This window comes from Shewanella sp. MEBiC00475, assembly GCF_005234075.1.
Classification (GTDB): domain Bacteria; phylum Pseudomonadota; class Gammaproteobacteria; order Enterobacterales; family Shewanellaceae; genus Shewanella; species Shewanella polaris.
This window is the reverse complement of sequence record NZ_CP039928.1, coordinates 4613715-4671385: the sequence shown is the minus strand read 5'-3', so window position 1 is coordinate 4671385 and position 57671 is coordinate 4613715. Positions and strand designations below refer to the sequence as shown.

The window sequence follows — 57671 nt, the reverse complement described above, 5'->3', positions numbered from 1 at the left end:
TTACCGATAAAATTCAAGCTGATTTACTTAATGGCAGTTTAGGGATAGTCCGTTATGAAGATAAAACCTACATCGTGCCACATAAGCTCGCAGAACGAGTTAAGCTACTTGTTCCACAATGGTGTGGTTATTTGTGGGATAAAGAGGCGAAAGATTCTGTTGCGCAAGTGAGTGATGAAAACGATCCATATGCAGATTACGCGATCCCAGATGATTTAATGTGGTAATCATTGTGTGCAATAAAAAACCTCTTTTATAGAGGTTTTTTATTGCATTATTATCGATGACCGTTCATCTATAGTTGGTAAATTATTTAGCTGTTAATGCAAATACTTGCTGGCAATAGGCTAAGTGATGGCGGATGACATCTAAAAACTGTGATGCTTGGTAATCGACTAGGTACCAATAACTGGTGTTATTTTGTGGGTCTTCATTGTAAAACAATGCTTCAGCGGTGAGTAAGTCTTCTTGGCTTGCATAAGACAGCCAATGCACGCTAGGTAAATTACTTAACGCGGCCAATAGTGCATATTGCATATCCAGGTTAATAGGGCGCTCGGTTGTGACTTGCAAGGCTAAGGTTTGTGCTGTAGAAAACTTAATGTTATTTGGTTTTTGCTCTCGTTGTCGAACTAGATCACTCAGTAACACTTCAAATGGATTGATATCAGGCATTTCTAAACTGGCATCAAGTTCAACTTGCATTGTAGCTTCATTAATCAATAATTCAGGCCACATAATATTGTCATTAGTTAATTGCAGCCCTAATGCAAGACGACGCTCTCCTAACCAGTTATGCACCATACAGGGTAAATAATCACCAGCAGACATGTCTTGTGATCGTTGCAATGACGGCAGCAACGACATCCGTTGTACATTAACGTGTTTAGCCACAATCGACATTAAAAAAAGGGTGACTAAACCTGATGATGGCCAACAATTTAATTGTTTTTTCAGTGTATTCGCTACTTGTGTGAGTAACAATACTAGTTGCGTGTCATCTAGGCTATTCCTGACTGTAAAGGCATCAGCTGAGCCAGCATAAGGGCCATTACAGATGTTGATAACATTATCGTCATCATGCTGTGTGCCATTAAAAATAAAGCTATGGCCAATTTTTGCAGGTTGCCAATCACCATGGGCGTTACCAATGATGGTCACTTCTTGGTACGACTCAGTCGCAGTGGTTAAGGGAATTGCTGAGTCATTTGTTGTGTGCATTACGTTTAGTTCGCTTTTATCTAAAATAGGAGGAAGACCATTACATTGTTCATCTTAGTAGGTGACAACTCAATGAGCATAAAATAATTGTAACTCATTGATACTGTGATAGGTCGATATTCTTTATAAAAGTACTTTTGTCTGTAGTGAGGTCAAAATTAGGTTAAAAAACCTTTTCTTTTTGTGACACTTTAGTATAAATTAAAACACCTGTTTTAATTATTTGTTTAAGAGACTCTTATGAACCCATACCAAGCCCCGTTAAAGGACATGCAATTCTTGTTGGAACAGGTATTTGATGCCAAATCAACGTGGGAGCAACTTCCTGCCATGGCTGATGCTGTTGATATGGATACTGCATTAGCTATTTTAGATGAAGCGAATAAGATCAGCCGTGATCTACTTCACCCTTTAAACCGCAGCGGCGATGAGCAAGGTGTAGTTCATAAAGGCAATGACATTATTACACCGGATGGCTTTAAAGAAGCGTATCAACAGTTTTCAGAAGGCGGTTGGGTAGGGCTTTGTGGGGAAGCTGACTTTGGTGGCATGGGAATGCCTAAAATGCTTGGTGTATTAGTGGATGAAATGAGCTACAGCGCATGTAATTCGTTTACGTTATACAATTCCCTGACTGCTGGTGCAGCATTATGTATTAATGCACATGCAAATGACGAATTAAAGCAAACCTATTTACCTAATTTATATTCTGGCCAATGGGCTGGTGCAATGGACATGACCGAGCCACACGCAGGTTCAGACTTAAAAGGTATCCGTACCAAAGCTGAACCACTTGATGATGGTAGTTATTCTATAACCGGTAACAAGATTTTTATTACTGGCGGCGACCATGATTTAACTGAAAACGTGATCCATTTAGTATTGGCAAAATTACCGGGTTCAAAAGGTATTTCTTTATTTATCGTACCTAAATTCAACGTAAATGCAGACGGTAGCCTAGGCGAGTCTAATGGCGTTACAGTAGGTTCTATCGAACATAAAATGGGACTTAAAGCCTCAGCTACCTGTGTCATGAATTATGACAATGCCAAAGGCTTTTTAGTGGGTCAGCCTGATCGTGGTTTAGTGTGTATGTTCACTATGATGAACTACGAACGTTTAGCCATTGGTTTACAAGGCTTAGGTAACGCACAAGCGGCTTATCAAATGGCCAGTGATTATGCTAAAGAGCGTTTACAAGGCGTTGCTGCTGCAGGCTCTGCAACGGGTGCAACGTCCGATCCTATTATTGTGCATGGCGATGTCCGCCGCATGTTATTAACGATCCGTGCAATGACGGAAGCGGGTCGTGCATTATCTGTTTATACAGGTAAACAGTTAGATTTGGCAAAATACGCCAGTGGAGATGTACAAACAAAAGCGGCAAGATATGTAGGTTTATTAACGCCAGTATCCAAAGCATTTTTAACTGACCGAGGTCTCGATGCCACAGTTATGGCTCAGCAAGTGTTTGGCGGTCATGGTTATATTCGCGAAACCGGTATCGAGCAGTTTGTGCGTGATACTCGTATTGCACAAATTTACGAAGGCACTAACGGTATTCAAGCAATCGACTTTTTAGGCCGTAAAATTACTTACGATAATGTGGCCACCTTGACTGAATTTGTTGCTGAAGTGAATGCGAGCCTTGCTGAATTAACTCAAGCTAATGCTGAACATAAAGCCGCAGTCAGCCAAGTGTTTGCAGAATTGCTGACTACGGCTAACTACATCAATGATAACAAGAAAGCCCAACCTGCATTAGTGAACGCTTGTGCGGTCGACTTCTTAGATGCCTTTGGTTATGCCTTGTACGGTTACTTCTGGCTGTTGATGGCCGACAAAGCGTCAAGCCATGAAGATACAACCTTTGCTGCGCAAAAGCAGTTTGTGGCCGATTTCTACATGGACAAGCTATTATCAAAATCTCAATATCATTTATCACAAGTTAATCAGGGTGATAAGTCTATTATGGCGATGCCAGCTGAGATGTTCTAAGTAATAATTTACCCAATAGAATGACTTAAGATTTTGTAGTAATAAAAAAGCCTTCCATCGGAAGGCTTTTTTATTGAAATTTTACTCTGAAGAAAATGATAAGCTTAAGTGATGTTCAACTAATATAGCACTGCCTTGATATAAGGTTGTGTATTACTTACCATTAATTATTCAAGAAAAAAGTTTATCTATTACGCTTCCAATAAATAAACAATACCATTGCGACTAACGCAATGGCTGGTACTAATTGATATAAATGATGAAACAGTCCAACACCACCATGTCCCTCATGTGCCATAGCAAGAGATGGAATAGTGGCTAAAATAAAGGCAAGAGATAAGTATTTCATGGTGTGGTCCTTTTTGTTGTGTTCGCTTTTATTGTATTTACTTGCGTAGAGTACAATTTTTGTTGTTAATCTAGCTTAGTGTGTAATGTCTTTAAATTGGTTAATTTAACGGTTTATGTATCCAACACCAATTGCATCAGCATCATGTCTTCGCCATCAGTCACTAAGGTATTATTACTGCCACAAGCAGAACAGATAATCGTACGTTCATTGACTTGAGATTCAGTATTACAGTCTCGGCATTGCAACACTAATGGTTGAATGTTGAGAATCAATTTGGCGTTATGGCATATAGTCTCAAGCTTAAAAGTCTCAAATGCTTGCGACAGTAATGCTGGTTCGACGCCACTTAATATGCCTATTTTCAGTTGTACTTGTTCTATGCCTTTGGCCTGATGTTCTAAAGCCAGTGATTCGCATTGTTCCATCAATGACATAACAATCGAATATTCGTGCATTAACAAATCCTCGGCAGTAGCTCACCTTGAGGTAAATCTAAATATCGTCTGCTACCCCAGGGAGTATTTAAAATGACTTTTCCTGGTTGTTGTTCGGTGACTTCACCAATAATTGCTGCCATTTCACAGTGACCATAAAGTTGCATCACTTCAATAGCGCCTTTTGCAATCGACATTGGTAGTGCCAGGACAAAGGTTCCTTCGTTTGCTAAATCATAAGGTTCAAAACCAAATAACTCACATAATCCTTTGACCTCATTGCTTACAGGAATTGCAGCTTCATCAATAGTAATTCCCACATTTGAAGCAATCGCCCACTCGTTTAATACAGCTGAAATGCCGCCACGTGTGGCATCGCGCATAGCATGGATCTTGACATTGGCAGCCAGTAGTTGCTCTACAATTGGCCATAATGTATCGCAGTCGCTGCACAGTGATGACTCAAGCGTCAGGCCATCACGAGCCATTAAAATGGCTGCGCCATGTCGACCAATATCTCTAGACACAATAATGGCGTCACCACGTTGCAAGTTAGACGCTGAAATGTCGGGATTTAAAATACGCCCGACACCAGAAGTATTGATAAATATGCCATCGGCACAGCCTTTAGGCACGACTTTGGTGTCACCACAAACTATTCTGGCGCCAGACTTATGTAACTCCTCTGCCATGCTGTTAACAATGGTGGTTAAGTCCTCAAGTGGGAAACCTTCTTCAATAATAAAGCTACAGCTGAGATATTCTGGTTGAGCGGCCATCATGGCTAAATCATTTACGGTACCTGCTATGGCTAATTTACCAATATCACCACCAGCAAAAAATAACGGCGAAACGGTAAATGAGTCAGTAGTAAAGGCAATATGACCGCACATGTTTAACTTGGCAGCATCTTCTTGGGAGGCCAAAATTGGGTTATTAAATGCTTTAAAAAACAGATCAGTAATTAACTGATTCATTTCTTTACCACCACCACCGTGGCTAAGTTGAATGGTTTTTTTAGTTGGCATTATTCACTTCTCCATAACGGTAGTAGGCATTACACGCACCTTCAGAACTCACCATACAGCTACCCAGCGGCGACTGCGGTGAACAACCTCGACCAAAAACTTTACAATCTTTTGGATTTGCTAATCCACGTAAAATGTCACCACACATGCAGGCTTTATGATCGTCTATTTCTACCGTTGGTAATATGTGAGCATAAATACGTTCAGCATCGCGATGTTGATATTCAGGACGCAGTGTGAGTGCTGAATTGGCAATAGGCCCGAGTCCACGCCATCGGAAGCTATCGCGAACCATAAAATATTTATCGACTAATTGTTGAGCTGCAATATTGCCCTCGTAACTCACCGAGCGGCTATATTGATTATCAAGCTCAGCTTTGCCTGCGACCTTCTGCCGGACAATACGTAAAATAGATTCCATAACATCGACAGGTTCAAATCCTGACACCACAACGGGTGTTTTGTATTTATCAACAGTGGATTGGTAAATTTTAGATCCACTAATTACGCTAACATGTGCAGGACCAATAAACGCATTCACTTTACTGCGACTATCAGACATCACCACATCAATGGCCGGAGGAACAAGCACATGGTTTATATGAAATAAAATATTATCTATATTTTGTGCTTCTGCTTGCGCCAATAATGCCGCAGTCATTGGGGTAGAGGTTTCAAACCCTATAGCGAAGAAAATAACCGTTTTATCAGGATTGTCACGTGCAATGGCTAATGTATCTAATGGATCGTATATTGGTCGAATATCACAGCCTTCCGATCTAAATTGCGCCAAACTACCTTTCGAACCCGGTACTCTTATCATGTCACCTAACGTCACCAAAATAGTGTCAGTTTGCGAAGCAAGAACAGCAGCATGATCAATCCGTTCTTTTGGCATAACACAAACAGGACAACCTGGGCCATGAATAAAGTGAATATTACTGGGTAATAACTGCAATATTCCGTATTTCATAATGGTGTGAGTATGACCACCACACACTTCCATAATGTTAATTTGTTGGGTCGTTTTTGCCGCTTGTTGAGCAATTAATTGTGCCAAATGACGGATTGTCTGAGGATCGCGAAATCCTTGGTAAAAGTCATTAAGACTTATCATTGCTCAGTCTCCAATTCCATTTGAGCAACGATTTGTTGATATAATTCGAGGCTTTCTTGTGCATCTTTGTGATCAATTTTATTCATCACAAAGCCAATGTGAATCAACACAAAGTCGCCAATCTGTAGCGGATCGGTTATTAAATGACAGCTAACACGGCGCTTAACACCAAGCGTGTCAACTGTAACCGTTACATCATCATGAATTTCAACTACTTTCGAGGGGACGGATAAACACATCGTTAATATTCCTTGTGTTCATCAAACCAATTAGCCAAGGTTTTCATTGAATCAGGATTTTTCACCGATACAACTAATAATTCAACATTAGGATTGAGTTTACTTAACTGAGCTTTAGCTTCATCAATACTAAAATCAAAGTGAGGTAATAAGTCTGATTTGGTAATAACCACTAAATCTGCTCGGCGAAACATCACCGGATATTTTTCAATTTTGTCATCACCTTCAGGTACCGATAACAAGACAATATTTTTATGGGTACCGACGTCATAACTGGCAGGACACACCAAGTTGCCGACGTTTTCTACAAAGCAAATGTCAACATCATCTAGATTGATATGATGCAGTGCGCCATGAACCATAAAAGCATCAAGATGGCAGGCTGACCCCGTTTGAATCTGAAAAGCATCAATGCCTTTAGCTTTTAAACGGTCGGCGTCGCGAGAGGTTTCAAGATCGCCTTCAATGACGGCATAGCGTGCATTCAAATATTCGTGCAAACATTCTAATAGGCTGGTTTTACCACTACCAGGACTGCTCATAAGGTTAAAGGCACTAACATGATGTGCCGCAAAATGATCGCGATTATGCTGCGCTTCTACGTCATTTTTATCTAATATTTTATGAATAACCGCTAAGGTCTTTTTGTCGTTAAGCTGAGGATTACTATGAAGAGTATGGTCATGATCATGGGTAATTGAGCAGCCGCAATCTTTACACATATTATTTTCCTTAACCTTGTCATTATGTCTATTTAGCAGTGTCTGTTATATAAGGTATAGATTCTTTGATACATATCAGTTTTTGCTTTAAACACTGTGAACTAACTTGTTATTATTCATTCATGTGATCAATATCTCACTAGGTCATAGTGATAAACTTATCGAAAATTTAAATGTAACACCATGATTAATAGCTTTATTATTTTTATAAAACCACCTTGATACATTAAGTCATGTGATGAATAGCAAACCATAACTGTCCTAGTGCAATACCACCGTCATTAATCGGCACATTACCACTGGCTAAATACTCTCGCTGACCAAGATGGCAATCGTCGATACACTGGCTGAGTAAGGTTTTATTTTGGAATACACCACCACAATATACTTGCGGTAAATACGAATACTGTTGGCCAATATCATTGAGTTGCTGGCCAATCAGGTTAATAAATTGCCAACAAAGCTGCTGCTTAATCAGCGGATTTTGAGCGTTGTTTACTGCACAATTTACTAACTGAGTGATAAAGTCACTGCTGTGCCATTGGATAGGATCTGTCGAATCTGCTGCTAATCTGTTAATTCTTATTGCTAAGGATGACTGAATTGGATGTGTAGCATAAGCATTTGCTGCAGACTCAATCATCATGCCCGCTTGGCCTTCGTACTGCGAACTTCCAATAAAGTCTAATGCTACGGCAAGTGCATCAAATAAACGTCCAACAGAGCGGCATTCAACACAATGGCTGTTGTTGCGCCATAATTGATATAAATTAGTGATGGTTTGCGTCCCTAATGCCTGAATCGCTGCAATAGGTATTGTTATTACTTTTGCTAGAGGCATTTGATCAAACAATAATGCCAGCAGGATCCTTACAGGGTGTTTAATGGCTTGCTCACCGCCAATTAATTTAAATGAGCTAAAGTGCGCCAGCGTGGTAAATCCGTTGATATCAGCTAACATCACTTCGCTACCCCATAATGCGCCGTTATCACCTAGCCCTGTACCATCAAAACTGAATCCTAAAACCTTATCTGTACGTTGATGAATGGCCAGAATCGATAACACATGGGCAAAATGATGTTGTACGCCAATAATATGAGAAGAGGGTATTTGATGCTGTTTTTGGTAATTATCGACCCATTGAGTTGGCGCGTATTGCGGATGATTATCATGGGCAATATAGTTGGGAGTAAAGTCATACAAACGCTTAAATGTGGCTAAACTTTGGCTAAAATATTGTTGCGCTTCAACACTAAATAAATCACCAATGTGTGGTGATAGAATTAGATTGTTGTCAAAACCGAATGCGACGGTATTTTTTTGTTGTGCACCAACCGCCAAAACCCTGTTTTGCGAGTCAGTAAGCATTGGCGAGTGAAGATTAATGGTTAACGGCGCGTAACCGCGGGCTAATCGAATGACTTGCAATTGGTCGTTAATTACTTGTACTACACTGTCATCACAAGCATTAAAAATCGGTCTATTATGGTCGAGTATGCCATCTATTACATGACCTAAATGTTGCACTATAGCTGTTTTATTGGTGATGATGGGCTCGCCACTCAGATTGGCACTGGTTGCGACAATCGGTTTGTTAAGTTGTTTCATCAATAAATGATGCAAAGGGGTATAAGGTAAAAATACTCCAAGTCTATCGATATCGGGTGCTAACAAAGAGCTCAACTGGATATCGCCGTTATGCTGACCATTAACATTAATGTTATTATTAACCCGTTTTTGCATCAAGGTAATGGGTTTTTCTGCACTGGTTAATGTTCGCCATTCTGCATCCGTACCACTGACACACAATTGTGCTTGGGCTAAGTCTGTCACCATAATGGCAAACGGCTTGGCGGGGCGTTGTTTGCGTTGGCGCAGTGTTTCAACGGCATCGTTATTGGTGGCGTCGCACACTAAATGGAATCCACCTAATCCTTTAATGGCGACTATGCCGCCACGGTTTATCATTTCAACAGCTTGCTCTAATGCGACTAACATCGATGAATCATAAAGAAATTCATTATTATCATTAATAGAACTAAATGATAATTGCGGTCCACAATGTGGACAACTGATAGGCTGAGCATGATAGCGGCGATTCAGTGGGTCAGTATAAGCAGCATGGCAGTCATCACACATTTCAAAATCAGCCATGGCAGTATTGCATCTGTCGTATGGCAGGGCATTGATAATGGTGTAGCGCGGACCGCAATTGGTGCAATTGGTAAAAGGATATTGGTAGTGGCGATTATGTGGGTCGTCAATATCATTGTGGCAATCGTGGCAAATACTCATGTCGGCAGAAATGGCCACTTTGGCATGTTCGCCGGCAGTGGGTTCACTGTCGATAATACTAAAACAGGTCATTGAGCTTAAATGAGCTTGATGAGTTAATTCTATCGCATCAATCCGTGCTAATGGCGGTGGCAATTGAGTCAAGGTATCAACAAATTCATCGATAAGATCACCGCGGCCTTGTAACACTATGGTCACCCCGAGATGATTATTGAGCACACTACCCACTAAATTTAATTGATGTGCAAGACGAAATACAAAGGGGCGGAATCCGACCCCTTGTACAATACCTTTAACAATAATGGTAACGTGTTGTAATGGCTTCATTAAGACTCAATCCCACCCAAATAAGCAACAGCTGATATACCATACGATACTTTTTATCCGCGGCGCTGTTTGAGATATAGACCACCTATTGCGATATTAACGCCATCAAAATCCAATAAAGGATTTACCACCAGCGGATAGTTTTTACCAATACGTAATTGCACTCGCTCGGTTAACACCGGATTAGCAAACTCATTGCCAGCAATCACCAATTGTTTTACACCAATATTTTGATCTAAATGTTCTACCCAATGACTTAAATAGTCGGCAAATGAATCATGAAATGCGAATGCAAGTTTGGCTAAATTGGTTTCACCTGCAAGTTTAAAGCTCATTAAGGTCCCTAAGGTTTTACACCAATTGAGGCCTCGATGCGCCATACCTTTAGTCAGTGGAAAGTCAATTCGTGGCGCATTATTGCCATGATGTGACATCGCCAATGCGATAAATTTATCTGCAAGTTCTGTCACTGTTACTCGTTGAGCTGTCTCTACGGGGTAGGCACCAATAATCAGAGTTGCAACGGCCATTAATTGTGCCAAGGAGCCGTCATCTTCATGAATGTGCATATCCAATAATTGATTATATTCAGCTGGAAATTGTTGTTTAAATTTATCCAAAATATTTTTTTGCGGCGATTCTGTCAAACTGTGACAAATACCATAACCTGAGGAAGGTAACTTAGGCATTTCAAAAAATAATTCAGCCTCACTATTACCATCAACAGTCACAATTTGGCAGGTATTTTTATGGTTAAAATAAAATACTGCTGCATGTTTTACAAATTGCGGTTTACGGTGATGTTCACTTGGATCAGACCTTAATACCGCGGCATTTAAGGCGCATAAGCTCGCCGATATATCGTGGCTGGAATAACTTAAAGGCTTCACCGGATTCTTAGCTGCATTGAGTGATGTTGGGTCGATAGGATTAACTTGCCAGTTAATTGTCGCTTTGCTGTTTTTAGCCGTAAATGAATAATGGTCATCTTGATAATGACTGATGTCGTGTACACAAGTCTCGTTAGTAGGTAACGGGATCAAACCACTGTCTAGGGTGGTAATAGGCATCCAATGCTGATTAATACTTGCCAAGCGTAAGGGCCTATCAACTAAATCGCTTTTGCTCGCATTTGGGTTGATCTCAGTGGTGACATATAACCAATTGATCCCTTTTTGGCGGAGGACTTCAGCCAATATCACTAACAAACGATTTTGCGCAAATTGTATCTCATAAAGCGGTGCCGTTAGACAAGGATGATCGCTACTCGGTCTCACTCTCAATAATGGCTTCTCAATGCTAGATAAGGCCAATACTTGGCTATCATTGACGATAAAGTGGCTATTAAGTGAATTTGGATTACAAATCAAAATACGTGGACGTTGATATTGAACCGTTTGATTTAGATCCGCTTTTGATGTCGCCGCTTGATTATCTAACACTAAGGGGGGGGGGTTAACCACAAGGTGGTGCCGATAACAGGCAGAGCTAACGATTTATCGGTAAATAATCTATCTGCCAGTGCCATAATATCGTGGCGTGTTAACGACTTTAGTTCACGACATAGTTTGTTATGTCCCTTACAGTGTTCGCATTGCAGGTTGATATCAGCAAATAAAGATTGTTGGTTATCGCCGAATATTGGTTGGCAATGTTGACAAAAATACAGTGGTAAATCGGAATTATTGTTTTTAAGGTCCAGTGGTTTTCGTTGCCCGCTATGTTGTTCAATGCTTTGGATATGCGTGTCTAATAACCACACCGATAATAAAAAATCACTGGCAATATCATCAGCTAATTCTTCTAACTGAGCTTGTGTTGCAAAAGCTTCGATAAAATAACGAATTTTACTGGTTTGAGGGTACAACTCAGAACCAATACTAATGTTGAGTTCAGTGCGATCAAGATATTGATTACATAAATACTCGTATAATGGAACGGGTCGTTGGCATATAAAATCAAATCGAATATTATGCATCGACATAGCAACCTCGCTTATAAGCGTCAGGGATTACCTGATCAATGGTTATATTATTCATAATCTGCTGGCTAAATCCTAAGTCAGTTAAATGTGATAACAGTGTGTGTTCCATCACCGGAATGGCGGCATGTAAATTTGGCGTGAGCCCTAAAATCATGGGTTCAATTACTGTAGGAGTAACACCTAAAACAAATGTTTGAGGTCTATCGCCAACAATGTCCATCATGTTGAGTGTTTGCAGCATTTCTACTTCATGCGCACTGCCTTGCCAATCAATTTCAGCAGGGGCATCATCAAAATCAAAAAAGTACACTTCGCCAGGCTCAGCATCAATACTATTGACTGTGTCGACCACAATTAAATAATCGTATTGGCTAATCATCGGAATAAGACCTTGGGCTAGGGTGCCACCGTCGACAATATCGACCTGGTCTGTTTGATGGCTAAATTGGTATTTATCTTTGATATAATTGACAAAATGTACGCCGATTCCTTCATCGGCGTACAATACATTGCCTATACCTAACAGCAATATTTTTTTCACTAGAATCCATTCATCCTATTTATGTACTTTGTGATAATCATAACCAGTCACAATGGTATCGACTGAATTATGTCTAAAGCGAATACCAGACCACACCGCCATATACATATGGATCAACAAAAAGATAATGAAGGCCCAAGTTAAATAATGGTGAATGATCCGCAAAGGTGCTAAACCACCAAATAACCACGTTATCCATGCTGCACTATCACTTAGTAATCCACCAACACCTAAGTGATACACATTGGCGTAAAGTGCTAAACCGGTAATACAGGCAAGTAATGCAATTAATGAAATAACAGCATAAGTCATAAACTGCAATGGTCCGTAGGCGCCAGCTTTATCTAAATTCCCCATCCAAAAATAAGATTTTACTTGGGCAATCCAGCTATGCAGATTCAATACATCTCTAAATGACCGTCTTTCATTATTCCTATGACTAAAGAAAAACAAGTAAGCGCGCACTAAAGTGATAGCGGTCAGTACAAATCCACAAATTAAATGTGCAAAGCGGATCCAACCTTGAAGTAATACATCGGTACTATCTGGCGCCACTAAAAATGGCCACGAGATATAAAACCCAGTGATCACCAAGATCACAATGGTCAAGGCCCGCGTCCAGTGAAATATTCGTATCGCTGGAGTAAATTCAAGCTCGCGAATGTGGGTTGCAATATGTTCCATACTTTTTCCCTCCTACTCCATTACCTTTGATTAAAACCCATTTGAATCAATTTTAAATTGACCTAAGGTGTGTTTTTTGTAATCCATCACATGAACTGAACATGCCATACAAGGATCAAAGGAATGAATAATACGAATGACTTCTAATGGCTTAGTTGGATCTTCCAGTTTTAAACCAATCAACGAAGCTTCATAAGGGCCCATTTTGCCGTTAACATCCACAGGACCAGCGTTCCAGGTAGTAGGGACCACAGCTTGGTAGTTTTCAACTTTGGCACCTTTAATTCGGATCCAATGGCTTAACATACCGCGAGGGGCTTCTATCATGGAATAACCTTCATAAACTCGACTTGAATCTATTTCAGGTTTTACGTAAGTTGATTCATCCGACTGTATATTAACCAGTAGGGCTTCAAAGGTTTTCAAACAAGATTCACCCACTAACTTCACTTGTAACATCCGTGCAGCAGTACGACCTAAAGTGGTAAATAGGGCGTCAATGGGTAAACCCGTACGCGCTAAAAATCCATCAACCAGATTGACCACTGCTTGATTACCGCGGGCATAGTTCACTAATAAACATGCCAAAGGACCTACTTCTACTGGTTCGTCTTGATAACGCGGTGACTTAACCCATGAATACTTACCCGAGCCATTAACCGTTGGTAACTTGCCATAAACGGTATCGCGTTCAATAAACCCAGTGTATTCGGGAATTGTTGTTCCTTCATAAGGATGTTGTGGACCATCAGCTTTATACCAAGCATGAGTGACGTCTTCTTTAATCAAACTAGGGTCAATGTCTAGCACATTGGCTAAATCACCGTTTAAAATCACCCCTTGTTTAAATAAATACTCACCGTCGGCAGTAATAAAATCTTCACCACTTAAGAAATTATTCACATTTACACCGCCAAGCACACTGGCTTCAGCGCCAAATGCTTCTGCCGCCATTATGATATCGGCTTGATAAGCACGCTCAATAAAGTCTTGTACTATGGCGTGTTTTTGTTGCCATTCTTGTAAACGGGCAGGGCTTAACATATCGCGTACTGAAGTGACACCGCCCACAACAATTGACTGTGGATGCGGTGATTTACCACCAAAAATAGCCAGCATTTCAGCGGCTACACGTTGTACTTCAAGCGCTTTTAAGTAGTGCGATAGCGCAATCAGGTTTTGTTCAGGGGTAAATCGATAAGTACCGTTGCCCCAATATGCATTAGCAAAGGGACCAAGCTTACCGGTTTCGACTAAACCTTTAACTCGTTCTTGTACCGCTTTCAATTCACCTTCACCTGCGGCAATGGGTTTATCCGAGTAATTCATCGCGACTTTGGCAGCCAAGGCAGGATCTGCACTTAATGCCGATACCACATCCACCCAGTCTAAACCGTGTAAATGGTAAAATTGAACAATATGATCATGCATAAACAAAGAGGCCTGCATTATGCCGCGCAGGTATTTTGCATTGAGTGGGATTTTCACACCTAAAGCATTTTCAACAGCCTCAGTGCCACAACGATAATGTGAATAAGTACAAACGCCACAAATACGCTGCACAATTAAGCCCACATCCATTGGAGTACGGCCTTTCAGAATAACCTCAATACCCCGCCATAAGGTAGATGATGACCATGCTTTAGTAATGACATTATTATCATCGACTTCAACTTCAACACGTAAATGGCCTTCGATGCGGGTGATAGGGTCGATAACGACACGTTTACTCATGATTATTCCTCCAAAGGCTTAGCAAATACGCTAATAACAGCATGGGCGCCAATACCTACTGCGGCAGCGCCTAAAATTACCGCACCAATTGTGTCTGCGGTGGCATCAAGGCCATGTAACAGTTGACGTCCAAGAGGTTTCTCGAAATCTGCCATATCATCCCAGAAATTCGGTTCAGAACAGCCCATACAGCCATGACCAGCTAATACTGGCCAACTTGTATGATGGTTAAATCTTTCTGTCGGACAATTGTTATAAGTGTAAGGTCCTTTACAACCCATTTTATAAAGGCAATAACCTTCCTTTGCACCTTCATCACCAAACTCTTCAACAAATTCACCGGCATCAAAGCGACCGCGACGTTCACAGTTGTCATGTACTCGAGCGCCATAAGCCCATTTAGGACGATTAAACATATCTAAAGCGGGTAACTTACCAAACATGATGAAGTACATTAATGTACCTACAATGTTCTTTTCACTGGGAGGACAACCGCCTAAATTGATTACAGGTTTATCGACGACTTCATAAACCCCCTTAGCCCCTGTTGGGTTAGGTGCTGCGGCTTGTACGCCACCAAAAGCGGCGCAGGTACCGACAGAGATAATTGCAGCCGCATTTTCCGCCGCTTCTTTTACAATATGTAAACCGGTATGGCCTTTACAACCAATGGTTAAAAAAGTGCCGTTATTGGCGGTAGGGATAGCGCCTTCTACAGCCAGTAAATAACGGCCTTTATAGGTTTCTAACGCGTTCTCTAAATTTTCTTCTGCTTGCCAACCTGCGGCAGCCATTAACGTTTCGTGATATTCGAGTGAGATATGATCAAAAATTAGGGTGTCTAAATTAGGGGTGTCGGTGCGAATTAACGACTCGGAACAGCCAGTACACTCTGCCATATGTAACCAAATTAACGGGACTCTATCCGCTAGTTCAGCCGCTTCAGCGACCAAGTTACTAAAGGGGAGAGGCAAGGCAAACATTGCCGTAACCGACGCGGTCCATTTTATGAAGTCTCGACGAGATATCCCTATATCGGCCATTTTTTGTTGTAATGAGACAGGCTGACGTTGGGCAAATTGGCGTAAATAATCAAGACGGTCTTTACCCTGCTTATATAGGGCTGCATGTGTGTCCATGTTGATACCTTTTGCTTAAGCTAGTTAAGTAGCTATTAATTAATTGCAATCATCGGTATCAATTCTAAAACTGGATTAAAAATCATCTTTTGATGTAAATCAACTTGTGAGAATTTGCTATATCATAAGTAAGGTTAAAACGCCTAATTTATGATGTTGATCAAGTTAACAAAATTTAACTAGGACAAAATGTCACAGATCACGATTTTATATTTGATGTGATCTAGTCCATTATTTACTGATTGTATGGAAATATGAGTATACGAGAGTGTTATTAATAGGAATGACTCTTATATCTAATTAACGATACCGCGCCCATGTAAAAATGTGATCTATCGTACTCTTACAACTTATTAGTAAGAGGTAATAGACTTGTTTTCTGGTGACATTCCTCATAGAGTGTCGACTTAAAATAACAGTGATTCTCAATATCATCAGTATGAAAATAAATAGGTTGCAGGTTTGGTAGATAAATTAGTTTTAACGGTCGATTTCTTTCTTGAGCACAAATTATTACTAACCGTGTTAATAGTCATGCTTATTTCAGTGATTAAGCGCTTTGTCATTTCAAGTATTCGTGGTGATGTCGCTTTCCTTTCTGATGTGCAACGAAAGTGGATGTCACGGACCAAAAATGGCACTTTTCTATTAATACTGATTATCTTGTTCGTCTTATGGCAATCAGAAGTCAGTAAATTTGCGTTATCCGTTACGGCAATTGCAATTGCTTTAGTGATTGCATCAAAAGAGATTATTTTGTGTTTTACCGGTTCAATACAGCGTGCGAGCTCGCGTTCGTTTGTGATAGGTGATTGGATAGAAGTAGGCAAAATATACGGTGAAGTGATTGAACATAATCTCATGGCCACAGTGATCCAAGAAATAGACCTTGATCATGGCCAATACCATTACACAGGCAAAACGGCCACCTTACCAAACAGCATGTTTTTTACTTATGCGGTTAAAAACCTCAATTTTATGAAACGGTATGTTTACCACAACATAACGATTACCGTGGTTCAGTTTGTTAATCTCTATCCGCTGTTTCCTTCATTGACCCGTCAAATAGAACAGCACTGTGAAGACTTTATTGAAGTGGCAAAACGCTACAACAACGTTATAGAAAAACATGCCGGAGTCGATTTACCGGGCAGTGAACCGCATATTCATATTACTAGTGGCATAAACGGTGAACAAAATGTTCATATTATGATTTTTTGCCCCACAGAACGGGCTATTGAGTTAGAGCAGTTAATAAGAGAAGACTTTATGATTGCTTACCAAGAAAACTTTAATTAACTTATTTAGATTTCATCTCAACTCTTAATCCGAGTTGAGATGAAACGTTATTAGTTAATGATTAGAGGGGGATCTTTACTGGTTATATTTTGTTCGAGACCAAAACAATTTAAACGAGGCGATTGTCGTCTAGCAATCTAAGCAAAATGTGCTTAACAAGAGACTATGGTGTCAATAGATAATTTTAACCCAACCCTTCGCAGTAAAAACAACCTTGAAAGCTCAACAGATCCTGTAAGCAACCAATATGGTATATTTTCTATCACCACTACAATGTAATTTATTCGCAAACAAATTAGATTACCTAATCGGTATATGTTTTTTTGATGGTCAATATCTCTTGTTTTACAGCAAAAAAAGCATCTACTACGTCGGGATCAAAATGACTTCCACTGCCTTCTTTAATCATGGCAAACGTTTTTTCTTCTGAAAAGGGTTTTTTATAAGGTCGTGTTGAACATAATGCATCGAATACATCTGCAATGGCAACTATACGAGCCACAATTGGAATATCGCTACCTTTGAGGCCTTCAGGATAACCACTACCATCCCATTTTTCATGATGCGAACGAGCAATAATTTCACCCATTTTGATAACTTCAGAATCTGATCCTTTCAGAATATCAGCACCGACTACAGTGTGCTGTTTCATGATTTCCCATTCAGCAGCATCTAACTTACCTGGTTTTAGTAGTATGTTGTCTGGTGTTGATATTTTACCGAGGTCGTGCATTGAAGCCGAAAATAAAATATTCTCAACGGTATGTTCATCTAATCCCAAGCTACGCGCAACGGCTTCTGAATATAAGCTCATTCGTTGGATATGTGCACCAGTCTCTTCATCTTTATATTCAGATGCCATTGTCAGGCGACGAATAGTTTCTAGTGAAGCAGCCTTGAGATTTGCCAATGCTTTTTTAAGAGATTCTGTTCTTTCGGCGACATCAGCCTCAAGTTGTTTATTATAATTTGCTCTTAAATCGTTGTAGTCCTTAATTTTAAGCAGAGACTTCACTCTGGACAAAAGCTCATTTTTATCAACAGGTTTTGTAATAAAATCATCGCAACCAGCATCAATGCCTTTCACGCGTTCTTTTGTTTCCCAAAGCGCGGTAATCAACACTATAGGCAACAATTTTAAGTGTTCATCCTGCCTTACTCTGCGAGTGACTTCGAAGCCATTCATGCCCGGCATCATAATATCAAGTAAAATGAGGTCGATAGGTTGGTTAGCTAAAGTATCTAACGCTTCTTGACCATCAGTAGCAGTGACTATTTTATAACCTTTAGGTTCTAGGTAAGCTTGCATAAGTTCAATATTCTGAGGGTTGTCATCAACAACCAGAATAACTGGATTATCTTGCATGAATTTTTCCTTATGCGTTTAAGTTCAAACTTAATAAATTATTACTTAATATATTGGCTGACTTGTTTAGCAAATGTGCGTGTGTTTATAGGTTTAGAAATAAACGCACTGTTGTCGATGCACAATAGTTGGTCTACATCTTCTTTCAGAACCGATGCAGTGACAAAAACAATAGGAATAGTGGCTGTCTCTATATCCTCTCTCAAAATTATAGCGAGTTCTCTTCCGGACATGTCAGGAAGTTGTACATCCAATATAATAATTTTAGGTTTCACTTTTTTAACCAGAATTAAAGCATCAGTTGCATTAACTGCTGTGAATACTTCAAAGTCTGCCATCAGTAAAAGATCTTCTTCTAGAAGCAAGTTATTTACATTATCATCTACTAGAACTATTTTCGTTTTCATCGTACATTACCACTAGCTTATTTATGATAGGCAAAGTGATTGTAACCGATGTGCCTTTATCAACACCTTCAGATTCAATCTTAAACTCACCGCCATGTAACTTAACGAGACTTTTCGCAATAGGCAGTCCGAGCCCTGTACCTTCCGTTAGCCGGGAGTAAGGTGTTTCTATTCGAAAAAAACCTTCGAATAATTTGTCCATATTTTTAGCCGCTATACCAATACCGGTATCCCAAATGACTATTTCTATTTCATTCTCTGAGTGTTTTGTCTTAACACCAATTTTTCCACCTTCGGGTGTAAATTTAACGACATTTGAAAGCAAGTTATACAAAACCTGTTTTATCTTCAAAGAATCGGCAGAAATATTTGGTAGGTCTTCATTTATTTCAAGGTGCATATGCAGATCTTTTTTCTTGATGACATCCTCTATTAGTCCTGTAATCTCATACAATACCTCACGAATGGGAAGATCGCATAATGTCAGCGTCATTTTTCCTGCTTCAATTTTAGCCATATCAAGAATTTCGTTAATCAGCAGAAGTAAATGATTGCCACTGACGAGTATATTTTTGACATATTGTTTTTGCTTTTCATTCAATGAGCCGAATGTTTCGTCATAAAGAACTTCGGAAAAACCGTTAATAGAATTAAGCGGGGTTCTGAGTTCATGTGACATATTAGCTAAAAATTCAGATTTCACTTTAGCGGCGCTTTCTAAGTCGCTAGTCAGTACTTCCAAAGCATTATTGGCTTTTATCAATCCTTCTTGGATGGCACTTCGCTCAGTAATATCCTCTATCGACAGTAAAATTATTCGAGCTTTTGATTGTGACTGTTTAATTTGCCTTGCATTTAATAGCATGGTTCGCCAGCCGATACTCTTGAAGTTATGCTCGACTCGATAATCATCAAAACTGGTTTTCTGCGGTAAGATTGTTTCTAATAATTCCCGTAATTTGGGGATATTCCACTGGTTATTACCGAGATCGTAAATAAGTTTACCCACAGTGTCTTTATGATTCTCTTTAAAAAAATCATAAAATGAACGGCTGGCCGTCACCACCCTTAAATTCTGATCTAAAACAATTAAAGGTTCTCGTACTGTGTTAACTATGCTCTCTGAGTATTCTAGTAATTCCTGTCTGGTACTAATCTTATCCATTTAAATCCTTTGTGCCGTTAAGGTCGGTACCGATTGATTAAACTTGTTATATATAAAGAATGACTGATAGTAGTCATAAGTGAAGTAAGGCAAATGCCAATTCGATTTAAAATAATAACGTTAGTGAATAAAGAGGGCGTCAAGCAAGATGCTCTCAAAGTTACTTTCTTATGAACTAACAGCTTAAACTATTCATCATCCAGCTTCATTGCTTCTTTTATTTCATCACTGTCAAACCCTTTCCGAGACAAATACGCATAGGCCTTCGACTTATCTTTATAATCGGTTAAGTTATAGCGTTTCTTAGCCAGCTCTGTTTTACAGCTTTGATAAAAATCGATTTCTTCAGTAAGTGTTAATTGGTACAGCGTTTCTTCAAAGTCACTCACGTCAATCAATCGTTGTTTGAGCTCCTGCAAGATAAGTGTTTTGCCTTTACCCTTATTAAACAGTTTGATTATTTCCGTTGTTAAGTCCACTTTATCGGCTTTTACGGCTAACTTACTTCGCAGGGTATCACGTTGTGGGTGTTGTGCTAATGCGTGATCGATTTCTGCACGCGAAAACCCTTTAGTGGTCATTTGGGTATAGACTTTTTCTTTATTGGTACCATAAAAATTAACAAAACGGCTTAACAGCCTAGACGTGGCCATTTCAAAACTATCAACATTTTGCTCATCCATCACTTGTTCTATTGCGTTATCAATCTCAGTAGCGGATATGCCGCGTATTTGTAACTTACGTTTTATTGCACCTTTCCCGAGTTGATTGCTAAAAGCCAACTCACAATATCGCACCGCAAAATCATAGTCATTTTTTAAATAACCACCGTCTATAAGTCTGGCTAATACGGTATCAATCCATTGCTGGTTTTCGGTTTTACGCTCAAGTTTGATGCGGATTTCATTAATGGTGAAATCCTGCTGACCGAGGTGCCAATAGGCACTATTAAAAACGTTATCGATGGTTTTAGCTTGACGTAATGGCGGCCGCTGCATAGAAAATTTGTCTTATAGTAAAAAATAACCACATTATAGTAGCAGTTTAAGGCGGTATTTATTCAGTCCTATTGTGTATCCGGCAAACTAAATACTGCGCGTGAATAGCGGGTAAACAGAACCTTATGATGATGACTAAATGTGGTCCTGTTGTTTAGGGATATTATCGACCACAAAAGGTCGTTTTTTTACCATAAACCATAATAAACTGACTATTGCACCGATACTGAACTGAATAATCCCTAAATTATGGATTAAATCATCAGGACGCAATGACACTAACGTCATACCGATAGCACCCGCCATCATCGAGCAAAATTGAATAACCGCCACTGCAGAACCCGTATCACCGGATTGTTGATCCAACATTAAATTAATGCCAGGAACACGCGTTGCGATGACCACCAGCGTAGCGGGTGCAGCAAGGAAAGCAAAAATCCACGGGGAGAGATGACCAATGGAGTAGGTTAATACACCTAAAAACATCAGGATAATAAAAGAAACCGTAATTATTTTTTGCACTGCAATGGTACGAGAAAGCTTCATATAGATACTCGGGCCAAATGATGCGACAAGCGCATTAAAAGCAAAAGCATAACTAAACATTTGTTCCGATAATCCAAAACCGTCGATATAGATATAAGATCCCGCAGCTAAAAATGCCATTAATGTCATAGGCGGAATGGTAAATATCGCTAATTGGGAAACAAACCTCGGATTGTTGGTAACTACGGCTATTCTTCCCCATGAACGTAACACCGAGCCAGTATATCGGTGCTGTAATGTTTCACGGTAAAACACAGTCAATAAAGTCGAGATAGCACCAAAAATAGCCAGTGCATAAAACATCATATGCCACGAGCCAATTTTTAGTAAAAAAGCGCCAAGTACAGGAGCAACCATAGGTGCAATAATCACCAAAGACATAATGGTCGCCATGATTTTTTCGCGTTCGCGGCCATCATACAAATCTTTTACGATAGCCGTTGCCACTACGGTGACGGCACTGCCTCCAAATGCTTGAAGTAGTCTAGCCCCAATAAGCATTTCTATATTATTCGATAGAGCGCATAACAAGCTGGCAATCACATAAATACCCAAGCCGAACAACATGATGGGTTTACGACCAAACTTTTCACTTAACGGCCCCCAAAAAAGCAAACCAAGCGCATAGGCAACAAAATAAACACTTAACGTCAGATTGACCATGGTTTGAGTGGTATTAAGTGTTTCGACCATGGTAGGTAAGGCCGGTAAATACAAGTCGGTGGTTAATGGTGGAAATGCACTCACTACGACTAAGAAGAATAAGGTACCTGTTGAGCCTAAAATAGGTTGTTCTACTTTCAAACTAGCACTCCAAATCGTTTGTAAAATATTCACGCAATATAAAAGCCAAAAGGGCTACAAATAGACTAACAAATAGCCGGTTAAGACCGGGTTAAGAGCATCATTGGTTAACGACTCATTTCAATCGCAAATACTCACACAAATAATATTGATTAATGTGTATTTGGATAGAGTATTTAAAGGCTTAATTACAGCATCAGAATGTTGCCAAAGTTATTTAATGAAAACTAAAAAGCGACATTTAAGTACTATATATTGAGGTATTTATCATTAAGTCTCCATTTACATTCAATTACTTGTATTGACATAGGTTTACAACATTCTCTGTAGAATGAAAAATCTAGAAGATCTATGATTAACATCAAAGCCTTTACAGTAATAAAGATTAAACATTTTTCATTATAGGCAGATTGAATTGCTCAACAAAAAGGGTGTTTAATAAATCAACTCAGAGATGTTTGAACCGTCTTTATTTATCCTTTTTGTTAAATAAAAGAGTGTTAACACTCGCGCTAGAAGGGTCCATATTTCTATACAATAGTTATTGCGTGCACAAGGTCTTCTTAACCTACCTTTAACCTCTGTTCTTTTAATATTGAGGTTAAACATTGTTACAAAACCATATTGGCCTTATCAATGATATTTCAAGTTCGCTTTTGAACTCACCAACTAAGCATTTTCGGCAAGGACACCAATATGATTATTTTATGCTGTTTTCTATTTGTTATCTCTACGGACGTTATTAAATCATGAAAAAAACCAATAAACATAAGCTGATTATCGTCATCATTGCTATTGCTATATTAGCTGGTGGCGCTGCTATTTATGTTGCCAACAAAGATGGCGACGCGCCTAATTACGCGACCGAACAAGTGCAACGTGGTGATATTGAAAATAGCGTGTTGGCCAATGGCATGCTACAAGCGTCTAAATTGGTTAGTGTTGGTGCTCAAGTTTCAGGACAAATTATCAAGTTGCCCGTTACGCTTGGTCAACAGATTAAACAAGGTGAGCTTATTGCTCAAATTGATAGTTTGACTCAACAAAATAGTTTAAAAGAAGCACTCGCGTCTCTCACAAGCAGTAAAGCCGAGTACCGAGCCAAACAAGCTCAAATAGATCAAGCCCAACAAGAATTTAATCGTCAAAAAGCCATGTTAGCCGATAACGCTAGCTCTAAAGCTGATTATGAATCGGCTCAAGCCTCATTGTTAGTTTACAAAGCCGAACTTGATCAACTAAAAGCCGAACAAGAACAAGTTAAGCTTAGCGTAGAGAGTGCTCAACTCAACTTAGGTTATACAACCATCAAAGCACCAATGGATGGAATGGTTGTTTACACTGCCGTTACCGTGGGCCAGACCGTTAACTCATCGCAATCAACCCCTACAATTGTTGAATTAGCTGATTTGCATAAAATGACAGTTAAAGCTCAAATTTCAGAAGCTGATGTCATTAAGGTAAAGTCAGGACAAGCAGTCTATTTTACGATTCTTGGCCAACCCAATAACCGCTATAACGCCACTTTACGTGCGATTGAACCAGGGCCAACCATCATGGACGGCGATGATAGCAATATGACCTCAAGTGATACTGATGCGATTTACTACAACGGCCTGTTTGATGTTGAAAATCCTGATGGTATTTTACGCATTGGTATGACAGTTGAAGTGTCTATTGTACTTAACCAAGCAAAAAATGTCTTGATTGTGCCTGCGCAAGTATTACAGAAAACCCCTGGACCCAAACCTGGTTATAGGGTGCCTGTTTTGGTTAATGGTGAAATCGAATATCGTAATGTTAGTGTGGGTATTAATAATAAAATCAGTGCTGAAATTATCAAAGGACTTGAACTAGGCGAACAAATTGTACTTGGTGCGCCAGCCTCAAATTCTGTGAGCAGTAAAAGAGGCAATCGCCGCCCACCAATGGGGTTTTAAGCAATGACTGAACAAGCGTTACTTAATATTTCAGGTGTCTACCGCACTTTTGCCGCAGGAGAGCAGCAACTCACGGTGCTTTCCAATATCAATCTCAGCATTAATCGTGGTGAAATGGTTGCGATTGTGGGGGCTTCGGGCTCAGGTAAATCAACCCTGATGAATATCTTAGGCTGTTTAGATAAGCCCTCTAAAGGACGTTATTTCATTAATGGGCAAGATACTTCTACCATGGATGCGGACCAACTTGCTCAGTTACGGCGTGAACATTTCGGTTTTATCTTTCAACGTTACCATCTGCTGGGTGATCTCGATGCCGTCGGTAATGTTGAAATACCGGCTATTTATGCCGGGAAAGATAAAAAAGATCGTAAAAAAAGAGCCGAAAGTTTGTTGTCTCGTTTGGGATTAGCGGATCGCCTCAATCATAAACCAAGCCAGCTGAGTGGTGGTCAACAGCAGCGAGTTAGTGTCGCTCGTGCATTGATGAATGGTGGAGATGTCATTTTAGCTGATGAGCCAACTGGCGCCCTTGACAGCCACAGCGGTAAAGAAATGATGGCTTTATTGCAAGAGCTTCATCACGATGGTCATACTATTATTATTGTCACGCATGACATGGATGTGGCCCATTTTGCCGACAGGATCATTGAGCTTAAAGATGGTGTCGTTATCCGCGATGCATTAAATGGCAAAGCAGCAGAACAACAAAAACTACCTGAGATTAAATCGCAACCTAGTTCATGGCTTAATTGGGACCGTTACATTGAAGCATTTAAAATGGCATTGATTGCCATGCTATCTCATCGTGTACGTACCTTTTTAACCATGCTCGGTATTATTATCGGTATAGCTTCTGTGGTATCAGTTGTTGCGTTGGGTAATGGCTCACAGCAATCGGTATTAGAAAATATCAGTTCTATGGGAACCAATACTATCGATGTTCGTTCTGGTAGTGGCTTTGGTGATCGCCGTGCAGGCAGGGTTCGTACGTTAACAGCACAAGACAGTGATGCGCTCAAGGTCTTACCTTATGTAGACAGCGTCACACCGTCAATTAGCAGTTCCGGCACTATTCGATATACCAATCAAGCCGTTTCTGCCAGCTTTAATGGCGTTGGTGCAGAATATTTTCGCGTACGGGGTTATGAGTTGGCAGAGGGACAATTCTGGGATGAAACCAGTGTGTTAAATTTGGCACAAGAAGCCGTCATTGACGACAACACCCGCCAATCACTTTTCCCTAAACGGTCAGCCATTGGGGCAGTGGTCTTTCTTGGTGATCTACCGGTGCGAATAATTGGCGTCACCAAAGCTAAAGAGAGTGCGTTTGGTAACAGCGACGCATTAAATGTCTGGGTACCTTATACCACCGTTTCTGGTCGCATGGTTGGCCAACGTTATCTCGACAGCATTACCGTCAGAATTAATCAATCGGCACCCAGTAATGCTGCAGAACAAGGTATTATCTCGTTACTAAAAATGCGCCACGGTACAGAAGATTTTTTCACGATTAATACTGATACGATCCGTGAAAGTATTGAAAAAACCACTCAAACTATGACCTTATTGATTTCTGCCATTGCGGTTATTTCGCTTATTGTTGGCGGCATTGGTGTAATGAATATTATGCTGGTATCTGTCACTGAACGAACCCGAGAGATTGGTGTACGCATGGCGGTAGGCGCAAGGCAGGGCGACATTTTGCGCCAGTTTTTAATTGAAGCGGTTTTGGTCTGTTTATGTGGTGGCATTATAGGCATTGGGCTAGCTTACTTAATTGGTCAGATCTTTGCTTTTACAGGGGGGAGTTTCCAAATGATTTATTCAACCACTTCGATTGTTGCCGCATTCGCTTGCTCAACGCTCATAGGTATACTATTTGGCTTTTTACCCGCACGCAATGCAGCGCAACTCGACCCTGTTGATGCCTTAGCAAGAGAATAACGATAATGATAAAACGATCTATAACCCTAAGGCTCTCAACCATCGCGTTTTGCATTTCATTGGCAACGGGTTGCAGCAGTTTTATGCGCACTGAATTTACACCTCCAGAAGTTGATATTCCAACAAGCTGGCAAAGTGTTAGTCTAAATCAACAAGTCAACCTTGACCCTTGGTGGCAGAGCTTTAATAATCCCGAGCTTAATCAATTAATTGAACAAGTATTAATCACTAATAATGATTTAGCCTTAGCGACGTTGACACTGCGCACCGCTCGCCTCCAAGCGGGTTTAACTGATACTCAACGTTACCCGCAAATTAGTGCAAACCTCAATGGTTCAAAATCAAAACCATTAGAGGGTGGCGCAAGTGCTACTGAATATGGCAGTAACGTATCGCTAAGTTACGAACTGGATCTGTGGGGACGCGTTTCTGCCGATATGGACGCCGCAAAATGGACCAGCCTAGCCACCGCCGAAGATAGAGAAAGTACAGCACAAAGTTTAGTGGCCACCACTGCAACATTATATTGGCAAATCGGCTATCTCAAACAGAGTATTGCACTCAGTCAAAATAGCGTCGATTATGCACAACAGATACTTGATCTTACTGAACGTCAGTACCGTTCTGGAGCAGTATCTCAGTTGAATGTATTCGAGGCTAAAAGTAATTTGGCAGGGCAACAAGCAAGTCACAGTGATTTGCAGCAACAACTTACAGAGGCACAAAATTCATTAGCGATTTTATATAATCAACCGCCTTCAAAAATGCCTATACACATAGACAAATTACCGGGCGATGCTATTCCAACCATCGCTGAAGGTATACCCGCTGATCTTTTGATCCGACGACCCGATGTAAAGTCGGCACTTTATGCGCTTAAATCTGCATATGCGTCAAAAGATGCCACTTTTGCTGGTTACTTGCCCACACTCACGCTTTCTGGCTCGCTAGGTACCGCGTCTAACGAGTTAAAAGACTTACTACAAAATCCTATTGGCACATTGGGCGCAAACTTAGTACTACCATTTGTGCAGTGGAACGAAATGCAATTGTATAAACAAATGGCGAGTGTGGAAGTTGAATCTGCAGTGGTGACCTACAGGAAAACACTCTACAACGCATTTAAAGAAGTCGATAACGCGATTTCTGCACGACAACATTACCAGTATCAAGAACAGAAATTACGTGAACAATATGACGCAGCGTCTGCCGCAGAGCACATTTATGCAAGCCAGTACCGAAATGGTGCGGTAAGTATTCAAGACTGGTTAGACGCCAAAGAAACTCAACGCAGTGCAGAAGTGTTATTGCTGGCTAATCGTTATAACCAGTTCAGTGCTCAAGCCACGCTTTATCAAGCCCTTGGAGGCAGCGATATTGCAGCGCCACTTGTAACGGAATAATAAAATACAGTTAAATTTATATGATATATAACAACAAAAGCTCGCATGCACAGCGGGTTTTTTGTTTAAGTGAGGAGGGGTAACGGGTTATCACTATTAGCTACAAATATGGCCGACTAGGGTTAACTGTGATTTTTAGCATTCATCAATTGTTACCTGGAATTGGGCTTAATTAAAGCTGTCTTCTTAGTTCGTGTGCCAAAATAACGAATCAGTCTCTCGTAGATAATAAATACAGATGCAATACGATATCCCAGATTAACCCCATTTAATTATGATTTTCCTACAATCTATTACTTGTCTAGAAGGCATAAATTTCCGGTGCATGACCAGATATTTAATAGGATTGATATTAGTTACCACTTTTTTGATAACGAAGATAACGCTGCTAGTGCGGTTTCAAAATCGAGCATTTCTACGGCATCACATAACTTGGTTAAATCAGGTTCAAGGTGTGCATGTCCTAGTAACTTATTTTGTAGCGACAGAGTGATATGAAGCGCCTTGAGATTGTGGTCTTGTAGATGTTGCTTCAGCTCCGTTAACATCAAGGTGAGTTCAGGGACTGAATAATCAGCAGCGGATGATGTCTCTGTTAATTTATTAACGTCATCTTTTGCTAATAGCGCGTGGATACTCGACAGTTCAGCTTGCGCGACCAAACGTAATTCCTGACCCAATACCGAATTTAATATATCAACCTCATTAGCCGTATCCAGTCCCGCTAACTTACTCTCCAAGTTACATAGGTATTGGTAAAGTGATGATAAGCCAGTTGTTCCAGAGCTCCCTTTAAGGGTATGAACCAAGCGTAATAGCTCCTTTATGTTTTTTTGCGAAATCATCAAATCGATATTTTGCAGTTGTGGCTCTAGATTTTTTTCAAAAACGCGAATTAAACGACGATAAAATATTTCATTACCACCAAAAGGTTCCAGTAAAGAGGCTAAAGTCATATTTTCTAAATCTGAGCTAACATTATTAGCAACCTTGTTGTTGCTTTCGTCAACTTGCTGCAGATTAGCAACCATTTTATTCGCTTTCATATCAAGGGTTCTCGGCAGATGGTGACGTTGTGTATCGGTTGTATATCTAGTACAAAAAAGAATAATAGCAGTGACTAAATAGGGTGATATTGGATGAACTATAACAATATATTGACGATGTTTATGGCCAGTCAATGTGATTATTCAACAACTTAGTTTGCTACATCAAAAATAATAATACAATATTAGTCACAAATGTAGCCAAATATGGGTGCTAAACCAAACTAACCGGAGTCGGAATGCCGTTAGATAAAATTTTACACGTAGAAGATGATGAGTCGATTCGAGTTATCGTTGAAATGGCGCTTGTTGATATATCAGGATTTACATTAGTCGCTTGCGAAGGCGGAAATGAGGCGATTAGTCAAATAGAGCATTTTACGCCGGACTTAATATTATTAGATGCCATGATGCCTGGTATGGATGGGTTACAAACGTTAATTGAAATACGTAAAAAGCCACATTGCCAACACATTCCGGTGGTTTTTATGACAGCTCGCATTCAACAATCTGAAAAAAAAGAATATTTAGACGCTGGCGCAATAGCCATTATTGAAAAACCGTTTGATGCTATGAGTCTTGGCGATAAACTCGAGTCTATTTATCAAGCTTACCTCACGTCCGCAGACATTAACAAACCGGAGTAACCGATGCTAACGCCTGTATTACCTCATTCCGAGCAAGAAAGACTTATCTCGTTACAAAATACGGGACTGTTAGATACGGAACCAGAGCAGCGCTTTGATCGTTTAACCCATTTAGCTCAACTTTGTATCGGCACCGACATAGTGCTTATTTCTTTAATCGATTCCAACCGCCAATGGTTTAAGTCTAAACAAGGTGTAGAGGTATGCGAGACAAGTAGAGATATCTCAATTTGTGGGCATACCATTTTGGGAACCGGAATTTTTGAAGTGTCTGATACTCTTCTCGACAGTCGATTTGCCGATAACCCGCTAGTCGTAAACGCGCCTTTTATTCGATTTTATGCCGGAGTGCCTTTAGTTAATAATGGTGAAAACATTGGCACGCTGTGCTTTATTGATAGCCAACCTCGCCAGTTTACTGACAAAGAACGACAAATCGTTGCCGAATTTGCAAAGAGTATTGAGCAAGAAATTCAAGACAAATTACAAGAACAAGCCCACGAGCAATTAGTGGCAAGCGAGAAAATGTACCGATCAGTGCTTGAAGGCACGAGGATCGGTACTTGGCAATGGAATGTTCAAACCGGCGAGTCTAATTGTAACGAACGTTGGGCTGAAATTATCGGTTATACGCTTGATGAGCTTGAGCCCATTACTATAGAAGCCTGGTTATCAATGATACATCCCGATGACTTAGCCAGTTCAGATACCGCCTTAGATGAACACCTCAATGGCTCAACGCCATTTTATGACGTTAAATGCAGAATGAAGCACAAAGATGGCCATTATGTGTGGGTGCATGATAGAGGCAAAGTTGTGTCATATTCTGCCGATGGCAAAGCACTAATGATGTATGGCACACAGGCCGAAATCACCAAGGAAATTAATAGCGAGCTAGCATTATTGCAAAGTCGAGATCAGTTTAAGACTTTAGTTGGCAATATACCGGGAATGACTTACCGATGTCAGCATGATGAACATTGGACCATGCTGTATATGAGTGAACATATTTATGATCTGTCGGGCTATCCTGCCAGCGATTTTATTAATAATGACCAGCGCTATTACGTGAGTATTGTTCATCCTGACGACAGGGCAGAGCTATTTAATATCATCGAAAAAGCAGTACAAAACCACACTAGTTGGGTGTTAAACTTCCGTATTTTGCATAAAAATGGATCCGTTGTGTGGGTTGAAGAGCGCGGCGCTGCTGAATATGACAGTACTGGTGCCGTTCAGTATCTTGACGGTTTTATTATGGATGTCAGCAAAGAAAAAAAACTGCAAGACCAACTGTACAAACTGACACAGCAGCTTCCCGGTGTGGTTTATCAGTATCAGTCATGGCCAGACGGACGTAGTGCATTCCCTTACGCCAGCGATGCAATAGAAGATATTTATGGTATCAAGCCTGAAGATGTCCTTACCGATGCTTCTAATGCGTTTGCCAGAATTTACCCAGATGATTTAGCTGCAGTAGCACTGAGTATTGAAGAGTCTGCTAAACATCAGACGCTTTGGAAACAAGAATACCGTGTTTGCTGCGATGACAATACACCGACGTGGTTATCTGGTAGCGCGACACCAGAGATGATGCCTGATGGCAGTACCTTATGGCATGGCTATATTCATGACATTACCCAAACCAAAGAACATTACCTCAAACTCGAAGAACTCAATCACCAACTCAACGTCGCTCAGCAAAGTCTTGATTTAGCCAGTGAGCAAGCTCAAATAGGTTATTGGCAAGCATCATTGAAACTGGGCACTTTATGGTGGTCACCCATTATTTATCAAATATTTGGATTAGATGAGCAAGACATCGTTCCGAGTGTAACCTTGTTTAAAAGCGCTGTGCATCCTGACGATATCGACAAAGTGGCTAAAAGCGAACAAGAAGCTCGCTTAACCGGGATTCATAATGTGGTGCATCGCATTATTCGACCAAACGGCGAAGTTCGCTGGGTACATGAACTAGGACAGTTGGTAGCCGAAGATAAAAACCCAGACTTGATACTGATAGGTTCAGTGCAAGACATTACAGACAGAATGAAATTACAACATATCAAAGATGAATTTATCTCGACGGTGAGTCATGAGCTTCGTACACCCTTAACCTCAATTTATGGTGCATTAAACCTATTACAGTCTGGTAAGTTAGTCACTTTACCTGCCAAAGCTGACAAGCTAATTGATATTGCGAGCAGTAACTGTAAACAGCTTAGCCGTTTAATCAATGACTTATTAGATATCGAAAAACTTGCTGCAGGTAAGTTATTGTTTGAAATGAAACGCTCACCTATTGAACCTCTGTTACAACGAGCAATTAATGATCATCAACCCTTCGCAGGCCTGCATAATATTTCGTTAACACTGCAACTGGATAAGCAAGTCGATGAAACCTTGCTATATATTGATGAGCATCGTCTATTACAAATCTTGACCAATTTCCTGTCTAATGCAGTTAAGTTTTCACCTAAAGCGGGTAACGTAATCCTGTCTGCTACGCAAATTTATGATGAGATTGAGATTTCTGTACAAGATCAAGGCTCTGGGATCCCAGAAGATTTTAAAGGCAAGATTTTTGAACGATTTTCCCAAGCTGATGCCAGTAGCTCGAAAGCCAAAGGCGGTACAGGTTTAGGTTTGGCACTTTGTAAAGAGCTGATTGAAGCAATGAATGGCAGTATTGGTTATCGATCTCAAACAGGCGCTGGTTCGCGGTTTTATATTCGATTGCCCATATCAGTAGAACAGTAGAGCAGTAGAAGTTAAAGGATTATCAAAATCGTTACTGGATAAGACCGCTACCGATAAACAGGGCAATAAAAAACGAGTTAGCGCATAAACGCTAACTCGTTAGGTCATCATTAGGCAAACCATAATCAGCATCTTTGGTCTTGTTAATTATTGAGTTTTTTAACCTTGAATCATTTATAGCCGATGACTTATGGCTAAAGTGCCTTATTAAGCACTGTTTACTTGGATGTTGCCGCATTGCTTAACTTACCGAGTACACCAGAAATTTTATTGATCACCTTATCGCAGCCTTCAATATTATGACGTTGTTTAATGTATTCAGGATTGTTATACGACAGCCAAACGTTGTTATCCGCATCCTCGCTAATCAAAACCTTCTGAGGTAAATCAATCGCGACGAGTTGGCTGCATTGCATTAATTGCGTACCAATCTTAGGATTTCCAAAAATGATGACTTCAGTTGGCCTTAATGCTAATCCCACACTGGCAGCATTTTTTTGATGATCAATCCGAGTAAAAACCGTAAAACCTTTGTCTTTTATAATCGACTCAAATCTGTCAGCAGTTTCCTTTGCCGAATAATTACTTTGAAGAGTGACAAGGCTTTCGACCGCATAAGCTTGAGTAGATGCTATCAAGACAACAAGGGCTAGCGAAATATTTCTAATCATAATGGTTACCTATTGGTTATGTTGATAGATGATGGCACTTTGACCAAGCCTAATTTGCAAAAACATTTATCAAATGACTATACACCATGACCCATTAACGGGTTAATCATGACTTGTTATCATATTGACCCTTGATAACGTAACTAGCCTGTTACTGGAATGCCGTGAGTGATTAAAATCCACTAATACGTATTGTTGAGTATCGATTGTTGACCTAAATTGTCAATCTGCTGCTAATTTTACTGCAGTGCCAAAAGCCATTATTTCGGAACAACCATCCATAATTGCACTCGTTGTAAAACGGATCCCCACAATAGCATCGGCTCCTTTTTCTGCCGCACTGGCAACCAAGCGTTCAATGGCAACATCTCTGGCTTCGTTTAACATTTCGGTATAACCGCGGATCTCGCCACCCACAATGCTTTTCAGTCCCGCCATGATATCGCGTCCAACATGTTTTGATTGAACAACATTTCCCGTAACAATACCGACTATATCAATAATGTCTCTACCTGGAATCGTTTCTGTAGTGGTATAAATCATAAATCCTCCATCAAACAAGGGCACTTAATTATCGTACTGCGATCAGACTAAAATGGGAATTTAATTAGTGGTAATTAACTAGGTCATTTCGTTTATACTTTAGCGGTGTATACGATCCACAACTCGCTGGTGGACGTAAAAATAAAGTAAACGAGCAGTATGTTGATGGCTTTTTACTTGATTAATCCATCGGCAGAGTGAATAAATACTCACAAAATTGAATGCAAGTTAAAAATTTACCGAGGTTAATACTTTTGTTTTTGCATATTTAGGAATAATCATGCAAATACATTTTTCAGTTTATTACGTTCGCCTAATCACTACTATTAGGGCTTATGTTTACCACAATTATTCCGGACTTATGATGATTGTTATTGATAACGTCAGCGGATCTCTCGCCATGGATTAGTAAGTTCAATTTTTTAAGTTCAATGTTTTAAGTTCAATGTTTTAAGTTCAATTTTTTAAGTTCAATGGTTGTAAGTTCAATGTTTACAAGTGCAGTGGCTGTAAGTAGTCCATTGGTAACCTTGGTGTTGGTCTCTCTGTAAAATGTTAGGCGTTAATCGTATCATTAGTCGTTAAGAGGTTTGTTTGGCTTCACATCACTCGTTATTAAATCATCAACGTCATTTTGAACGTATAGGGCCAGACTATCGTAATGGCGACTCGGTAAGCTTTCTAGACATCAAGCATACCTTTGGCCTACAACATATTCGCGTTGGCAAATGGGTAAATCGTGAAGAGTCTGCACTTGCGGCTAATTTGATTTTTGATTCACTCGCCGATCTTGCCAATATTTTAGCCGTGCCGCCTGAGTTAATTGGTTTACGCGGAAGCTTACGTTTTGCCTTTGGCCATGGCGGCCAAAAAGGAGTACAAGCTCATTACTCACCAGCATACCGAGAACTGGCATTGGCCAAAAATGCCGGAGCAGGGGCGTTGGCTCACGAATTTTGGCATGCATTCGATCACTACATTGCCGACAAAATGTTTATCGACGACAGTTTATTAGACCCATATTTATCCTCACTAGCGTTAGCAGAACAAAGTACCAATACAAGACGATCTAACAGCAGTCGTGCCGATTTATTTGCCTGTGCCAGCGATAACTGGCTGGCCGATAAATGCATAGTTGCTCACCCGCTTAATCAACAACTCTCAAAGTTATTCCAAGTCACCTTGCTCAATACTAATGGCCAAGAACCTCACGATTATGTTCGTCGTTCCATCGCATTAGATAAACAGCAAGGCTGCCATTACTTTGCCAAACCTACTGAAATGATGGCGCGTGCCTTTGAATCTTGCATTGAAATCTATTCACAATACTACGCAGAAATCTCTAACCCATACTTAGTAAATAGCACTATAAACTCACCACTTGCTAAGCATGGCGCATATCCAGACAGGCAGCATTGCCATGAAATATATCAAACCATGATGGAATATTTTGAACCTTTGGGGTTAGCGTTTGATAAACAAAGCAGGTGATGGTTTTTCAATATAAAAACACCAAAACTATGCTGGTGGATTATTAAATTTTTCATAATCGTAGAGTGCAACATGTGTTAATCTTTGTAAAAATAATTTATCGATAAAAACTCGCATGATCTACTTTGATACCGCAGCGTCATACCCTCTATTGCCCGAAGTTAAAATTTCTTTGCGGAATGCATTTGAGAAATTTTATGCAAATTCAGCATCCAGTCACTTAATGGGTTCAATTGTTCAAAAGGAAATTGATCAAGTAAGAGAAAAACTAGCGGATTCAATCGGTGCTTACTCAAGTGAAATTGTGTTTACTAGTGGCGCAACGGAATCAAATAACATCGCTTTTAAAAGCTTGCTGTTAAGTGGTGACATCCCTGCAGGAAAAAACCATATAATCACATCCACAATTGAGCACAAGTGCATATTAGCGATATGTGATTATTTTAAATCGATTGGTTTTGAAGTGACTTACATTAAACCTAATGTAGATGGCATTATTTGCCCGAATGATGTTAAGGATGCTATTAACGAAAAAACGGCTTTAGTGTCAATCATGCACGTTAATAACGAATTAGGCACAATTAATCCTATTGGTGAAATTGGTAAATTGTGTTCTGAAAACAATGTCATATTCCACTCAGATGCAGCTCAGAGTTATGGTAAAACAGAGATCGACGTCGATGATTTTAATATAGATGTTATGTCATTTTCCGCTCACAAAATAGGTGGTCCAAAAGGCATTGGCGCGATCTACATACGAGATTTACGCCACAGAAAACTTTTGCCAGTTATTCATGGCGCTGGCCAAGAGCAAGGTTTGAGGGGCGGAACAATTGCTGCGCCTTTGATTATTGGTTATGGAACCGCGATTGATTTATTCCCGAAATATTACCAATCGTTTGCTGAAATGCGCATAAAAGAGTACTTAATTGAAGGGCTCATTAATGAAGGGATTGGCTTTAACATAAATGGCCAAACTAAAGCCTTACATCATTGTTTGTCCTTAACACTTTTGAATACCAACGTAGCGTTAATGATCCGCGACAATGATCAAACAATTAGTTTAGCTCAAGGCTCAGCTTGTTCTTCAAAAGAAATCGAAGCTTCGCATGTATTAACATCTCTAGGTTTAACGCGTGAACAAGCTGAAGATACTATTAGACTTAGTTTTCCACTTGATGTGACGTTTGAACAAATTGATACATTTATTAATGCTGTAAAAAAAGCGACTAGATAGTCGCTTTTTATTTATAACAAGTCACACAGGCTCCTCCGCCTTCTGCTTCGTCATAAATATCGTCTAATTCACCAAACTCACAGACGCCACCAAAATCGCCCAAAAGTGCATTTCTGCGTTTCTTTTTGTTAAAACGAGCAACTTTTTTCTCATGATTCTCAATAATACGTTTTTGTACTTCTGGATCTTCTAAAGTCTCAAGTGGCTGGCCTTGGCCCATCCAATAAAAGCGCTCGCCTGTAGTACTATTATTGTCATCGCCTTTTTCAAATGCTTTGGCTTCTTCAAATAGAGCAGGGTGCTTTTCCATTAGCTTTACCCATTCTATTTTTCTCTGATAGAAGCAAAACGTACATCCTGATCGTGAACGCCATTTGTAATATTCAGGAAGTTCAAGACCATTGCGTTGGAGAATATTTTCAATATCACTTCTAACGATGCCATGCTCTCTAAAAGGAAATATCGACTCAATCGGCTTTTCGATTGTCATATAACCAGTTCTTTCTGGTTCATCAGCTCGAATTCCAACGTAGTTTTTAATCTTATAACCGTCACGAATAAAACTATCTAACCATTGTTCAAATGGTTTTAGTTTCATTTGCACGGTACACCAGCGATCACGCTGTGAGGGCAGGTAGTTACCATGCTCTTTAAGTAAGTGAGCAAAATCTTTTTCGCCACGACCTTCAATATTATTTAAAGAACGAGCATTTAAACGATGAATATATCCCAACTTTTCTTCAAGTTGATCAATAAATTCATTGGTTTCAGGTAATTCATATCCAGTATCCGTAAAAAAGTATTCAACCTCTAAATCTGGATACGTTTCTTTAACAAATAATGCTAGAGCGCTACTGTCTTTACCACCAGATAGCCCCAACACATGCTTAACTTTCTCAGTCATTAACGGCCTCAGATCCACTTTGTTCCATCAAATTTGTTAACAAGTTAGTTAAAGCGGCAAGTTGTTTCTCTTTAGATAAATCAGAGAAAGATTCTTTAATGCTATCGACTACTTGTAAAACATCGCTATCCATTTCTAAATCGTGTTTTATGAAACCACCAAACTCTTGATGGTTACCATCACTATCAGTAGTAATAAAGGCAAGCGGCTTGGAGCTTCCCTTACTTTGTAAATTACCAAATGACTCTATACGTCTAAATTGTACGCATAAATTTTGTAGCTCATCCAAACCATTACGAAGATGTTTATCTGTCCAATTACGTTCAGGCGTGCCAGTTGCTAAATTAATGACAAACTCAAATTTACTATCATCATTTATGCATTGCGTAATGCGCTTAGCAAGCTCTTTTACGTTAGGTCGCTTGGCAATTCCTTCAACAAACTCACAGCGTTTCTTTAATGTGTCGCTAAAATCTTCACCTAATGTACTTATGATTATCTGTTTAAAACCGTTATATAGAATATCATTTTGTGCGCTAAGATCTTCAATCGCAGTACGTAACTTGTAACCCAATTGGTCTTCAACATTAGGATCGTCTTTCTTAAACCCAAATACTGCAGGTAAGTCTTCTAGAATGAGTTTATATGGATCATTTGCACCAATAACTTTATTCCTAAAATCTCGCGCCTCTTTGGTCAAACCATTCTGTTGACTGTCGTTAAAGCTCTCACCGCTTGTTTTTTTAACCCAAGCAGGTAATTTATGAACGATCCCAACAATGTGTTTTGCTATGTTCAAAATAGCACTATCAGTCTTAGTATTTCCGATTGTAGCTTGAGCTAAATTCTCTAACAAATGGCTCTGAATATCAGATATCTCGAAGTATCGTACCGCAGCTTCATGTGGGTGCTTATAGATTTTATTAACCAGTTCCTCATCTAATTCAGGAATAAAAATAAACTGATTTGTTGAATCCCAATCATAAAATGCAATTTGTCCTTCAAGCGATTTCAATAATGCTAAACCGTAAATACGACATAAACCAGTGGTTAAACCAAATGGTGGCAACATCCAACGATCATACAACTGGGCCATGGTGACATGGGACTGAATAGAGTTTTCTTTAATGAAGTTGAAACCATCTTTCCATAATGCATACATTTTCTCATTATCTTGGATAGACTTCTCACTCCAAACACTCGGAAACATGTGACCTTCTGGTGTATCGCTATGCCATCCTTTACTTTTTAAACAGGATAGATAAAGACCTTTCTCCGGAGGGAACGCATTCTCATCGAAACCTAAATCTTTTTTATCACCATTCTTAAACATGGCATTCATCAATTTACGCATTGCGCTATTGGCGCTACCTGACGGTTTGGAACGATTCACTAACTCGTTAATCACTACAGGTGCTTTCTTATAGATTTTTTCTGCGATTATAGATGCTAAGGCTGTAAGAGGAGCCCCTTGAATTAAGTACGTTTTCCAATGGGTCCATTTAGCATTTTTATAAATATGTTGCAGTTCATTTTCTACGTTTGTTTGGGCAAAAATAATACGATTTTCTAACTCGTTTTTAGCAATCAAATCGTGAGTGATTTTTTGCTCATCTTTCAAGATTTGCTTTAATGCAATGAGTTCTATTGCCGCATTTTTTAAAGTGCTAAAGTCATTATATTCACCAATAACATGATGCTGTGATTTTTGTGCAAATTCTTTGAGTTTTACAGTTACTTCAGGTGATACAGAAAGAATAAAGGTGAGGAATGCATCACCTGTCTTGGGTGTTACGTTCGATTGTTGTAAATAACTATTATCAGCTTTGTTTATTAATTTTGTCGTTGCCCAGCGCATCGTGCCGGTTTTATGGTAATGCGCTGTTGCTAATATACTTTGCGGCAAATCACAAGCTGTCGTCCAGTCAACACCTTCACTAAGCACTTCAACACGTTCACTGATTAATGAGTTTATGTCGATGTCGCTACCTTGGAAAACAAACATCGCATCATGTTTTTGACGGTAAATAACGACTGTCCAAGTTTGTAAATCATCTAATGCAGTAATTATTTCACTATTTTTATAACCGCGGTTGACGAAATATTTTTTTAAAAAATCTTTCTTTGCATGTAGTTGGTGATGAAATCCAAATATTGTCAGTAATGCAATAACCTTAGTAATAGAAACATGTAACTCACTACCTTCTGCTTTTTGTTCCGCGCGATAAATAGCATCACAACCTTCTAACCAAGCCTTACTATCGTGCGATGTTACAATTAAATGGTGTAAGTTGTGATGCAAATAGTCCCAATACATTTCTGGGCGATATAACATCAATTCATCAGCAGTAAATTTGTAGTTTTCTCCTAAAAACTCCCTAAAACCGTATTTTTCATGCGACGCTAAAAAACCAAATAAACTCCGTTCATTTTGGGAAAATCGACGGCGAGATACTGGGCCTAACAATAAACTCACAATAGGATCAAGTGGCAACGTTTTACTGAGCGCTTCAACATTACGATTTTGGTTTGCAAAAGCATTACTTACAACACCCACTAATCGTTCAAATTTTTGTTCTAATTTCTTAATAATTGAAGGTGTGCGTGATATAGAGTCGCCGACAAGCACTAAAGATTCATCAATAGAAGGATTAAAACTTAAATCGCGATAACGACCTTGAACCTTACTCCATTCTTGTTGTGTTTTAGTGTCTTTGTTTTTTGCATAATCAGAGAATGCCTGATGTAAAAAACCAATCATTAAGACAGGACGGCCAGCCTGCTGGGCAATATCTGCAAGCGCTTGAAATAGATGTAAGTCTTTATTAGAACGAGATTGAAAATCTAAGGCTTTACCCATTTCATCTAGGAGTATGAGGACGCCATCTTCATTACCTTGTGCGTTTGACAATAAAAGATTAATTTCAGTGAGGCATTCATCATCATTTAATAGAGTTAACTTGTCTTTTTCATGTGGAATGCTAAATGTGTTGTATAAACTTAATAAAATGCTGTTAGCAGGAGATTCTAAACCACAAACATGTTTTACCGTGTTCCAACCATTCTTTATATCAAATCTTCTGCTGAACTCTTCATGTAAAGCTGGTGAAGTTTGTAGTTTTGCCATGGCATAGCTACGTAGTGCAGCGTCGTCAGAAAGTAAACAACTTAAAAATAATGCAACGGTTGATTTACCAGAGCCATAGGGCCCTGTGATGGTATAAACTCGTTGTGCATTTGCTGCAAACTCTCTGCTCACTGTATCAATTACATTTACAGCAGTGCCATGTAGAATAAAATCATCTATAAAAGTTCGCAGGTTTTCACTATTGCTATCAATGCGGGTAGAACTCTTATAACGCTGATTAATCGTTATTAATGGTTTAGTCATTTTGTGTACCATAATATTGATTTAAATAAAGCTTACTACTTTTTTTAGCAAATTCAGAAATGTTGACTTGCCTTAACCCTAAAGAATCAACCCATGATATTTTACTATCGGTAAAGGCTTGTGCTTCATCAAGTTTTTGACCTAGGCCTGATTCTGACAATCGAAAAATCCTGCCGGGTGAGCATGGTTTACTTAACAAAGAATCAAAATCTACAGTGCTGACGTTAGAGTCAATAGTTTCGATTATAAAAAACTCAAGAAGGGCATAAGTAAAAATCTCAATAGGCAGTTCAGGTCGTTCTGCTAAATTACTTATGTAAAAGCCACCACCATTATCTTGAACCAAATTTAATTCAGCTAAAGGTGATGTGAAATGGTCTTCATTGATACTATTATTCTTTTTTGTTATTGATTTAACTTTTTTACTATAAGTGTTTAGAAAACAATCAACATCTTTTTTAATAGTAGAAATATTACCTAGTTCAGAATCAACTAATTTAGCAGAATCTTCATAGCAGTCATTAATGAGCTTAGTTTTTTCAAAGTGTTGTACGTTAGAAAAATTAAAAAAATATCGATACGCAGTTAATTGATCAATATTAAAATTTAACCAAAAATGAACTAACCATATAGAACCAGATAATTCTAAATAAGGATCTTGACCATCATCCGTATTCTTACCAGCAAAAAGGAATGAGCCATTATTTGTAACAAAATGTGAATGCAAGTTGTTCTCTCTCAATGATGAGATGACGTTACAAGCTTCAGCCCAGTACTGAATCGCTTTGACCATATTTTTGCCAACGCCGAGTTCAACGATAGACTGACGAATACTATCTTCATCAGAACTTGAGAATTTACCATTTGAATTCAAATGATTAACTGCCTTGAATAGCCATCCATAGCGCAGAGGGAAAGTGTCGTGACCGGTAAACTTAGCTTTCATAGCTGATAAAGTGCCTCTGGAGAAATTGTCCAGTGTGAATACTAGACCTATTTAAGATTGAACAAAAGCATTTTATCATAAGCACTGTATTTTTATACAGCTTCCATTAGACTTTATTCTAACCTATTGTCAAAAATCTTTTTTTGCAGTAAATTCTTAGTGTGAATAATAAATATAGTTTATTATTTGTTAATAGTTTCATTGAATAACTATTACATACACGAATGGAATTCGTAATTAAACAAAATGTAAGGGATTATGATGCTAGCAAAAAAATTAGCTGACCTCTCTAAAAACAAATTTTTGAGCTTTTTAATTGAAGGATTTGTGATAAATTTGACGGTTATGAAAAAATACCCTGTAAAATCAAAAGATATTTCAATTCATTATGATCTTAAAAAACTACCTAAATTAACATCTAAAATTAAATATTTCAACTTATCATCATATCTAAGTAATAAAGCTAAAGAACTAAAGTTACTTATTTGTTATTTTTTTAGTTTTTTATATAACAATAATTTTTCAAAGCAATTCATAATCCCATTTAAGTCAGTGATTTGTATTCTGACTATTAAAAATGTTCATATATTCTATTTTTACAGGGATATAAGTACAGCAGTAATAAAAGGTTTTTATGAATAATTTAATTAAAGAAAAATTTGAAATGTTATCACCTGTATATTTCCCTAACGAAGTAAATATTGTTAAGAATTTATTTATTCCTGTTTCATCTTTATCTAACAGCTTTGATTGTCTGTCAGGATATTTTTCATCCAAAGTACTTTCAGAATTAGCTGAGCCATTATCTGAATTATTTATAAAACCTACAGCAAAAGGCCGATTTATTATAAGTCCAAATTTAAATGAAGAAGATAAAAACGCTCTTTTTGAAGCTTATAACCGGGGAGAGTCATCCTTTGAGTTTCTAGTAGGTAAAATCGATATTTCAAAAGATCAGCTAACGACTTCTACACTAGATGTTATGAAGTACCTAATTTATCATAAAAGATTAGATATAAGAATTGCACTGATGAAACGAGGTATGATGCATGCCAAGATATGGTTGTTTAATACAAAATTTGGTAAGGTTGCAATTCATGGTTCAGGTAATGCGACACAGTCTGGTTTAATGACTAACTTCGAACAATTAGTATTAAGTAGAAGATGGGAATCCGATAGTAATAAAATAATAGTAGATTCGTATCAAGAACGATTTGACAGCTTTTGGGATTCTAGAAGAGATGACTCATATACTCTCAAATTGAATGATAAAACTGTTAAAGATATATTTTCTTCAACTAAGAACTCTAAATTTGAAGATGGGTTACCTTTGTTACTTAATGAGTTAAAAAATCATATGGAAAATAAATCCTCTATTAATAAACTAAAAATTCCTAAATGGCTAAATTTTAGAGAAGGCGACTACAAGCATCAAGGCGAGGCTATAGATGCTTGGTTAAACAATAGTAATAAAGGAATCTTTTCGATAGCAACCGGTGGAGGCAAAACTCTAACTTCTCTGGCTGCAGCTTCTTTATCTTTAATAGAACAAGATAGAGCTTTAATTATAATTGCTGTACCAACGAAGCCTTTAATTAATCAGTGGGCCAAAGATGTTCTAAGTTTTGATATTACACCACTTGAAACAGCTGGTGTATCAAGTAATTTTATAATAAGACATTTAAAATCTATAAAAAGAGAAATGAGGGTGATACCTAGTCATCAGGTTGTCATACTTACACATAATGCATTAAAAAATAATGATGTTTTAAATGCATTAAAAGAATTTGATTGTCCTAAAATGCTAATAGCCGATGAAGCACATAATTTAGGTGCAATAGGATTTATTTCAAACTTACCTTACTTTTTTGATTTAAGATTGGCACTATCTGCAACTATTGAGAGACAATATGATCAAGAAGGGACTGAAATAATTAAAAGTTATTTTGGTGGGGTTGTATATGAATTTACAGTTGAAGAAGCAATAGGTAAATGTTTAGTACCGTTTGATTATTATACTCATCAGATATATTTGAATAATGCAGAAGTTGAAAGTTGGATAGAAATATCACAAAAAATAAGGAGACTTTATGGATTTGGTGATTCTGACTCAGAGGCGAAAGCTGATTTGCTTGCCATACGAAGAAGGGCTATCGCAGAAAATGCATCAGAGAAAATTTCAAAGTTTAAGAAGTTGTTTGATTCTCAGGTAGAAAAGTGTTTTACATTAGTTTTTTGTACTGATAAAGACAAAGAACAGTTGATTTTAGTTAATGAGATACTAAGAGCAGCAAATGTTAGATTTAGACAAGTAACATCAGAAGAGACTCGAGATCGTAAATTAACGGCTCGTATTGTTGATGATTTCAAAAGTAAAGAGCTTCATGTTTTAACTTCAAAGAGAGTATTAGATGAGGGGTTTAATATACCTCCTGTTAAAATAGCATATATTATTTCTAGTAATGGAGTAGAAAGACAGTGGCTCCAAAGGTTAGGAAGAGTTTTGCGAAAAAACGAAGAAACAGGAAAGGAGTTTGCCATAATTCATGATTTTATAGTAATTCCTCCTAACATTGAACAAGATAAGTCTTTACGAACACTAATAAATAATGAGCTAAAAAGAGTTATTCGATTTGCTGCATTATCTCGAAATGGCGGTGGTTCGATGGGAAGCTTAAAAATTATTGACCAATTAACTAGTTTATTGGAGTAACAAATGAGTATTGGTTTTAGGTATATGCTTCAATTAATTGAAACAGAAATAAAAAATAATGATATATATGAGTCGACATATGATATAGATAAACTTAAAAGTCTTTGTTCACAAGTTTATTTAATCGCATCGTCTAATGACTTTGTTGCATTAGCTACACAAAATGAAATAAAGAATAAAATCGATCATGTATATGACCTAGTGAAAAAGGAAAATAATAATGAAACTAATTAGGGCAAAGTTTTCTAATTTCCGTTTGCTAAAGGATGTTGAATTAGATTTCTCTAATGATGAGGCTAAAAGATTAACTGTTATCAGAGCAGCAAACGAAACTGGTAAAACGACAACGCTTACAGCATTAATATGGGCGCTTTATGGAAGTAAAGCTATTAACAAAAAAAATGGATATCATAGCGCTACAGCGCTAGATAATAAAGGTTGTGGTGAAATTGAAATAGAAGTTGAAGTTGAATTTTTAACTGAAGAAGTACAAGATAATAAAGGAAAATCCATTTTAGTTCAAAAGCATTATAAATTAATTAGAAAATGTACTGAAGTTGTAAAAAATAATTCTTTTAATAGAATTAGAGAGGTTAAAAGTTTATTCCTAGTTAAAACTACTGGCGATGATAGAATAATTGATTCTGAAGTGGATGGAATAATAGAGAAATCGCTACCTAAAAATCTAAAAGATATATATTTTACTGACGGTGATAGTGCTATGTCTTTTATTGAGGCATCTGCTGATGAACGTGTTAAGCGCAAAAGAGTTCAACTAGCTATAGAATCGTTACTTTCTATGGATGTAGTGAAAGATTTAATTTCTAAGCTTGAAAAAGTTAGGGCGAATTATGGTAGAAGTATCCAAAAAGATGATTTAGGTGGAGAGCTATCTAGATTAAATGAACAACGTGATAATATTGTTGACTTCCTAAATGATGAGGAAGAAGAAATATTTGAATTTTCTCAGCAAAAAACTGATTTGACAATAACTTTAAAGAAAGTCAAAGAGCATATTGAAGATACTTTGAAATTAGGTGATCGAGAGAAACTCTTAAATAATATTAAGAATCAACGCACTGAACTGATTAGATTGAAAAGTTTACAAGCTAGTTCGAAATTAAGACTAGCTGAAATTCTTGGTAGGAATGAAGTAGCTTCATTTTTGCTAAAAGACAACGTTGCACCAGCTATTGGAATACTTGAAAATCTACGAAAAAACAAGCAATTGCCAAAGCAAAGTATTCCTGTGTTAGCCGAGTTATTAGAGCTAGATCAATGCTTCTGTGGTTCTGATTTATCACTTGGAACTTCAGAAGGAAAAAGAAAAAGAGCCTTTATTGAAGAGAAAATAAAACTTAGTGAAGAAAGTGACAAACTTAATGCAATAGCAACTGAGCTATTTTATGCATTAAAATCTGACCCAATTCAGAAAAATACAACTAAGAATTGGTTAGTCGAATATGAAACTAGTATGGCCGATGAAGCCAACATTGCAAAACAAATTCAAGAAACGGAAAAAAGTCTTGAACAGCTAGAATTAGATGTATCAAAAATTAAAGACGATTTTCTTCAAAATTTAAAAGCACAAGAAAGATTATTACAAAGTAAAATTAATAGTTTAATATCAGAGATTTCTTCAAGAGAATATGAATGTACACGTAAAAAAGATGCTCTAAACTCAATTAAATCTGATATTGAATCAATAGCTAAAAAATTGGATAAGAAAGATAACTCTTCTGGTAAGTACAAGTTAGCTGATGATTTAAATAGTATTTTTTCAAATATATTTGGAAAAATTAAAACTGACGAACTTCAAAAAGTTAGTCTAGAGATGAATAGGATTTTTTTAGCTATGATCGGTTCTGATCCTGTTGCAAATCCAAATACAATGATTCAATCTGCAGCATTAACAAATATGTTCGATATTAAAGTTTTTGGCATAAATGGTCACGAATTAGATCCTGATCAAGATTTAAATGGTGCATCTAGAAGGGCGATTACATTAGCATTTATTTTAGCTTTGACAAAAGTAAGTAAAGTTGATGCGGTTAATATTATTGATACTCCATTAGGTATGATGTCCGGTTTTGTTAAGCGTTCAGTTCTAAAAAACCTGATCTCTGAGAGTAAACAAGTTATTTTATTTCTTACTCATTCAGAAATAGCCGGTGTTGAAGATATTATCGATGAATTCGGTGGTAAAGTATTCACATTAACAAATCCTGGGCATTATCCATTGCAATTGGTTAACAAACCACCTGTAGAAGAATCTGCAATTATAAGATGTGAATGTTCTCATCGCGAAGTTTGTGGGTTATGTGAAAGAAAAAATGGAGAAACAGCATAATGGAAAATCACTTTGCAAATTATCAGATAGCAATACCAGCAAAATTTCAAGAAAAAATAAAAAAATATTGTAGGACTGGTGGTACAAGCGTAGATACTTTTAATGCACCTTTCAAAAGACAAGTAGACTTTTGGTTTGTAGCTTTATGTATAGCTTTTAAAGAGGGGCTTATTAAAGAAAAAGTAAAAGATACTTATAATGCGACGACAGCTGCAATTTTGAGTAATGATTCTTATAGAATTCATTTGATGTATCTTATTGCTTTAGCAGAGATTAAAGATGAAAACATTCTAACAGACTCTAAAGCAGTCTTTGATATATGTAGTGAATATGCTAATGCAGGTATTCCATATCTAATTGAACTTTTAGATGATCCAGACCAAAAGCCACTCTGGAATATATATGACTATTTAGAAGCGTAATATGAACTTTGAGTGATTTTTTATATACTTGATGGCGAAATCAAAATAAAGAATGTTATAGCACTATTTTCTATTTAATAAGTTTTTGAGCTGTATGTTGTAAATTACTTTTACTTCAGTAAGCTCAAGAATCTCTAAAATGAAGCGATACATTTTTACCTTAATCCGTTCGCGTAAGGTGGGTAGTGGGTCGGTATCGAAATTATCATAATCCATGAAACTGATTTTATCCGATGTGATATGGGTTTTAATCAAATCGATTTCATAGAGAACGCTTGCTATACAGTTGTACTGCTTCATCAACATAGAAATGCTGTAATGCTGTAATGCTGTAATGCTGTAATGCTGTAATGCTGTAATGCTGTAATGCTGTAATGCTGTAATGCTGTAATGCTGTAATGCTGTAATGCTGTAATGCTGTAATGCTGTAATGCTGTAATGCTGTAATGCTGTAATGCTGTAATGCTGTAATGCTGTAATGCTGTAATGCTGTAATGCTGTAATGCTTCTAATGCTGTAATGCTGTAATGCTGTAATGCTCTAATGCTCTAATGCTCTAATGCTGGAGGTAGTAGATGTACAAGTTTATTTGTACATTTATTATTGAGAGTAGTTGAGTTAAGAGTTTATTTTGTTAAAATTTAATTTTTACTATTAAAAAATTAATTTATAAAGTCAATTAAAAGGAATTTATTATGTCACCATCACATTTATACAAGCTTAATAAAACACCTAGTGGCAAGGCATTATGGACATATATGGCTGCTGTACTGAAAGCAACTAAGATGGATAAAGGTCAAGTATATCCATTGAAAAAATTTCTAGGTAATTTTAAAACACACCTAGACAACGATCGAGTTAAACGTGTTGAGGGAGGTTATCAGTTAACTCCTAAAGGTATTGATTACTTTCAAGACCGTTATAATCCAGCTAGCCGACAACACATTAATGAATCTGAAGTAGAGATAATGCTAAAAGGTATTCTAACTGGTGTAGGCAATGATGAATGGGTTGCACTAGACTAATCTATCGTCTTATTAACTGATTTAAGTCAAATGATTTTAAAATCTAAAATTGTTTGATTTCTCATGTACCACCTAACAATCTAATTTGTTATGTTTTAACAATACTTTATTTATAATATTTTTCTTTATCTATCAACACCGGCCGTTTATCTACTTCAACATAATCAAAAAAATCGACATCGAGTTGCCACATTTTTACCTTAATGCGTTCGCGTAAAGTGGGGAATGGGTTGGTGTCGAAATTATCGTAGCCCATAAAGCTGACTTTTCCAGATGTGATGTGAATTTTTACCAAATCAATTTCATCCAGTTCGCCATACAGTTGCACTGCTGCGCCAACATAGACACGGAGTAGCGCGGGCAGGTAACTTAAGTATTTTTTATGGAACTCTAGCGAGTGACCGTTATTGAGTTTACTTGCGGGTAGTTTGTTGTCGTGTGCGTCGATACAAGCTTGTTCAATAAGTTGGGTATCTGCGATGGCAAATAACAATACTTTGGCTTCATTAATGGCGACTTTGTAGGTATCAAAAAATATTTTGATGTCACGTTTTTGCTCGTCGGGTAATCGGCTGTAACCTTTGTGTTGTTCGAACTGACTTAAGGCAAAGTATACCAATAAGTCTTCACGCCTTAAGGCTATGGCTTGTTCAAACTCAAGTTCAGCGGACTCACCTTGCACTTGTATGAGTAATTTAAAGGCTTTTTTAGCGTTGCCGAAATGCATCTTAATGTTGGCCGATTCGGCAAACTCGTCATCTACTGGTAAGCGTCCAAGCTCTAAACATCTGTCCCAAAACGCGGTTAACAAGGTTTGATGTTGAGTAAACAATAACCTGGCTTGTTCTTCAGTTGTTGGTGTCGGTGTGGTTATTTGGTGCCATTGGTGGTGGCGTTGATGCCGCTTTGCTAAAAAGCGTTGTTCTTCAATTTTGTCACGGAAAATATAATAAATGCCTGGTGCGACAGCGATAGCATTTTCGTCTAACGTGCGTTCGATATAACCTTTTAGCTCTGCTTGGGCATAATATTTTTGAAATGTATTACGTGAGGTAATGACACCGTCTTTATAGGGGGTAAATTGACTGATAAAGCTGTCGTTTGCCAGCATGGCTGACACTACCAATAACTTTCTAGACAGATGCCAAGCGCTTCGTATGGCTTCTGTTCTCTCTATTGTGTCTTCGATGACGTTAATGACAAAGCCAATGTTAACAATGTCGGACTCAACTTTGTCAGAGTCTGGGCAAAAGTTAGGGTCCCAGCCTAATGCTTCTAAACCGTGGGCTTGTAGTTCTCTTAAATCGTCACCTCGACCGCATCCGTAATCAAATACACTGTAATCACCGTTTAAATAACTTTGTTTGGCAAGATGCTTCATCGGTGAACTTAAGTCGTGTCTTACCAGTGCGGTTTTGTGTCTATCGATATTATTGCTGTCTGTTTCAACGGCAAAGCTAGAGCGTCTGAATAATCGGCCGTCGACTAATTCGTAGCCGTGCTGTTGTATTATTTTTTCCCATGATTGTTTAAACCCTATCATGCGGCTTTTTGCATATAAGCCAGCATTTTCACCTTCTTGGGTAATGGCTTCAAACTCTTCATAACTGGCATGGGAGCTTGGCAGCATGGTTTCTTTACGATGCAGAATAGGTGGATTGTCGCTGGATAAGTATTGGTTGATGCGATGTTCAAGTTTGTTTAAGTCAACGGTAACGCTTTGCGTGAGTGCAGGGTAGGCTTCGGTAAAAAAAGTCGGGTATGACAAGAGTGATAATTTGAATTCATTTTTACTCAGCTTGATGACTTGCCAATCATCGAGTGAGATTTTTAACGCATTGCTGACGGCAACGATAAAACCGCTGAGTTGTGTATCAATTTCAGCGAATCCTTCTTGATGTAGATAATGTGCATCAGGTAATTTTTTACCTATTGGCATGTTTGTTACAAGCTTTTTAAATAAAACTGCATCCATGATGTATTTCCATTTCGTTTAGGTGATAAATCTCAACGACGTTTACTTTTGTTCAATTAAATACCAAAAACGGTTGCCTTGTTTTTTGTGCTTAATTTTTCCAGCTTGGCGCATATGCATTAAATGACAAGAAGATATTTTTAGCTGCCGCATTGTGTCTTCACTGCTTAGCCATTGTGACGTTTCATCTATTTCGGTTTGAGGTTTATCCATGCGGCCTCGTTTTGCTGTTAATAATCTATCTGCTGAATCACCGTTATTGTCTTTTCATTTCGGCCTTTTTTAGACGGTACCCGATGGCCGGTGTCGGCATTGGTTTTCATGGTTTGAATAAATTGATTCATTTGTGGGCCGATGCTGATGTGTATTGGTCGATTTTTCCCGTAATAGTACAGACGGTCAAATTTCAGGTTCTCACACATCCATAGTGCAACTTGCTGCATATCAATTGGTTGGTCATTGTTGCTGCTCACTAGGGTGAAGTCACAGGCGGCACCTAGGCGATCGCAGATGATTTTTTGATTTTGATTGAGTTCGTGCGAGCAGTGCTGGTCAAGCTTTGGTGCTATATGTGGATTACGGTTTTTAGCAATTTTTCTGACAAGTTCTGGCGAACAAAAGCCATAGGTTAGCGACAAGGGGCCAAATTGGTCGACAATAGGGTCAAGTATTTGGGTGGCCAGTAAACTGAGCGCGCGCCAAGTGTCAGGCTGTAATGGCAGGTTTTCAATATTATGCTCCAGTGCTGTTGCACCACAATTAATGAGATCTGCGTAAGTGAAAAAACGGCTCGCTTTGCCATTAATATTATAGGTAAACAATCAAAGTCCATCATGTATGTCATTTGGGACAACAATACCGCGTATTGATCTGGCTGACTAGATTGAAGCGCTAAAAGTGATGATAAATGAGTGAAATATTGGTTAACTATTATTGTGATTGTTAATTTATGGTGGCTTTAGTCACATTTTATAAAACCGAAAACTAAGAGTATGGACTTGTGATGTGTTGATTGATTTTCTTGAAAATTAACAGTTGTATTATATTTATTCATTAGGCATCAGATAAATAATAAGATATTGATTAATTTAGCATATGTTAATATTGCTAAGTTAACATTTATTGACTTAATAGGTTAATTTGAGTGGATAATAATAAGTTATCACAATACACTAACTGGATGTTACGTTAATGTTATATCTGGGTATTTGTTGCGGGGGTAACATATAAATGAATGTTGTTGAATCAAACTATGTGATTAAAATTCCTATAGATAAACTTGCTCTTGGCATGTTTGTTACAGCAATCGATCGTCAACAAAGTAAAGTAGATATTCTTAATCCTGGTAAAATCAAACACCAAGACGCCATCAATAGACTTAAAAAAAGTAATGTCACCATAGTTTGGGTAGACATTAAGCGCTCATCTGATAATTGCGGTTTAATCAAATCAGATAAACCAAACGATTTAATCAATCCAGTTGTTCGTAAACCGACTGTTACTCGAGATGCTCGACGGCTTCAAACAAAACATTTGCTTGCCGAAGCTAAAGGGCTGATTCAAAAGGTATTGGCAGAAACCTATGAAGGTAAAGAGTTTGGCATTACTCGATTTGATGGCCTTGCCGACAATATGATTGAGATGGTAATGGACAATGAAGACGCTTTTAAATGCATTTTAGCGCTACGCACCAAAGATGCTTACTTGCTGGAACATTCCATTAATGTTGGCTTTTTGATGGTTACCTTTGGTCAACACCTAAACCTTGATATCGACGCACTTCGGCAGATAGCGGTGGGGGGAATTTTGCATGACATAGGAAAAATAAAACTCATAGATACCATTCTCAACAAAACTCAAAAGCTCACGCCCGAAGAATTCGAACATATGAAATTGCATCAATTTTTTGCAATACAAATAATGGATGATACCAAAGGTTTATCGCAAATGAGCAAAGACGTATGCTTGATGCATCACGAAAAAATTGATGGTAGCGGTTATCCAAACGGCTTAAAGGGTGATGAGATACCTCTACATGGGCGAATGAGTAGCATTGTTGATATATATGATGCTCTCACTGCCGAACGTTGTTATAAAGAGGCTATGAGTCCTGCCGCTGCGTTTAAGACTTTGATCAGCTTAACTCCGGTTGAATTAGATCAATCTTTAGTTTATGAGTTTATCCGCTGTATCGGTGTGTACCCAGTTGGTTCATTAGTGTTACTTTCTGATCAACGAGTTGGCATTGTTTGGGAAGCAAAAGACCGTGATGTATTTCATCCTATTGTAAAATGTTTTTACTCGCTAAAACATAAACATTATACCAAAATAGCCATGGTCGATTTATTAAAAGAAGAGGTTAATATAGAGCGAGGTATTACCGCTAGTAGTTTAGGTATTAACCCCGCACCATTTTATTGATTTATTATATTTTAAACCTACCACATAGCTCTTCTATAACAATGTGCAAGTGTTGACTAAACGATTTAGAACAATATTTTACGTTAAATTTATAATCAATTATTTATATTGTATCGCCACCAATAAGAATTAACTAAATTCTATTATCCGCTCCAATCAACAGAACCTAAACTACTTTAGTCAATGATACAAAACGATTATCACATAGACTTTCTCTGACAAAAATAGGCACTGTATTGATAAGATAATCGGTTTGATATTGGTATTAAAAGCGTCAAAGCAGATTCGTTTATTGTGAAATATGAAAGTTGAGTTGAGTAAACTCCTAGTTAACAAATAGAGAATATATTCTAAGTGTAGAATGACGATTCACATTTGGGAAAATGCTCATCAATAATATTGGGATAGGACATTTTGTTATTGATAGACTGATTTGAGCTAACAGTTTTTCGTTGATTAGACTTCTATTTTCATTTAGTTGCAAGTCTTACTCGACGTTACATGAAGGGTGGGGTTGGACGCTAAGGATATCCAACCCTTTTAGGTTTAACATGGTTGTTCAAAAGGCACTAAGTTACCTTTTACCACGTTTTCCTAACTCAGTGTCTAGCAATTTAATCATTTGTTCCGTAGCGAATGTAATAGCATCCCCAAGTGTTGCTGCATGCTCGCTAGTTGCAATTGGTCGTTCACCAGCAAGCCTAACTTCCAGTAAACATCGCTTGTCTTTATTACCAGACTTAGCGGAGCTGTTCTCATCACTTAAATGAACTTCAATCCGCGTGATTTGATCGCTGAAACGGTTTAGGTCAGATCTCAAACCATCTTCTACATGTTTAGCCAGTGAATCTTGTCCGGATATGTTTTTATCAGTATTTATTTGGATTTGCATAACAATGTTCTCCTGTAATTCAGCTTTATGATAGGCCTGATGTTGGTATCGAACAGGTGCGCAGTTTCAAAACGATGATAACAATCTGCACAATGCTAACTAATTGATATTACAAAACGTTTTTAGAACACGCAAGTTAATGTGCATATAATTTAACCTGACCTAAATCAAAGTTGAGTATGTAATAAATAAAACTGTATAAATAACATACGGATAGTATTTATTAATCCATTTGGAGCTAATTAAGTATAAAAGATGAAGGTTGTCGGTATGTCTTATGCAGTTGATCTTGAGCTATCAGGCATTGGTATGAAAAATTCATAAAAAACACCTGCAGCAGGACCTTTAAAGAAAATGATTAATGGTGCTTTATTATTAAGCTTAAGGTCTTTAGGAGAGTTAACCCCTTGTTTACGGCTTACACTAATACTTGGCGGGTGTTAGCTATGTAGTGATGTATTTTCGCCTCAGTTTTTGTGTCAATCATCACTTCTGGTCGACGGTGCTCAGGGCAAGGCATACGTGGTGTTGTGCCAAAGACACGGCATATTAATGGGCGCTCTTCATAAACCTCACAACCATTAGGTCCCAAGTATACACAGTTCCACTCTTTTAATGCGGCTTCATGTTGGGCGTTAGTTTTAAAGGGCAGTCGTGCCATTTCTTCAGAAGATGTGGTTACTGGACCACAACAATCGTGACAACCTGGCTTGCATTCAAATGATGGAATTTGTTCACGCAGCAGATCGACTATCTCTATGTTATTTTTCATTAATGCCTGAATGTTGTGTATTTGATTTAAATTATAACCTTATGCTAAATCAAGTTACAGCTAACCGTGATTTTAAAATTAAGTCGCTTGTGCGTTGTGGTCATGTAAATATCTTTCTAATGTCGTTATGGAGCAGAATATTTTATTTGAAATATTAAATTGTTCAACTTGGTATTTAATGCAACTGTTTGCTATTTTATTTGTTAACAGTTCATCCAAAATTGAAAGTTCAAGTGGCTTTTCTGATAGTACAATAAATTCATCGCCATGGATTCTGAATAACTGCGATGTTGGTAGTATTACCGTCATCTCAGTAGCAATTTGTGTTAATAGTTGATTACCCTTTTCCCAGCCTTCTTCTCTATTGAACATAGAGAAGTTTCTAAGATAAACAATTGTTGAAAATTGAATTTGTTCCGCTGTTATTTTCATATTCTGATCATGAACTGGCGACAGTAGTATGCTCAGAAACTCACGATTAAAAAGACCTGTTAGTTGGTCATTATAAAAATAGGCTAGCCTTTGTTGCTCTGTGATATTTTGTTGAGGTTGAGTTGTATTATCTAGTTTAACGTCACGTAGTGCATTTACGGCAATTTTGGCGTAGATAGGGTTAAATTGTCGACCTGAGAATTGTGTTATTTCAATTAGACTTTGTTCGACCGATTTACGTCCTTTATATATTCTATCTGACGTCATGGCATCAAAAGCATCCGCAATCGCTATAATTTGTGATAATTCAGGTATATCTGCGCCGCTTAACCCATCGGGGTAGCCGGTACCATCAAATCTTTCATGATGTGAGCGAACAATATTAGCTATGTCAGCAAAGGTATTGATTTTATGCAGTAGTTGATAACCAGAGGTGGCGTGCTGTTGAATAATCTCAAACTCAATATTATTCAGTTTTCCAGGCTTGAGCAAAATAGAGTCAGGTGTCGCAATTTTACCAATATCATGCACCATTGCAGCTCTGTGTAGCTTATCTAATTCAGCTTTATTTAGTGACAGTGCTCTTCCAATGCGAACGGCATAGTCGGCTACTCTTCGTGTGTGGCCAGCAGTGTAACTATCACGTCCTTCAATCATTTCTACCAAAGAATATAAATATTGTTCAAAATCATTTTGTTTATCAAAAAGATAATTGTGAGCTCTTTTCTTGTAATGGATGATAGCTGCGCAACCTATAGCCCAGAGCAAGAATAAAAACAGACATGCATAGGTCAATTGGTGATGAATTTGATTGTAATAAGGCTGCACTGGAATTGAGATTGATATACCACCCCGAACATCACCAATATGATACCCCTGGTCTCCATGGCACTTTAGGCAACCTTCATTGACAAACATCGGCTCTAACACTCGCATATAAAGTGTGTCATCAATTTTAGTCAGTTCTGCGTATGCCATTAATGTGGTTTCTATTTCGGTTAATGCTTTTGATTCCCATATATCGGCTGCATTATTGGGATTAATTGGATCTAGGCTGGTGATATGCCCTTTAGTACCGTAAAGCTTTGCATAATCCTGCGTCACTTGAGAAATAATGTAAGCAGGGTTCATTAACGTGAGTTTTTGGCCATCATTAGTGATGACGTCTCTGTTAGGAATATGAGATAAATAAAGATTTGGAGTCGTGTGCTCGTCGACCGGCACGTAAACACCGCCATGTGAAGCGGCCCAGTTTCTAAAGGCGATATCTTTTTTGATACTAGCTTTAGCTTCATTAAAGGCCAGTTGTTCTGCAAAGTCTCTATTTTGTAAATACAAAGTTATGATAAAACCGAGTACCAATAAGCTCCAAGCCAATAAAGCTAAGCGCATAGCCTTGTTAATCACATTCGAATTTTTATACAAAAATTGGCTCCATGATTTGTATGAGCGCGATAATTTCGATACCAGACTGAAAGGTAACAATGCAGAGAGGAAAACGTTAACAGGGAGCTTATATAGTGATCTTAAGCAAATCTAGTTACATCACCAATCACTAATTATGGCATATAGCATACTTGTACAGTTAACAAGAACTAACAGATTGTTAACAAGGTCGCACTTATCTAAATTATGGGGGGTCTTACGAGTGAAATTGTTCAGGTCAATGCCTTACAGTTAACATCTAAAGTTACTAGAATATCGTGACTAGATTCCATTAGAGGCGTATACGCCTGTGATTGCCAAAAACGAAAACACAGTATTGAATTAATACTGTGAGTGTAAGGCGTAAGCTTTAGCAAGATTAATATCTAATATATAAAGAAAAAACTACTGAACAAGCTATTAAGCTGAACCCTATGATACTCATATTCTCGGACCATAATCTATAAAGACATTTTCAATGTTCATATAGCGTTGAGGCTTGATGAAAATAAAATACTTAAAGGGTATGAGTCACAGAATATTAAAAAATAACACATTATCGTAAGTTATATATGATGCAACGTGACCAAACTCGATAAATGTTAATAAAAATAATGTTAAATTGTTATCTGTATATTTAGTTTTTACTGATTTTGATGGTAAAGATATTTATTCATAATCTATTAATATTAAGTAATTTCGAAAGCTGATTAAGTTTTCAGGTTACACAAAATCATACTGTATAAACTAACTGTAAAGTTGATTCATAAATAATAAATTTCTGTTTATGGATTGTATCAATACAGGGCTATGTGAACCGGCGTGATTAAAGCCATAAATATTTGTATTGCTGGTCTTTTCTAGTAATAAAATGATGGTGAAAGTATTTAAGCTGATATAAATATTTTACACAAAAAAAATACGATTACGGTAAACAAAACGATGTTCATGATTAATGAGATAGCACTTTTATCGGAACAGTTAAAACAGTTGATTAGTCAATTTAATAGTACTTATTGATAATAAAACGCATTTTATAATGCGCTTTTTTTTCACTTTATGTCGGTGAGTCTGGTTACTTACAAATAAATTAATTCGAGAAACATGAATAATTTTGAATTTATCATCCCAATATCATACTGGATCTTAACCATCTTATGGTTGGTTATTTCTGGCATTTGTCTGGTAAAGTTTAAACAGATAAAAACGGTATACGGAGCTCTTGGCACAACGGTTGCTGTTCTTCTTATTATCCTATGTATTGATGCAGTCAGGACGGTCATTGACAGTGTCTACTTGGGATTGTATTTCAACTCACTTGCAGAACTCCTACCGAAAATTATCAATGAGCATTTTTCAGAATTTTCTTTAGTTATTATCCCACAATTGATTAATATTAGTGCTTGTTTACTTATCATCTGGCTTCTTATTAAGCGTGTAAAGCCAAAAGGGCTTAGTGAAAACCAAGAGACAATGTCTAGGCTTAAAGAAGCTAAAATGACATATGTTAATAACGAAAGGTTATTCACCTCAATTTCTAATAGTGTAACCGACGGCTTCATTTTTGCTGATCAAGACCGCTGCATTATATCGATAAATCAAGGAATGGAACTTTTATTAGGCTATCGTCTTGATGAGCTTGTGGGTAAAAATACATCGATTATTTGTGAAAGCCATGAAGAATATGAGCGCCAAAGTAGGATGTATTTCAACTTAGCCATCGGAGATAAAGTCAAACCATATGAAGCAAATTATCTGCACAAAGATGGCAGTATTGTTGTAGGTGAAACCACTAGAATTGTGATTAAAGATGGTGACGATAACATTCAGGGGTATGTGGGATTTATTCGTGATGTCACTGACCGCAACAAGATTGCGATGAAATTACAGGCAAGTGAGGCGATATTATCCCATCAT

The 57671-nt window shown here is 38.1% G+C and carries 49 protein-coding genes (2 of these 49 cut by a window edge); 18 read left to right on the top strand and 31 right to left on the bottom strand.

All coding sequences use genetic code 11. The features are described from left to right. On the top strand, window positions 1–227 hold the end of the coding sequence (locus FCN25_RS20645; protein WP_137227237.1) for a DUF2058 domain-containing protein. It extends 325 nt beyond the left edge of the window; only the last 227 of its 552 coding nucleotides appear in the window; its start codon lies off the left edge, out of view; it ends in the stop codon at window positions 225–227. An 82-nt stretch (window positions 228–309) separates the two neighbouring features. Here FCN25_RS20645 and FCN25_RS20640 read toward each other — a convergent pair whose 3' ends face one another. Then, on the bottom strand, window positions 310–1221 hold the full coding sequence (locus FCN25_RS20640; protein WP_137227236.1) for a hypothetical protein: 912 nt from the start codon (window positions 1219–1221) through the stop codon (window positions 310–312). A gap of 240 nt (window positions 1222–1461) precedes the next feature. On the opposite strand from FCN25_RS20640, the gene FCN25_RS20635 reads away from it, so the two are divergent. Continuing rightward, window positions 1462–3219, top strand: a complete 1758-nt coding sequence (locus FCN25_RS20635) for an acyl-CoA dehydrogenase (RefSeq protein ID WP_137227235.1) — start codon at window positions 1462–1464, stop codon at window positions 3217–3219. A gap of 184 nt (window positions 3220–3403) precedes the next feature. On the opposite strand, the gene FCN25_RS20985 is transcribed toward FCN25_RS20635, so the two are convergent. The 13 genes from FCN25_RS20985 to hyaA form a co-directional block, all read right to left on the bottom strand. Next, window positions 3404–3568, bottom strand: a complete 165-nt coding sequence (locus tag FCN25_RS20985; protein WP_167496002.1) for a hypothetical protein — start codon at window positions 3566–3568, stop codon at window positions 3404–3406. A gap of 113 nt (window positions 3569–3681) precedes the next feature. Then, window positions 3682–4026, bottom strand: a complete 345-nt coding sequence (locus tag FCN25_RS20630; protein WP_137227234.1) for a hydrogenase maturation nickel metallochaperone HypA — start codon at window positions 4024–4026, stop codon at window positions 3682–3684. Further along, window positions 4026–5033, bottom strand: coding sequence for a hydrogenase expression/formation protein HypE (hypE, locus tag FCN25_RS20625; protein WP_137227233.1), 1008 nt, complete (start codon window positions 5031–5033; stop codon window positions 4026–4028). Before hypE ends, FCN25_RS20630 begins: the two co-directional genes overlap by 1 nt. Continuing rightward, window positions 5023–6150 (bottom strand): hydrogenase formation protein HypD, encoded by a 1128-nt coding sequence (hypD, locus tag FCN25_RS20620; RefSeq protein WP_137227232.1) that lies wholly within the window; start codon window positions 6148–6150, stop codon window positions 5023–5025. The genes hypE and hypD overlap by 11 nt, the downstream gene beginning before the upstream one ends. Next, window positions 6147–6389, bottom strand: a complete 243-nt coding sequence (locus tag FCN25_RS20615; protein ID WP_137227231.1) for a HypC/HybG/HupF family hydrogenase formation chaperone — start codon at window positions 6387–6389, stop codon at window positions 6147–6149. The genes hypD and FCN25_RS20615 overlap by 4 nt, the downstream gene beginning before the upstream one ends. 2 nt (window positions 6390–6391) lie before the next feature. After that, entirely contained in the window at window positions 6392–7111 is a 720-nt protein-coding gene (hypB, locus tag FCN25_RS20610; protein ID WP_137227230.1) for a hydrogenase nickel incorporation protein HypB, read from the bottom strand. Between the two features lie 226 nt (window positions 7112–7337). Further along, window positions 7338–9734, bottom strand: a complete 2397-nt coding sequence (gene hypF / locus FCN25_RS20605) for a carbamoyltransferase HypF (RefSeq protein ID WP_137227229.1) — start codon at window positions 9732–9734, stop codon at window positions 7338–7340. 53 nt (window positions 9735–9787) lie between these two features. Continuing rightward, a complete protein-coding gene (locus FCN25_RS20600) occupies window positions 9788–11197 on the bottom strand; it encodes a NiFe hydrogenase (protein WP_137227228.1) in 1410 nt (469 codons plus the stop codon). After that, a complete protein-coding gene (locus FCN25_RS20595) occupies window positions 11176–11718 on the bottom strand; it encodes a hypothetical protein (protein ID WP_137227227.1) in 543 nt (180 codons plus the stop codon). The genes FCN25_RS20600 and FCN25_RS20595 overlap by 22 nt, the downstream gene beginning before the upstream one ends. After that, window positions 11705–12259, bottom strand: coding sequence for a HyaD/HybD family hydrogenase maturation endopeptidase (locus FCN25_RS20590; RefSeq protein WP_137227226.1), 555 nt, complete (start codon window positions 12257–12259; stop codon window positions 11705–11707). Before FCN25_RS20590 ends, FCN25_RS20595 begins: the two co-directional genes overlap by 14 nt. A 15-nt stretch (window positions 12260–12274) precedes the next feature. Continuing rightward, entirely contained in the window at window positions 12275–12943 is a 669-nt protein-coding gene (cybH, locus tag FCN25_RS20585; RefSeq protein WP_137227225.1) for a Ni/Fe-hydrogenase, b-type cytochrome subunit, read from the bottom strand. A gap of 30 nt (window positions 12944–12973) precedes the next feature. Then, window positions 12974–14677, bottom strand: coding sequence for a nickel-dependent hydrogenase large subunit (hyaB, locus tag FCN25_RS20580; protein WP_137227224.1), 1704 nt, complete (start codon window positions 14675–14677; stop codon window positions 12974–12976). Between the two features lie 2 nt (window positions 14678–14679). After that, window positions 14680–15816, bottom strand: coding sequence for a nickel-dependent hydrogenase small subunit (gene hyaA, locus FCN25_RS20575; RefSeq protein WP_137227223.1), 1137 nt, complete (start codon window positions 15814–15816; stop codon window positions 14680–14682). A 462-nt stretch (window positions 15817–16278) separates the two neighbouring features. On the opposite strand from hyaA, the gene FCN25_RS20570 reads away from it, so the two are divergent. Then, the gene (locus FCN25_RS20570) at window positions 16279–17115 is read left to right on the top strand and encodes a mechanosensitive ion channel family protein (protein ID WP_137227222.1); all 837 of its coding nucleotides are present in this window, start codon (window positions 16279–16281) and stop codon (window positions 17113–17115) included. 304 nt (window positions 17116–17419) lie between these two features. Here FCN25_RS20570 and FCN25_RS20565 read toward each other — a convergent pair whose 3' ends face one another. From FCN25_RS20565 to FCN25_RS20545, 5 genes are all read right to left on the bottom strand, one after another. After that, window positions 17420–18481, bottom strand: coding sequence for a two-component system response regulator (locus tag FCN25_RS20565; RefSeq protein ID WP_137227221.1), 1062 nt, complete (start codon window positions 18479–18481; stop codon window positions 17420–17422). Between the two features lie 41 nt (window positions 18482–18522). After that, window positions 18523–18888, bottom strand: a complete 366-nt coding sequence (locus tag FCN25_RS20560) for a response regulator (RefSeq protein WP_137227220.1) — start codon at window positions 18886–18888, stop codon at window positions 18523–18525. Continuing rightward, the gene (locus FCN25_RS20555) at window positions 18860–20053 is read right to left on the bottom strand and encodes a HAMP domain-containing sensor histidine kinase (protein ID WP_137227219.1); all 1194 of its coding nucleotides are present in this window, start codon (window positions 20051–20053) and stop codon (window positions 18860–18862) included. The genes FCN25_RS20560 and FCN25_RS20555 overlap by 29 nt, the downstream gene beginning before the upstream one ends. 188 nt (window positions 20054–20241) lie before the next feature. Continuing rightward, entirely contained in the window at window positions 20242–21051 is an 810-nt protein-coding gene (locus FCN25_RS20550) for a regulatory protein RecX (RefSeq protein ID WP_137227218.1), read from the bottom strand. A 135-nt stretch (window positions 21052–21186) separates the two neighbouring features. Beyond that, entirely contained in the window at window positions 21187–22401 is a 1215-nt protein-coding gene (locus tag FCN25_RS20545; RefSeq protein ID WP_137227217.1) for a multidrug effflux MFS transporter, read from the bottom strand. Between the two features lie 749 nt (window positions 22402–23150). Between FCN25_RS20545 and FCN25_RS20540 the strand changes: the two genes are divergently transcribed. From FCN25_RS20540 to FCN25_RS20530, 3 genes are all read left to right on the top strand, one after another. After that, entirely contained in the window at window positions 23151–24341 is a 1191-nt protein-coding gene (locus FCN25_RS20540) for an efflux RND transporter periplasmic adaptor subunit (RefSeq protein ID WP_137227216.1), read from the top strand. Window positions 24342–24344: 3 nt separating this feature from the next. Further along, the gene (locus FCN25_RS20535) at window positions 24345–26288 is read left to right on the top strand and encodes a MacB family efflux pump subunit (RefSeq protein WP_137227215.1); all 1944 of its coding nucleotides are present in this window, start codon (window positions 24345–24347) and stop codon (window positions 26286–26288) included. Between the two features lie 83 nt (window positions 26289–26371). Beyond that, the gene (locus tag FCN25_RS20530; protein WP_254693695.1) at window positions 26372–27691 is read left to right on the top strand and encodes an efflux transporter outer membrane subunit; all 1320 of its coding nucleotides are present in this window, start codon (window positions 26372–26374) and stop codon (window positions 27689–27691) included. A 356-nt stretch (window positions 27692–28047) separates the two neighbouring features. On the opposite strand, the gene FCN25_RS20525 is transcribed toward FCN25_RS20530, so the two are convergent. Beyond that, entirely contained in the window at window positions 28048–28737 is a 690-nt protein-coding gene (locus FCN25_RS20525) for an Hpt domain-containing protein (RefSeq protein WP_137227213.1), read from the bottom strand. A gap of 239 nt (window positions 28738–28976) precedes the next feature. Between FCN25_RS20525 and FCN25_RS20520 the strand changes: the two genes are divergently transcribed. Together FCN25_RS20520 and FCN25_RS20515 are read left to right on the top strand one after the other, a co-directional pair. Then, window positions 28977–29384: a response regulator gene (locus tag FCN25_RS20520; RefSeq protein WP_137227212.1), complete on the top strand. Its 408-nt coding sequence runs from the start codon at window positions 28977–28979 to the stop codon at window positions 29382–29384. A gap of 3 nt (window positions 29385–29387) precedes the next feature. Continuing rightward, window positions 29388–32144: a PAS domain-containing protein gene (locus FCN25_RS20515; protein WP_137227211.1), complete on the top strand. Its 2757-nt coding sequence runs from the start codon at window positions 29388–29390 to the stop codon at window positions 32142–32144. Window positions 32145–32362: 218 nt separating this feature from the next. On the opposite strand, the gene FCN25_RS20510 is transcribed toward FCN25_RS20515, so the two are convergent. Further along, the gene (locus FCN25_RS20510) at window positions 32363–32815 is read right to left on the bottom strand and encodes a DUF302 domain-containing protein (protein ID WP_137227210.1); all 453 of its coding nucleotides are present in this window, start codon (window positions 32813–32815) and stop codon (window positions 32363–32365) included. A gap of 222 nt (window positions 32816–33037) precedes the next feature. After that, entirely contained in the window at window positions 33038–33358 is a 321-nt protein-coding gene (locus FCN25_RS20505) for a heavy metal-binding domain-containing protein (RefSeq protein ID WP_137227209.1), read from the bottom strand. 594 nt (window positions 33359–33952) lie between these two features. Here FCN25_RS20505 and FCN25_RS20500 point away from each other — a divergent pair. Both FCN25_RS20500 and FCN25_RS20495 read left to right on the top strand, forming a co-directional pair. After that, entirely contained in the window at window positions 33953–34849 is an 897-nt protein-coding gene (locus FCN25_RS20500; protein ID WP_137227208.1) for a CLCA_X family protein, read from the top strand. A gap of 115 nt (window positions 34850–34964) precedes the next feature. Further along, window positions 34965–36086 (top strand): cysteine desulfurase family protein, encoded by a 1122-nt coding sequence (locus FCN25_RS20495; protein WP_137227207.1) that lies wholly within the window; start codon window positions 34965–34967, stop codon window positions 36084–36086. A gap of 7 nt (window positions 36087–36093) precedes the next feature. Here FCN25_RS20495 and FCN25_RS20490 read toward each other — a convergent pair whose 3' ends face one another. The 3 genes from FCN25_RS20490 to FCN25_RS20480 are packed head-to-tail and all read right to left on the bottom strand — an operon-like array spanning window position 36094 to window position 41327. Then, window positions 36094–36990 (bottom strand): phosphoadenosine phosphosulfate reductase family protein, encoded by an 897-nt coding sequence (locus FCN25_RS20490; protein WP_137227206.1) that lies wholly within the window; start codon window positions 36988–36990, stop codon window positions 36094–36096. Next, window positions 36983–40381 carry a hypothetical protein gene (locus FCN25_RS20485; protein WP_137227205.1) on the bottom strand — a complete coding sequence of 1133 codons (3399 nt, stop codon included), beginning with the start codon at window positions 40379–40381 and terminating at the stop codon, window positions 36983–36985. Before FCN25_RS20485 ends, FCN25_RS20490 begins: the two co-directional genes overlap by 8 nt. Beyond that, a complete protein-coding gene (locus FCN25_RS20480) occupies window positions 40374–41327 on the bottom strand; it encodes a DUF4007 family protein (RefSeq protein WP_137227204.1) in 954 nt (317 codons plus the stop codon). Before FCN25_RS20480 ends, FCN25_RS20485 begins: the two co-directional genes overlap by 8 nt. Before the next feature lie 258 nt (window positions 41328–41585). Here FCN25_RS20480 and FCN25_RS20475 point away from each other — a divergent pair, with 258 nt between their 5' ends. The 6 genes from FCN25_RS20475 (at window position 41586) to FCN25_RS20450 (ending at window position 47837) form a co-directional block, all read left to right on the top strand. Then, window positions 41586–41969 carry a hypothetical protein gene (locus FCN25_RS20475; protein ID WP_137227203.1) on the top strand — a complete coding sequence of 128 codons (384 nt, stop codon included), beginning with the start codon at window positions 41586–41588 and terminating at the stop codon, window positions 41967–41969. Beyond that, a complete protein-coding gene (locus FCN25_RS20470) occupies window positions 41962–44040 on the top strand; it encodes a DEAD/DEAH box helicase family protein (protein ID WP_137227202.1) in 2079 nt (692 codons plus the stop codon). Before FCN25_RS20475 ends, FCN25_RS20470 begins: the two co-directional genes overlap by 8 nt. A gap of 3 nt (window positions 44041–44043) precedes the next feature. Beyond that, window positions 44044–44274 (top strand): hypothetical protein, encoded by a 231-nt coding sequence (locus tag FCN25_RS20465; RefSeq protein WP_137227201.1) that lies wholly within the window; start codon window positions 44044–44046, stop codon window positions 44272–44274. After that, complete coding sequence (locus tag FCN25_RS20460) at window positions 44261–46390, top strand: AAA family ATPase (RefSeq protein ID WP_137227200.1); 2130 nt, start codon at window positions 44261–44263, stop codon at window positions 46388–46390. The genes FCN25_RS20465 and FCN25_RS20460 overlap by 14 nt, the downstream gene beginning before the upstream one ends. Next, window positions 46390–46812, top strand: coding sequence for a hypothetical protein (locus FCN25_RS20455; protein WP_137227199.1), 423 nt, complete (start codon window positions 46390–46392; stop codon window positions 46810–46812). Before FCN25_RS20460 ends, FCN25_RS20455 begins: the two co-directional genes overlap by 1 nt. 695 nt (window positions 46813–47507) lie before the next feature. Continuing rightward, the gene (locus FCN25_RS20450) at window positions 47508–47837 is read left to right on the top strand and encodes a hypothetical protein (protein WP_175405913.1); all 330 of its coding nucleotides are present in this window, start codon (window positions 47508–47510) and stop codon (window positions 47835–47837) included. Between the two features lie 106 nt (window positions 47838–47943). Here the strand turns inward: FCN25_RS20450 and FCN25_RS20445 are convergent, their stop codons facing one another. From FCN25_RS20445 to FCN25_RS20440, 3 genes are read right to left on the bottom strand one after another with little or no spacing between them, the layout of a single operon-like run. Then, on the bottom strand, window positions 47944–49812 hold the full coding sequence (locus FCN25_RS20445; RefSeq protein ID WP_217495324.1) for a DNA phosphorothioation-associated putative methyltransferase: 1869 nt from the start codon (window positions 49810–49812) through the stop codon (window positions 47944–47946). Window positions 49813–49854: 42 nt separating this feature from the next. Then, entirely contained in the window at window positions 49855–50025 is a 171-nt protein-coding gene (locus FCN25_RS20980) for a hypothetical protein (RefSeq protein ID WP_175405912.1), read from the bottom strand. Between the two features lie 17 nt (window positions 50026–50042). Continuing rightward, complete coding sequence (locus FCN25_RS20440; protein WP_137227197.1) at window positions 50043–50633, bottom strand: hypothetical protein; 591 nt, start codon at window positions 50631–50633, stop codon at window positions 50043–50045. Between the two features lie 409 nt (window positions 50634–51042). Here FCN25_RS20440 and FCN25_RS20435 point away from each other — a divergent pair, with 409 nt between their 5' ends. After that, entirely contained in the window at window positions 51043–52233 is a 1191-nt protein-coding gene (locus FCN25_RS20435) for an HD-GYP domain-containing protein (protein ID WP_137227196.1), read from the top strand. A 574-nt stretch (window positions 52234–52807) separates the two neighbouring features. On the opposite strand, the gene FCN25_RS20430 is transcribed toward FCN25_RS20435, so the two are convergent. From FCN25_RS20430 to FCN25_RS20420, 3 genes are all read right to left on the bottom strand, one after another. Further along, on the bottom strand, window positions 52808–53125 hold the full coding sequence (locus tag FCN25_RS20430; protein ID WP_137227194.1) for an HPF/RaiA family ribosome-associated protein: 318 nt from the start codon (window positions 53123–53125) through the stop codon (window positions 52808–52810). Between the two features lie 418 nt (window positions 53126–53543). Beyond that, the gene (locus tag FCN25_RS20425) at window positions 53544–53897 is read right to left on the bottom strand and encodes a YkgJ family cysteine cluster protein (RefSeq protein WP_137227192.1); all 354 of its coding nucleotides are present in this window, start codon (window positions 53895–53897) and stop codon (window positions 53544–53546) included. Window positions 53898–53975: 78 nt separating this feature from the next. After that, a complete protein-coding gene (locus tag FCN25_RS20420; protein WP_137227190.1) occupies window positions 53976–55754 on the bottom strand; it encodes an HD domain-containing phosphohydrolase in 1779 nt (592 codons plus the stop codon). 1104 nt (window positions 55755–56858) lie between these two features. Between FCN25_RS20420 and FCN25_RS20415 the strand changes: the two genes are divergently transcribed. Beyond that, window positions 56859–57671 carry the start of a PAS domain S-box protein gene (locus FCN25_RS20415; protein WP_137227188.1) on the top strand. Its footprint extends 2475 nt past the window's final position, so 813 of the gene's 3288 nt are visible here — the first part of the coding sequence; the start codon lies at window positions 56859–56861; its stop codon lies off the right edge, out of view.

Coding starts and splice junctions, on each gene's coding strand:
- FCN25_RS20985 (WP_167496002.1), bottom strand. CDS start 3,568: ATGAAATACTTATCTCTTGCCTTTATTTTAGCCACTATTCCATCTCTT.
- FCN25_RS20525 (WP_137227213.1), bottom strand. CDS start 28,737: ATGAAAGCGAATAAAATGGTTGCTAATCTGCAGCAAGTTGACGAAAGC.
- FCN25_RS20480 (WP_137227204.1), bottom strand. CDS start 41,327: ATGAAAGCTAAGTTTACCGGTCACGACACTTTCCCTCTGCGCTATGGA.
- hypB (WP_137227230.1), bottom strand. CDS start 7,111: ATGTGTAAAGATTGCGGCTGCTCAATTACCCATGATCATGACCATACT.
- FCN25_RS20465 (WP_137227201.1), top strand. CDS start 44,044: ATGAGTATTGGTTTTAGGTATATGCTTCAATTAATTGAAACAGAAATA.
- FCN25_RS20460 (WP_137227200.1), top strand. CDS start 44,261: ATGAAACTAATTAGGGCAAAGTTTTCTAATTTCCGTTTGCTAAAGGAT.
- FCN25_RS20475 (WP_137227203.1), top strand. CDS start 41,586: ATGATGCTAGCAAAAAAATTAGCTGACCTCTCTAAAAACAAATTTTTG.
- FCN25_RS20495 (WP_137227207.1), top strand. CDS start 34,965: ATGATCTACTTTGATACCGCAGCGTCATACCCTCTATTGCCCGAAGTT.
- FCN25_RS20520 (WP_137227212.1), top strand. CDS start 28,977: ATGCCGTTAGATAAAATTTTACACGTAGAAGATGATGAGTCGATTCGA.
- hyaB (WP_137227224.1), bottom strand. CDS start 14,677: ATGAGTAAACGTGTCGTTATCGACCCTATCACCCGCATCGAAGGCCAT.
- FCN25_RS20505 (WP_137227209.1), bottom strand. CDS start 33,358: ATGATTTATACCACTACAGAAACGATTCCAGGTAGAGACATTATTGAT.
- FCN25_RS20635 (WP_137227235.1), top strand. CDS start 1,462: ATGAACCCATACCAAGCCCCGTTAAAGGACATGCAATTCTTGTTGGAA.
- FCN25_RS20980 (WP_175405912.1), bottom strand. CDS start 50,025: ATGGATAAACCTCAAACCGAAATAGATGAAACGTCACAATGGCTAAGC.
- FCN25_RS20425 (WP_137227192.1), bottom strand. CDS start 53,897: ATGAAAAATAACATAGAGATAGTCGATCTGCTGCGTGAACAAATTCCA.
- hypF (WP_137227229.1), bottom strand. CDS start 9,734: ATGAAGCCATTACAACACGTTACCATTATTGTTAAAGGTATTGTACAA.
- FCN25_RS20565 (WP_137227221.1), bottom strand. CDS start 18,481: ATGCAAGATAATCCAGTTATTCTGGTTGTTGATGACAACCCTCAGAAT.
- FCN25_RS20640 (WP_137227236.1), bottom strand. CDS start 1,221: ATGCACACAACAAATGACTCAGCAATTCCCTTAACCACTGCGACTGAG.
- hyaA (WP_137227223.1), bottom strand. CDS start 15,816: ATGGACACACATGCAGCCCTATATAAGCAGGGTAAAGACCGTCTTGAT.
- FCN25_RS20450 (WP_175405913.1), top strand. CDS start 47,508: ATGTCACCATCACATTTATACAAGCTTAATAAAACACCTAGTGGCAAG.
- FCN25_RS20430 (WP_137227194.1), bottom strand. CDS start 53,125: ATGCAAATCCAAATAAATACTGATAAAAACATATCCGGACAAGATTCA.
- FCN25_RS20540 (WP_137227216.1), top strand. CDS start 23,151: ATGAAAAAAACCAATAAACATAAGCTGATTATCGTCATCATTGCTATT.
- FCN25_RS20595 (WP_137227227.1), bottom strand. CDS start 11,718: ATGTCGATGCATAATATTCGATTTGATTTTATATGCCAACGACCCGTT.
- FCN25_RS20615 (WP_137227231.1), bottom strand. CDS start 6,389: ATGTGTTTATCCGTCCCCTCGAAAGTAGTTGAAATTCATGATGATGTA.
- hypD (WP_137227232.1), bottom strand. CDS start 6,150: ATGATAAGTCTTAATGACTTTTACCAAGGATTTCGCGATCCTCAGACA.
- FCN25_RS20445 (WP_217495324.1), bottom strand. CDS start 49,812: ATGGATGCAGTTTTATTTAAAAAGCTTGTAACAAACATGCCAATAGGT.
- FCN25_RS20435 (WP_137227196.1), top strand. CDS start 51,043: ATGAATGTTGTTGAATCAAACTATGTGATTAAAATTCCTATAGATAAA.
- FCN25_RS20515 (WP_137227211.1), top strand. CDS start 29,388: ATGCTAACGCCTGTATTACCTCATTCCGAGCAAGAAAGACTTATCTCG.
- FCN25_RS20455 (WP_137227199.1), top strand. CDS start 46,390: ATGGAAAATCACTTTGCAAATTATCAGATAGCAATACCAGCAAAATTT.
- FCN25_RS20490 (WP_137227206.1), bottom strand. CDS start 36,990: ATGACTGAGAAAGTTAAGCATGTGTTGGGGCTATCTGGTGGTAAAGAC.
- FCN25_RS20485 (WP_137227205.1), bottom strand. CDS start 40,381: ATGACTAAACCATTAATAACGATTAATCAGCGTTATAAGAGTTCTACC.
- hypE (WP_137227233.1), bottom strand. CDS start 5,033: ATGCCAACTAAAAAAACCATTCAACTTAGCCACGGTGGTGGTGGTAAA.
- FCN25_RS20510 (WP_137227210.1), bottom strand. CDS start 32,815: ATGATTAGAAATATTTCGCTAGCCCTTGTTGTCTTGATAGCATCTACT.
- FCN25_RS20630 (WP_137227234.1), bottom strand. CDS start 4,026: ATGCACGAATATTCGATTGTTATGTCATTGATGGAACAATGCGAATCA.
- FCN25_RS20530 (WP_254693695.1), top strand. CDS start 26,372: ATGCGCACTGAATTTACACCTCCAGAAGTTGATATTCCAACAAGCTGG.
- FCN25_RS20550 (WP_137227218.1), bottom strand. CDS start 21,051: ATGCAGCGGCCGCCATTACGTCAAGCTAAAACCATCGATAACGTTTTT.
- FCN25_RS20470 (WP_137227202.1), top strand. CDS start 41,962: ATGAATAATTTAATTAAAGAAAAATTTGAAATGTTATCACCTGTATAT.
- cybH (WP_137227225.1), bottom strand. CDS start 12,943: ATGGAACATATTGCAACCCACATTCGCGAGCTTGAATTTACTCCAGCG.
- FCN25_RS20555 (WP_137227219.1), bottom strand. CDS start 20,053: ATGGATAAGATTAGTACCAGACAGGAATTACTAGAATACTCAGAGAGC.
- FCN25_RS20535 (WP_137227215.1), top strand. CDS start 24,345: ATGACTGAACAAGCGTTACTTAATATTTCAGGTGTCTACCGCACTTTT.
- FCN25_RS20560 (WP_137227220.1), bottom strand. CDS start 18,888: ATGAAAACGAAAATAGTTCTAGTAGATGATAATGTAAATAACTTGCTT.